General features: G+C 69.1%; 50 protein-coding genes and 1 riboswitch. Of the genes, 30 read left to right on the top strand and 20 right to left on the bottom strand.

The window, feature by feature from the left end; all coding sequences use genetic code 11:
• The 4 genes from AB0E69_RS15545 to AB0E69_RS15530 form a co-directional block, all read left to right on the top strand.
• Positions 1–302, top strand: a 302-nt coding sequence (locus AB0E69_RS15545) for a hypothetical protein (protein ID WP_360144970.1), incomplete at its 5' end; no start/stop codon positions are given.
• A 21-nt stretch (positions 303–323) separates the two neighbouring features.
• Positions 324–1,250, top strand: a complete 927-nt coding sequence (locus AB0E69_RS15540; protein WP_360144967.1) for a DUF5937 family protein — start codon at positions 324–326, stop codon at positions 1,248–1,250.
• Positions 1,251–1,271: 21 nt separating this feature from the next.
• Positions 1,272–1,382: riboswitch (TPP riboswitch) on the top strand.
• On the top strand, positions 1,373–1,576 hold the full coding sequence (gene thiS, locus AB0E69_RS15535; RefSeq protein ID WP_360144964.1) for a sulfur carrier protein ThiS: 204 nt from the start codon (positions 1,373–1,375) through the stop codon (positions 1,574–1,576). It overlaps the preceding riboswitch by 10 nt.
• 1 nt (position 1,577) lies before the next feature.
• Complete coding sequence (locus AB0E69_RS15530) at positions 1,578–2,351, top strand: thiazole synthase (protein WP_360144961.1); 774 nt, start codon at positions 1,578–1,580, stop codon at positions 2,349–2,351.
• On the opposite strand, the gene AB0E69_RS15525 is transcribed toward AB0E69_RS15530, so the two are convergent.
• Positions 2,307–3,356 carry a LacI family DNA-binding transcriptional regulator gene (locus AB0E69_RS15525; RefSeq protein ID WP_360144958.1) on the bottom strand — a complete coding sequence of 350 codons (1,050 nt, stop codon included), beginning with the start codon at positions 3,354–3,356 and terminating at the stop codon, positions 2,307–2,309. The two genes, AB0E69_RS15530 and AB0E69_RS15525, sit on opposite strands and share 45 nt — an antisense overlap.
• 101 nt (positions 3,357–3,457) lie before the next feature.
• Between AB0E69_RS15525 and AB0E69_RS15520 the strand changes: the two genes are divergently transcribed.
• Positions 3,458–3,817, top strand: a complete 360-nt coding sequence (locus tag AB0E69_RS15520; RefSeq protein WP_360144955.1) for a RidA family protein — start codon at positions 3,458–3,460, stop codon at positions 3,815–3,817.
• A gap of 28 nt (positions 3,818–3,845) precedes the next feature.
• On the opposite strand, the gene AB0E69_RS15515 is transcribed toward AB0E69_RS15520, so the two are convergent.
• Positions 3,846–4,718, bottom strand: coding sequence for a serine hydrolase (locus tag AB0E69_RS15515; protein ID WP_360144952.1), 873 nt, complete (start codon positions 4,716–4,718; stop codon positions 3,846–3,848).
• The gene (locus tag AB0E69_RS15510) at positions 4,715–5,605 is read right to left on the bottom strand and encodes a LysR family transcriptional regulator (protein ID WP_360144949.1); all 891 of its coding nucleotides are present in this window, start codon (positions 5,603–5,605) and stop codon (positions 4,715–4,717) included. The genes AB0E69_RS15515 and AB0E69_RS15510 overlap by 4 nt, the downstream gene beginning before the upstream one ends.
• Positions 5,606–5,717: 112 nt before the next feature.
• On the opposite strand from AB0E69_RS15510, the gene AB0E69_RS15505 reads away from it, so the two are divergent.
• Positions 5,718–6,725 (top strand): MBL fold metallo-hydrolase, encoded by a 1,008-nt coding sequence (locus tag AB0E69_RS15505; protein ID WP_360144946.1) that lies wholly within the window; start codon positions 5,718–5,720, stop codon positions 6,723–6,725.
• On the opposite strand, the gene AB0E69_RS15500 is transcribed toward AB0E69_RS15505, so the two are convergent.
• Genes AB0E69_RS15500 through AB0E69_RS15490 form a run of 3 tightly spaced genes read right to left on the bottom strand, consistent with a single transcriptional unit; the run spans position 6,715 to position 9,758 of the window.
• Positions 6,715–7,461, bottom strand: coding sequence for an alpha/beta fold hydrolase (locus AB0E69_RS15500; RefSeq protein WP_360144943.1), 747 nt, complete (start codon positions 7,459–7,461; stop codon positions 6,715–6,717). The genes AB0E69_RS15505 and AB0E69_RS15500 overlap by 11 nt on opposite strands.
• Positions 7,462–7,507: 46 nt before the next feature.
• Complete coding sequence (locus AB0E69_RS15495) at positions 7,508–8,299, bottom strand: N-acetyltransferase (protein WP_360144940.1); 792 nt, start codon at positions 8,297–8,299, stop codon at positions 7,508–7,510.
• A gap of 52 nt (positions 8,300–8,351) precedes the next feature.
• Positions 8,352–9,758 (bottom strand): PLP-dependent aminotransferase family protein, encoded by a 1,407-nt coding sequence (locus AB0E69_RS15490; protein ID WP_360144937.1) that lies wholly within the window; start codon positions 9,756–9,758, stop codon positions 8,352–8,354.
• A gap of 82 nt (positions 9,759–9,840) precedes the next feature.
• Here AB0E69_RS15490 and AB0E69_RS15485 point away from each other — a divergent pair, with 82 nt between their 5' ends.
• Complete coding sequence (locus tag AB0E69_RS15485) at positions 9,841–11,127, top strand: FAD-binding oxidoreductase (protein WP_360144934.1); 1,287 nt, start codon at positions 9,841–9,843, stop codon at positions 11,125–11,127.
• A 7-nt stretch (positions 11,128–11,134) separates the two neighbouring features.
• Entirely contained in the window at positions 11,135–11,638 is a 504-nt protein-coding gene (locus AB0E69_RS15480) for a tetratricopeptide repeat protein (protein ID WP_360144932.1), read from the top strand.
• Here AB0E69_RS15480 and AB0E69_RS15475 read toward each other — a convergent pair.
• From AB0E69_RS15475 to nhaA, 3 genes are all read right to left on the bottom strand, one after another.
• Positions 11,635–12,486, bottom strand: a complete 852-nt coding sequence (locus tag AB0E69_RS15475; protein ID WP_360144929.1) for an SAM-dependent methyltransferase — start codon at positions 12,484–12,486, stop codon at positions 11,635–11,637. The genes AB0E69_RS15480 and AB0E69_RS15475 overlap by 4 nt on opposite strands.
• A gap of 101 nt (positions 12,487–12,587) precedes the next feature.
• Positions 12,588–13,025, bottom strand: a complete 438-nt coding sequence (locus tag AB0E69_RS15470; RefSeq protein WP_360144926.1) for a rhodanese-like domain-containing protein — start codon at positions 13,023–13,025, stop codon at positions 12,588–12,590.
• Positions 13,026–13,090: 65 nt separating this feature from the next.
• The gene (gene nhaA / locus AB0E69_RS15465; RefSeq protein ID WP_360144923.1) at positions 13,091–14,980 is read right to left on the bottom strand and encodes a Na+/H+ antiporter NhaA; all 1,890 of its coding nucleotides are present in this window, start codon (positions 14,978–14,980) and stop codon (positions 13,091–13,093) included.
• Between the two features lie 162 nt (positions 14,981–15,142).
• On the opposite strand from nhaA, the gene AB0E69_RS15460 reads away from it, so the two are divergent.
• From AB0E69_RS15460 to AB0E69_RS15450, 3 genes are all read left to right on the top strand, one after another.
• A complete protein-coding gene (locus AB0E69_RS15460) occupies positions 15,143–15,841 on the top strand; it encodes a GAF and ANTAR domain-containing protein (protein WP_360144920.1) in 699 nt (232 codons plus the stop codon).
• Between the two features lie 173 nt (positions 15,842–16,014).
• A complete protein-coding gene (locus AB0E69_RS15455; RefSeq protein WP_360144917.1) occupies positions 16,015–17,160 on the top strand; it encodes an ROK family transcriptional regulator in 1,146 nt (381 codons plus the stop codon).
• Between the two features lie 36 nt (positions 17,161–17,196).
• Entirely contained in the window at positions 17,197–17,850 is a 654-nt protein-coding gene (locus tag AB0E69_RS15450) for a GNAT family N-acetyltransferase (protein ID WP_360144914.1), read from the top strand.
• On the opposite strand, the gene AB0E69_RS15445 is transcribed toward AB0E69_RS15450, so the two are convergent.
• The 4 genes from AB0E69_RS15445 to AB0E69_RS15430 all read right to left on the bottom strand — a co-directional run bounded on the left by AB0E69_RS15445 (position 17,794) and on the right by AB0E69_RS15430 (position 19,414).
• A complete protein-coding gene (locus AB0E69_RS15445; RefSeq protein WP_360144911.1) occupies positions 17,794–18,330 on the bottom strand; it encodes a CGNR zinc finger domain-containing protein in 537 nt (178 codons plus the stop codon). The genes AB0E69_RS15450 and AB0E69_RS15445 overlap by 57 nt on opposite strands.
• An 11-nt stretch (positions 18,331–18,341) precedes the next feature.
• A complete protein-coding gene (locus AB0E69_RS15440; protein WP_360144908.1) occupies positions 18,342–18,521 on the bottom strand; it encodes a hypothetical protein in 180 nt (59 codons plus the stop codon).
• Complete coding sequence (locus AB0E69_RS15435; protein WP_360144905.1) at positions 18,515–19,027, bottom strand: hypothetical protein; 513 nt, start codon at positions 19,025–19,027, stop codon at positions 18,515–18,517. The genes AB0E69_RS15440 and AB0E69_RS15435 overlap by 7 nt, the downstream gene beginning before the upstream one ends.
• A gap of 129 nt (positions 19,028–19,156) precedes the next feature.
• Complete coding sequence (locus AB0E69_RS15430; protein ID WP_360144902.1) at positions 19,157–19,414, bottom strand: hypothetical protein; 258 nt, start codon at positions 19,412–19,414, stop codon at positions 19,157–19,159.
• Here AB0E69_RS15430 and AB0E69_RS15425 point away from each other — a divergent pair.
• From AB0E69_RS15425 to AB0E69_RS15380, 10 genes are all read left to right on the top strand, one after another.
• A complete protein-coding gene (locus AB0E69_RS15425; RefSeq protein WP_360144899.1) occupies positions 19,389–20,000 on the top strand; it encodes a hypothetical protein in 612 nt (203 codons plus the stop codon). The two genes, AB0E69_RS15430 and AB0E69_RS15425, sit on opposite strands and share 26 nt — an antisense overlap.
• Positions 20,001–20,126: 126 nt before the next feature.
• Positions 20,127–20,282: a hypothetical protein gene (locus AB0E69_RS15420; protein WP_360144896.1), complete on the top strand. Its 156-nt coding sequence runs from the start codon at positions 20,127–20,129 to the stop codon at positions 20,280–20,282.
• Positions 20,252–21,826, top strand: a complete 1,575-nt coding sequence (locus tag AB0E69_RS15415; protein WP_360144893.1) for an N-acetylmuramoyl-L-alanine amidase — start codon at positions 20,252–20,254, stop codon at positions 21,824–21,826. Before AB0E69_RS15420 ends, AB0E69_RS15415 begins: the two co-directional genes overlap by 31 nt.
• Positions 21,827–21,905: 79 nt before the next feature.
• Positions 21,906–22,400, top strand: coding sequence for an NAD(P)H-dependent oxidoreductase subunit E (locus AB0E69_RS15410; RefSeq protein WP_360144890.1), 495 nt, complete (start codon positions 21,906–21,908; stop codon positions 22,398–22,400).
• The gene (locus tag AB0E69_RS15405; RefSeq protein WP_360144887.1) at positions 22,397–24,001 is read left to right on the top strand and encodes an NADH-ubiquinone oxidoreductase-F iron-sulfur binding region domain-containing protein; all 1,605 of its coding nucleotides are present in this window, start codon (positions 22,397–22,399) and stop codon (positions 23,999–24,001) included. Before AB0E69_RS15410 ends, AB0E69_RS15405 begins: the two co-directional genes overlap by 4 nt.
• The gene (fdhF, locus tag AB0E69_RS15400) at positions 23,998–26,814 is read left to right on the top strand and encodes a formate dehydrogenase subunit alpha (protein ID WP_360144884.1); all 2,817 of its coding nucleotides are present in this window, start codon (positions 23,998–24,000) and stop codon (positions 26,812–26,814) included. The genes AB0E69_RS15405 and fdhF overlap by 4 nt, the downstream gene beginning before the upstream one ends.
• A complete protein-coding gene (locus tag AB0E69_RS15395) occupies positions 26,811–27,026 on the top strand; it encodes a formate dehydrogenase subunit delta (RefSeq protein WP_360144881.1) in 216 nt (71 codons plus the stop codon). Before fdhF ends, AB0E69_RS15395 begins: the two co-directional genes overlap by 4 nt.
• A 50-nt stretch (positions 27,027–27,076) precedes the next feature.
• The gene (locus AB0E69_RS15390) at positions 27,077–28,258 is read left to right on the top strand and encodes a molybdopterin molybdotransferase MoeA (protein WP_360144878.1); all 1,182 of its coding nucleotides are present in this window, start codon (positions 27,077–27,079) and stop codon (positions 28,256–28,258) included.
• Entirely contained in the window at positions 28,246–29,115 is an 870-nt protein-coding gene (gene fdhD / locus AB0E69_RS15385; protein ID WP_360144875.1) for a formate dehydrogenase accessory sulfurtransferase FdhD, read from the top strand. Before AB0E69_RS15390 ends, fdhD begins: the two co-directional genes overlap by 13 nt.
• Complete coding sequence (locus AB0E69_RS15380) at positions 29,108–29,629, top strand: SRPBCC family protein (protein WP_360144872.1); 522 nt, start codon at positions 29,108–29,110, stop codon at positions 29,627–29,629. The genes fdhD and AB0E69_RS15380 overlap by 8 nt, the downstream gene beginning before the upstream one ends.
• Here the strand turns inward: AB0E69_RS15380 and AB0E69_RS15375 are convergent.
• From AB0E69_RS15375 to AB0E69_RS15365, 3 genes are all read right to left on the bottom strand, one after another.
• Positions 29,623–29,853 (bottom strand): hypothetical protein, encoded by a 231-nt coding sequence (locus AB0E69_RS15375; RefSeq protein WP_360144869.1) that lies wholly within the window; start codon positions 29,851–29,853, stop codon positions 29,623–29,625. The two genes, AB0E69_RS15380 and AB0E69_RS15375, sit on opposite strands and share 7 nt — an antisense overlap.
• A gap of 122 nt (positions 29,854–29,975) precedes the next feature.
• Positions 29,976–30,404, bottom strand: a complete 429-nt coding sequence (locus tag AB0E69_RS15370; RefSeq protein ID WP_360144866.1) for a MerR family transcriptional regulator — start codon at positions 30,402–30,404, stop codon at positions 29,976–29,978.
• A 40-nt stretch (positions 30,405–30,444) separates the two neighbouring features.
• Positions 30,445–31,470, bottom strand: a complete 1,026-nt coding sequence (locus AB0E69_RS15365; protein WP_360144863.1) for an aminotransferase class V-fold PLP-dependent enzyme — start codon at positions 31,468–31,470, stop codon at positions 30,445–30,447.
• Positions 31,471–31,559: 89 nt separating this feature from the next.
• Between AB0E69_RS15365 and AB0E69_RS15360 the strand changes: the two genes are divergently transcribed.
• Positions 31,560–32,606 carry an aldo/keto reductase gene (locus AB0E69_RS15360; RefSeq protein WP_360144860.1) on the top strand — a complete coding sequence of 349 codons (1,047 nt, stop codon included), beginning with the start codon at positions 31,560–31,562 and terminating at the stop codon, positions 32,604–32,606.
• A gap of 19 nt (positions 32,607–32,625) precedes the next feature.
• Here AB0E69_RS15360 and AB0E69_RS15355 read toward each other — a convergent pair whose 3' ends face one another.
• Together AB0E69_RS15355 and AB0E69_RS15350 are read right to left on the bottom strand one after the other, a co-directional pair.
• On the bottom strand, positions 32,626–33,777 hold the full coding sequence (locus AB0E69_RS15355) for an MFS transporter (protein WP_360144857.1): 1,152 nt from the start codon (positions 33,775–33,777) through the stop codon (positions 32,626–32,628).
• Positions 33,774–34,274 (bottom strand): MarR family winged helix-turn-helix transcriptional regulator, encoded by a 501-nt coding sequence (locus AB0E69_RS15350; RefSeq protein WP_360144854.1) that lies wholly within the window; start codon positions 34,272–34,274, stop codon positions 33,774–33,776. The genes AB0E69_RS15355 and AB0E69_RS15350 overlap by 4 nt, the downstream gene beginning before the upstream one ends.
• An 87-nt stretch (positions 34,275–34,361) precedes the next feature.
• On the opposite strand from AB0E69_RS15350, the gene AB0E69_RS15345 reads away from it, so the two are divergent.
• From AB0E69_RS15345 to AB0E69_RS15310, 8 genes are all read left to right on the top strand, one after another.
• Positions 34,362–34,595 carry a hypothetical protein gene (locus AB0E69_RS15345; RefSeq protein ID WP_360144851.1) on the top strand — a complete coding sequence of 78 codons (234 nt, stop codon included), beginning with the start codon at positions 34,362–34,364 and terminating at the stop codon, positions 34,593–34,595.
• A gap of 88 nt (positions 34,596–34,683) precedes the next feature.
• On the top strand, positions 34,684–35,703 hold the full coding sequence (locus AB0E69_RS15340) for a LacI family DNA-binding transcriptional regulator (RefSeq protein ID WP_360144848.1): 1,020 nt from the start codon (positions 34,684–34,686) through the stop codon (positions 35,701–35,703).
• 73 nt (positions 35,704–35,776) lie between these two features.
• Complete coding sequence (locus AB0E69_RS15335) at positions 35,777–37,063, top strand: extracellular solute-binding protein (protein ID WP_360144845.1); 1,287 nt, start codon at positions 35,777–35,779, stop codon at positions 37,061–37,063.
• A 13-nt stretch (positions 37,064–37,076) separates the two neighbouring features.
• The gene (locus AB0E69_RS15330) at positions 37,077–38,018 is read left to right on the top strand and encodes a sugar ABC transporter permease (RefSeq protein ID WP_360144842.1); all 942 of its coding nucleotides are present in this window, start codon (positions 37,077–37,079) and stop codon (positions 38,016–38,018) included.
• A complete protein-coding gene (locus AB0E69_RS15325; RefSeq protein ID WP_360144839.1) occupies positions 38,015–38,884 on the top strand; it encodes a carbohydrate ABC transporter permease in 870 nt (289 codons plus the stop codon). Before AB0E69_RS15330 ends, AB0E69_RS15325 begins: the two co-directional genes overlap by 4 nt.
• A 23-nt stretch (positions 38,885–38,907) precedes the next feature.
• Positions 38,908–40,410 carry an alpha-N-arabinofuranosidase gene (locus tag AB0E69_RS15320; protein WP_360144836.1) on the top strand — a complete coding sequence of 501 codons (1,503 nt, stop codon included), beginning with the start codon at positions 38,908–38,910 and terminating at the stop codon, positions 40,408–40,410.
• A gap of 24 nt (positions 40,411–40,434) precedes the next feature.
• Positions 40,435–41,052 carry a TMEM175 family protein gene (locus AB0E69_RS15315; protein ID WP_360144833.1) on the top strand — a complete coding sequence of 206 codons (618 nt, stop codon included), beginning with the start codon at positions 40,435–40,437 and terminating at the stop codon, positions 41,050–41,052.
• A 116-nt stretch (positions 41,053–41,168) separates the two neighbouring features.
• The gene (locus tag AB0E69_RS15310; protein WP_360144830.1) at positions 41,169–43,811 is read left to right on the top strand and encodes a GNAT family N-acetyltransferase; all 2,643 of its coding nucleotides are present in this window, start codon (positions 41,169–41,171) and stop codon (positions 43,809–43,811) included.
• Here AB0E69_RS15310 and AB0E69_RS15305 read toward each other — a convergent pair.
• Together AB0E69_RS15305 and AB0E69_RS15300 are read right to left on the bottom strand one after the other, a co-directional pair.
• Entirely contained in the window at positions 43,738–50,682 is a 6,945-nt protein-coding gene (locus tag AB0E69_RS15305; protein ID WP_360144827.1) for a hypothetical protein, read from the bottom strand. The two genes, AB0E69_RS15310 and AB0E69_RS15305, sit on opposite strands and share 74 nt — an antisense overlap.
• A gap of 89 nt (positions 50,683–50,771) precedes the next feature.
• Positions 50,772–51,029: a hypothetical protein gene (locus tag AB0E69_RS15300; RefSeq protein ID WP_360144824.1), complete on the bottom strand. Its 258-nt coding sequence runs from the start codon at positions 51,027–51,029 to the stop codon at positions 50,772–50,774.
• Between the last annotated feature and the right edge of the window lie 733 nt (positions 51,030–51,762).

Here is a 51,762-nt window from a genome sequence, read left to right as displayed (position 1 = left end):
CAGAGGTCAGCGGCCCGGCAGAGGTCAGCCGCCCGACAGAGGTCAGCGGCCCGGCAGAGGTCAGCCGCCCGACAGAGGTCAGCGGCCCGGCAGAGGTCAGCCGCCCGACAGAGGTCAGCGGCCCGGCAGAGGCGGGTGGGGCGGTGCCGGCTGGGGGTGAGGGACTGGAGCCGGATCTTGTTGAGGAGGAGGGGGAGGTGGGGTTTGATCTTGGGGTTGATGTCGGTCTGCCGCAGGTGGAGTACGGGCGGGAGGGTTTTGATGTTGACAGCGATCTGGGGTTGGGGAACGGGCCGGGCTGAGCGGCTGTGCTTACTTATGTTTTGAGTTCGCGGGATCTGGAGGAGCTCAGGTTTGCGGTGTCGCCGGTGGCGGAGATGGTGCTTTCGTTGCGGGCGTTGCGGGATCCGGGGCGGTTTCCGTTGCAGTTGGGGTGGGTGCGGGCGGTGCAGCCGCGGGTCACTGAGCTGGACTGGGATGTACTGCGGTGGCTCGTCAACGACACCATGGGGAGCCCGGACTTCCTCACGCCCCGGCCGACCTCGCCGTTGACGCAGCTAAAGGACGAGCTCGACGGCATCGCCAAGGTCGACCGGGCGACGTTCGAGCGGCAGCTCACCGCGGTCAACGGCGAGCTGCCCGACTTCGATACAGCACAGGTCGTGGCAGCGCTGGAGGCGTACTGGGACGCGATGATGGCGCCGTACTGGGACCGCATGCGGACCCTCCTCTCCGCCGACATCAGCTACCGCGGACCTGTCCTCACGCAGCACGGCACTGCCGCCATGCTCAACGGGCTCGCGCCGGCGATCACCTACGCCGATGGTGTGCTCGAGGTAGACCAGGTGAGCAACCCGAGCCGCAGTGAGCGGATCGACGGCCGCGGGCTGGTCCTGCAGCCGAGTCTGTTCGGACCGCACGCAGTCATCCCCTTCGACCCCGGCGCTGACCCGATCCTCGGCTACCCGCCACGCGGCCAGGCCAACCTGTGGTCCGTCGTCGAGCCGCCCTCCCAGCAGGACCTCGCCCAGCTCATCGGTACGCCCCGCGCCCACATCCTGGAGCTCCTCACCCACCCCCGCACCACGACCGACCTGGCCGGCGAGCTCAAGGTGACCCCATCTGCAGTCAGCCAGCACCTGCAGCTGCTACGCCGTACGGGACTGGTCGAGCCGCAACGCACCGGCAAACAGGTCCTCTACCGCCCGACCGAGCTCGCTGTCCTGCTGACCGGAACCGGCGTCGACTGACCGTACGGCGTGAGCTAGAGTCGAAAGCCCCGCGGGAGCTCGGAGGACCGGGCTGAGAGGGTGGCCGAGCCGTCACCGACCGCTGAACCTGACTCGGGTAATTCCGGCGTAGGGAGGATGCGATGGATTCGGTCTGGGTGAACGGTACGGCGACCGACGTACCGGCCGGGCAGTCGGTGGCCGACGTGGTGGCGCAGTACTCCGACCGCACCACGGGCATAGCGGTCGCGGTGAATCAGAACGTGCTGACCAAGGCCGAGTGGGCGCAGACCGCACTGCGGCCCGGCGACCGGGTCGAGATCGTCAGCGCGACGCAGGGAGGCTGACATGGACGATCCACTGGAGCTCGGCGGGCGCACGTACACCTCGCGGCTGATCATGGGGACCGGCGGTTCGGCCAATCTGGAAGTGATGGAGGAGGCATTGATTGCCTCCGGCACCCAGTTGACCACGGTCGCGATGCGGCGGCTCGGCACCGGGCACGAGGGCTCGGTGCTCGACGTACTCAAGAAGCACGGCATCGACGTGCTGCCGAATACGGCCGGCTGTCACACCGCGGCCGAGGCCGTGCTGACGGCGAAGCTGGCCCGCGAGGCGCTGGAGACCGACCTGATCAAGGTCGAGGTCGTTGCCGACGACCACCTGCTGCTGCCGGACCCGGTGGAGCTGCTGGACGCTGTGGATGCCTTGGTGGCCGACGGTTTCACTGTGCTGCCGTACACGAACGACGATCCGATCCTGGCCAGGCGGTTGGAGCAGGCGGGGTGTGCTGCGGTGATGCCGTTGGCCGCACCCATTGGTTCGGCGCTCGGGATCCGCAATCCGCACAACCTGGCGCTCATTGCGGAGGCGGCCGGTGTGCCGGTGATCGTGGACGCCGGGATCGGTACGGCGAGTGACGCGGCGCTGGCGATGGAGCTGGGCTGCGACGCGGTCATGCTCGCGACGCCGGTCACACGCGCAGAGAAACCGGCGCTGATGGCGGCCGCGATGCGCGACGCGGTCTCCGCGGGTCGCGCGGCCCGCCTGGCCGGCCGCGTCCCCCGGCGCTGGCAGTCAGCCCTCGCCTCGTCCCCCACCCAGGGTCTGCCCAACTTCTGAACCTCTGCCCGGCTTCGGGCCGGTGCTGGCGCGGACATGCAGGGCCAGGTCCGGTACGTCGCCCTCGCCGTCCGCCCCCGTGATCGCGGCGTGCAGGCGTCGCCACGCCAGCTCGCCGAGGTCCCGCTGCGGTACGCGCACGGTCGTGAGCGACGGTACGGCGAAGCGCGCCAGGCCGATGTCGTCCATCCCGGTCACCGACAGCTCGTCGGGTACGGCGACGCCGACCTCGTTGAGCCTGGCGAGCAATCCGAACGCGACCAGGTCGTTGAAGGCGACCACCGCCGTACCACGGGCAGCCAGGACACGGTCGACGGCGCCGTACCCGTCCTCGATCGAGCGGCCGCAGTCCAGCCGCACGATCTCCAGGCCGGTGATTTCACGCTCGGCGACGTCGAGGGCGCGGAGTCGCAGGGTGTTGGAGGCGCTGGCGGCCGGACCGGCGAGGAAGACCAGTCGCCGGTGTCCTAGCGCGACGAGGTGGTCGACGACCATGCGAACGGCTCGTCCGTAGTCAACGAGGACCGACGAGACTTCGGGTGGCCCCTGTCGGTTGACGAGCATCACCGGCTGCACCTGTGGCAGTAGTTCCAGGAGGCTTGGTTCGTCGAGGCGGGGCGAGACCATGATCAGGGCGTCGCAGCGGCGCCGCGCCTCGATCGCGATGGAGGCCTCCGCGTCTGGGTCCTCGTCGGACTCGGCGACGAGCACGCGGTACCCGGCGGCGGCCGAGGCGCTGGTGATCCCGCGGAGGATCTGCTGGAACAGCGGGTTGCCGAGGTCGGGGACGAGCAGGGCGACCATGTTCGTCGTACCGAGTGAGAGGCTGCGGGCCAGGTCGCTCGGGCGGTAGTTGAGCCGGTCGGCGGCCGCCCGGACCCGCGCGACGATGTCGGGCGCGACGTTGAGTCGCCCATTCATCACTCTCGACACCGTCGCCCGGGAGACCTCGGCCGCCCGCGCCACGTCGGCGATGGTGATCGAGTCCTTCGGTGTCCGCCCCATGCCCGAATCCTAACGGAAACCGGTTTCCAGACCTGATCGCGTGGTCGGATGAAGGCACAACCGAGGGAAGGGACGCCTGATGGAGTTTCCGCAGCCGGAGAATGTTGCCCCCAGGCAATGGTTATAGCCACGTCGCGACCGCGCCCGGACAGTGGGTCGCGATCGCCGGGCAGGTGGCACTGGACGCGGACGGGAAGTTCGTCGGCGTCGGGGATGCCGCCGCGCAGGCAGAGCAGGTGTTCGCGAACCTGGACGCCTGCGTGAAGGCGGCCGGCGCGACCTGGGCCAACGTCGCGAAACTGAACTTCTACGTGACCGACATCGGCATCCTGCCCGTCCTCCGCACGGTCCGCGACCGGTACGTCGACACGAACAACCCACCCGCCAGCACAGCCGTCCAGGTCGTCAGCCTGTTCAGCCCCGACGCCCTGCTCGAGATCGAGGCCTACGCAATTATCTGACCGCCCTTCGCCCGCCTGCGGATGGCACCTATCTGAGGAGGTCGACCGCTAGGCGGGCGGCTTTGCCGATGGCTTGGTCTGCTCGGGGTTGGCGGGTGTCGCCTCGGGCGGATTGGGTCAGGGCTGCTACTGCGTAGGCGGTGCCGTCGGGGAGCGTGATGACGCCGACCTCATGGCGCAGGGCGCCGAAGGTGCCGGTTTTGCCGGCGATGCGGATGCTGTCGTGGGGGAAACCGGAGGCCAGGCGGTGCTGGAAGATTTGGTGGTGCATGGTGCCTTTGGCGAAGCTGGTTTGGTCGGCCGACAGGAGTTCGCCGGACCACAGGCGCTGGAGGAGGAGGGTGAGGTCTCGCGGGCTGCCGGCAGAGGCGTTGGCGGCTGAGTAGACGCCGTCGGGGTCGGTCTGGTCGTTGTCGGCGAGGATGGCGAGGGCCGCATCCGGGTCGTTGGTGCCGGTCTTTTCCTGCAGGTCTCGCAGGTTGGCGGCGGTTCCCCGGCGTACCCAGGTTCGCTCGAGGCCGAAGGATTCGAGGATCGTGGCCAGGCGGGTCAGGCCGACGATGTTCAGCAGCGCGTCGGCTGAGGCGTTGTCGGAGACCGTCATCATGGACAGGGCCAGGTCGCGGAGCGAGAGCGTGACCGGATCGGCGAAGAGCGAGAGGCCGGTCGGTCCGGCTGTTTTGGTCAACGGGTGGAGGGTGATCCGCTCGCGCGGCTTCACCTGGCCTTGGTCGACCAGCCGGCAGAAGCCGGCCAGCAGCGGCAGCTTGTAGACCGACGCCAGGGGTACGACGTGATCCGCGTCCAGGTCGACCGTCGCCGAGGGGTCGGCCAGCGCGACCGCGTGGAACCAGCCCTGAACGCCGGCATCGTCGAAGATCGCCCGGATCCGCGCGTTCACACCGCACCCGCTTCTGGGGTGGTCAGGGCTTGGGTCAGGTGGGCGAGCGTGTCTGCTGGGTGTGGGAACGGGGTGCGGGTGCGGGACCAGACGAGGCGGAGGCGGAGGGGTAGGGGATTGCCGGTCAGCCGGTGACGGGTTACCCAAGGGGCTGTGAGGGCGGGGTCTGCTGTCACTACGACTGCCTGGCCGGCGGCGGTCATTGCCAGGCCGGCTCGTTCGTCGGTGACGACTACTGTGCCGCCGTCGGGTCGGTGCAGGGCGAGCGTGTCCAGGAACAGGTCGCGGGCGGGCGGGGCCTCTGCGCGTGGGCGGACTGCTACCGGTAGGCCGGGCAGTTGTCGGAGCTCTACGACCTCGCCTGAGGCCGTCCCGGCTGGTGCGAGGGCCCAGGTCGGTAGCAGGGTGACTGGTCCGGCTTCCAGGCCGTCGAGGACGGCCGGGTGCAGTACGGCGGCCAATGTGAGGCGGCCGGTGCTCACCTGGTTGATCAGCGAGCTCGTCGGTGCAGTCACCACCGTCACGCGGCTGCCGGCGATCGCGGTACCGCAGGCCGCGGCGACTGCAGCGCCTGCCGAGGGCGGTACCTCTGGCGCCAGTCCGAGCCGGATCTCGGGGCCTTCCGGATCGCGGGATACCGCCGCCTGGTGGAGCTCTTCCATCGAGGTGAGCGCCCGGCGTGCGTACGGGAGGAGCGCGGCACCCGCTGGGGTCAGCTCGACTCGGCCCTGGCCGCGTTCGAACAGCTTCGCGCCGACCAGCGTCTCGAGGCGGCGCAGCCCTTGGGAGAGGGGCGGTTGGGTGATCCCGACGACCCGCGCCGCGTCGCCGAAGTGTTGCTCCTCGGCGAGGGCGATGAAGATCTGCAGGTGTCGCTCGGTGAGCATGACCTCACTGACCTGCGGCGATATGCATTGGCGATCGGACCATGCGTAAGAGCATATTCGACATGGGCTCCGCGCTCTGCCTTGACTGGAAGCTCCAACGAGAGGAGACAGCGTGAAGGTGAGTCGAAGGGGCATGCTGGCCGGCGCGGCGGCGGCAGGAGCGGCAGGCGTGATCGGGATCGAGAGCCGAGGCGAGGCCGCGACGACGACGGGGACGGCGGGGAGGGCGGCGACGGCCGGGACCGCGGGGCCGGCCGGGACCGCGCGCGGGGCGGAGACAGGCGTTGGGGCGGGGGTGGCGGAGGCGAAGCGGGAGTCAGTGGAGCTGACTTGGTTCGGGACCCACGCGTGGCAGCTCAAGTGCGGAAACAGTGTGCTGCTGACCGATCCGTACCTCAGCCGCCTGCCGACCGGCGCGTTCGATCCCTCAGGGACGAATTCGAAGACGCGCCTGGTGACGAACACCCGCGTGATCGACCAGCAGTTGAGTACGGCGGACGCGATCCTCGTGCACCACGCGCACTACGACCACATGGCGGACGTGCCGTACGTCGCGCAGAAGACTCAGGCGACCGTGCTCGGTACGGAGACCCACGTCAATCTGCTCAAGGCGATGCGGACTCCGGCCGAGCTGTTGTCGCCGGTGCGCGGCGGTGAGTACTTGGTGTTCGACGGCTTCACGCTCGAGGTGTTCCCCTCACTGCACTCGTGCGGTGGACCGCGGCACAACTATGTCTATCCGGGGTACCGGTTCGAGGTCCCGCCGCGGCCGCGCGTGATCGAGGATCTCGTCGAGGGCGGGACGCTCGCGTTCGTGATCACGATCGGCGGTGTACGGATCCTCAGCTTGAGTACGGCGAACTTCGATCCGCATGCTCTTCGCGACCTCGAGGTGGATGTGGTCTTCGCAGCGCCGGGTGGTGAGCCGGGCATCACCGATCGGCTGCTGAGCACGATCAAGCCGGTGCGGAAGGTGATCGCGACGCACTGGGACGACTTCACCAAGCCGCTCGACCAGCCGGCCAAGCCTTGGACCGATCTGACGTCGCTCCGCAACTCGGTCGAGCGGACCGGGGCGGAGTTCGTCGTTGTCGACCTGCTGGGGAAGATCAGTCTCTAGGTAGGAACTCGTCCAGGACCGCAGCCACCTCGTCCGCGCGCTCCAAGGTCTGCATGTGCGGTACGCCGGGGAGCTCCCGGAAGCGAGCACTGGGAATCCCGTCGGCGATCCCGCGCAGGAGCGCGGTCGGGCCGGAGGCATCCGCTCCCCCGGCGACCACCAGGACCGGTGCCGGGAAGTGCGCAAGCTTGCCTTGGGCATCGAGTTCCTTCATCGATCGCCAGGCCCTCGCCCAGGAGGCGGGGTCCATCGCCAGCAGACAGTCCCGTGCGTACCGCACGCCCGGGGTGTCGGCCGCGAGCGCTTCCGAAGTGAACCAGCGGGACAGCGACTCGTCCAGCTGAGCGGCCATCCCACCGGCCTCGGCTGCAGCAGCCCGCTGCTCGAAGACGTCGGGGAACGCTCGGTCGGTCGTCGCGAGCAATGCCAGCGACGCAAACCGGCCGGGGTCCTCGATCGCTGCGGTCTGAGCGATCGCACCGCCGTACGACAGGCCGACCACGTGCGCCGTCTCTAGCGAGAGCTCGTCGAGTACGGCGAACAGGTCGCGGGCCAGGTCGCGCAACGTGAACGGCTGAGGCGCCGCGGCGGCCTCGCCGTGGCCACGGAGGTCGTAGGCGAATACGCGTCGGCCGACGGCCAGCCGGTCCACGATCGGGGTCCACATGTGCTTGTCGAGGCCGAGGGAGTGCAGGAGGAGGACGGGTGGGCCGCTGGTGCCGCGTTCCAAGAGCATGGTTTGATCCTCGCCGATGTGGCGACGCTGATCGTGGTGCTTCTGCTCAGGGCAGAGGCTTCACGCGGTAGTGGTAGCGGGAGACGGTCTGGAAGCCGAGGCGGTGGTAGAGCTCGAGGGCGGGGCGGTTGTCCTCGAGGACGCTCAGCCAGACCCAGCGGATGCCCTGTTTTGTTGCTTGGCGCAACAGTCCGGCGATGACCGCCTGGGCCAGGCCCTGGCGCCGGAAGTTTTCGTCGACGGCGAGGCAGTACAACCCGGCCGAATCATCCACCAGCGCAAGCCGCCCAATCGCCTTCAACCGCTCCGGGGAGAAGCTGTCCGCTCCCACGTGGGGCGGGGCGGGGTGGTGGGGGATTGCGGCGTAGAGGGCTTGGGTTTGGGTGAGGGTTTGGTGGGCGGTGGCTTTGGCGGTTGCGTTGCTCCCGTGGCCGTCTGTGTGCCACCAGAAGTCGGTCCAGGAGTCGGACGGCAGGGTGGAAATATTCACCGGGGTCGACAGGTCAGGCAGGTTGCCGAGGACGGTGGAGAGCTCGGCGCACTGGACCAAGGTCGGGTTGCGGACGGTGTAGCCGCGGGTGGCCAGGTGAGCGTCCAGGGTCGCGGGTTGGGCGACCGGGCTGATCTGGAAGGACGGGGTGATGGCGTGGGCGGCGTACAGGTTTTCCACGTAGTCCAAGGCACGGTTCAGGTCGGACGGCGCCTTGGAAGGGAGGACGGAGTTGGCGCGGAGGGTGACGCCGGCGTTGCGGCGGACGAGCCAGCCGTCCAGTTCGGTGCTGTCGGCGGCCGGCCAGGCCTGGTTCATCAGGAGGTTCATCCGAGCTGCGGCGATCACTCCGACAACGGTAGAACCCAACGGATCAAATTGCAACGAATTGGATAATTATTCACGAGCGACGCCGGCGCAGCTCCGCGACCGCGGCCGCCAGGAGATCGATGCCTTCGACAACTTCCGACCGGTTCAGCGACCCGTACCCGAACACCAGCCCGGCCGGCCCCGCCCCCGAGACCCAGTACGGCGCCAGCCCGTACACCCCCAGCCCCCGCTCCCGCGCCGCCGCCTCCACAGCCGACTCGTCGAGGTCCGCAGGCAAGTAACTCATCACGTGCAACCCAGCCGACACCCCCACCGGCTCCAGCTCCGGCAGCCGCACAGCCAACCGCTCGACCAACGTGTCCCGCAACTCCCGGTACCGCGGCCGCATCCGCCGCAGATGCCGGTCGAACTCGCCCCGCGCGACGAAGTCCGCAAACGCCAGCTGGTCGAAGACCGGCGACCCGCGATCGTCCATCAGCTTGGCCCGCGTCATCGGCTCCACGAGCCGATCCGGCAGGATCAGCCACCCCAATCGCAACCCCGGCGCCAGCGTCTTGGACGCAGTCCCGGCATACGCGACCCGATCCGGCGCCAGCCCCTGCATCGCGCCCACCGGCTCCCGGTCGTACCGGTACTCCGCGTCGTAGTCGTCCTCGATCACCAACCGATCCGCACGCCCCGCCCACGTCACCAACGCCGCCCGGACCGAAGCCGACGCCACCGCTCCGGTCGGGAACTGATGCGCCGCCGTCACCAGCACCACATCCGCCCCAGACCGCTCCAGCGCATCGACATCGACCCCCGACTCGAGCACCGGTACGCCGACCACCTCCAGCCCGACCGCCGCCGCAACCTCCCGCAGGTCGTTGTCCGACGGATCCTCGACCGCGAGCCGGCGGTACCCCGAAGCGACCAGCACCTGTAGCAGCAGCCGCGATCCCTGCGCGAACCCGTTGCAGATCAGCATGTTCTCCGGCCGAGCCGCAGTACCGCGCACCCGGTTCAGATAGTCCGCCAGCGCGGTCCGCAGCTCGATCGTCCCGCGCCCGTCGATGTAGGCAAGGCTCCGGTACGGCGTCTCGTTCAGCACCCGGCGGATCGAGCGCAGCCAGGCGACCCGCGGGAACTGCGACACATCCGGCCGGCTGTACCGGAAGTCGATCCGCGGCGGCCCACTCGCCGCGGCCGGCGCAGCCGTCGGCTCGACCACCGAGACATCGGCGACCTGGGTGTACCCGCCGGCCTGACTCACCAGGTACCCCTCGGCGACAAGCTGCTGGTACGCCTCGACCACGACCCCGCGCGACAGCCCCAGATCCTGCGCCAGAGCGCGCGTCGACGGCATCACGGTGTCCGGCCGCAGCAGACCGGCCCGGATGCGGGTCCGGATCCCGCTCTCCAGCTGCTGGTGCAGCGGTACGCCGTTCTCCCGGTGGAGCTCGACCAGCAATTCGCCGGTCCCAGAACTGGTCCTCATTCGGCTCACGGAACTGGACCTTATCGGAGTACCGCTTCGCTGTCAGGGTGGAAGACACCACCCCGAGAGAGAAGAGAGACCGATGACCACCTTCCTGCGCCCCGGAGACGCCGGGTACGACGCCGCCCGCAGCGTCTGGAACGCGATGATCGACCGCCGCCCGGCGGTGATCGCCCAGTGCACGAGCACCGCGGACGTGGCCGAGGCCGTGAAGTACGGGCGAACCGAGGGCCTCGAGATCGCCGTCCGCTGCGGCGGCCACAACATCGCCGGTCTCGCCGTACCCGAGGGTGGGCTGATGATCGACCTCACCCCGATGAACGCCGTCCAGGTCGATCCGGAGCAGAAGCTCGCCTGGGTCCAGGGCGGGGCACTGCTCGGCGAGCTCGACAAGGCGGCGCAGGTGCACGGCCTGGCGACGACCGCGGGCAACGTCTCGCACACCGGCGTCGGCGGCCTGACGCTCGGCGGCGGGATGGGCTGGCTGGCCCGGCAGTACGGCATGGCGTGCGACAACGTGGTGTCCTACGAGGTCGTCACCGCGGACGGGACGGTACTGACGGCCAGCGCGGACGAGAACGCCGACCTGTTCTGGGGCCTGCGCGGTGGCGGTGGGAACTTCGGCATCGTGACCCAGTTCGAGTTCCGGCTGCACCAGGTCGGGACACGGGCGCTGTCGGTCGAGCTCACGTTCCCGCGGTCGGCCGGCTTCCACGTGCTGCGCGGGTGGCGCGACCTGAACGCGACCGCGCCGCGGGAGGCGACCTTCACCGCCAACGTGACGCCGGACGCCGTCATCGTCGGGTACGTCTGGGTCGGCGAGGGCGGGTACCAGCTGCTGCCGGCGCTCCGCGCGCTCGGCCCGGTCGTCGACGAGAGCATCGAGGAGACGACGTACCTCAAGCTGCAGACCCGCGACGACAGCCTCCAGGGCCACCGGTTCCGCCGGTACTGGAAGGGTCACCTCTTCAAGTCGCTGCCCGACGAGGCGATCCACGCGCTGCTCGGCACGCCCGGAGCTCGCGCGAGCCTGCAGGCGTACGGCGGCGCGATCGCGGACGTGCCGGACGAGGACGCGGCCTTCAGCCAGCGGGACACGCTGTTCGAGTTCGTGACGTCGGCCCGCTGGGAAGACCCGGCCGAGGACGAGGCCAAGATCGCCGGGCTACGCGCGTACGCTGCCACGCTCGCGCCGTACGCGAACGGCGCCTACGTCAACACGCTCAACGGCGACTCCATCCGCCGCGCCTTCCCGCCGGCGAAGCTGGACCGGCTGATCGCGCTGAAGACGGCGTACGACCCCGAGAACGTCTTCCACCTGAACCAGAACATCCGCCCCGACCAGATGCCCACCGACAACGCGGCATGATGGACACGTGACGAGCGAACTAACGCCCGAGCTGGCCAAGACGATCGACGACGCGTTCGCGCGGCGGGACCGCGGGAACATGCAGCCGACGATCGACTTCTTCGAGCGCCTGCTCACCGAGCACCCGGACAACGCGTACGTGCTCTACGAGGTCGGTGGCGCGTACGACACCGACGGCCAGGAGGAGCGCGCGATCGGGTACTACGAGCGCGCGCTGCCCGGGCTGACCGGGGACACCCGGCGCAAGTGCCTCCTGCAGTACGGGAGCACGCTACGCAACCTCGACCGCTTCGACGACTCGCTGGACGTCTTCAAGCAGGCGTGCGCCGAGTTCCCGGAGTCGGACTCGCTGCGGGTGTTCAAGGCGCTCACGCTGCACGCGGCCGGTCGCAAGGACCAGGCGCTCGCCACCCTGCTGCTCGTCATCGCCGACCGGGTCGACACCGCCGAGATCAAGCGGTACGAAGCCGCCATCCGCGGCAACGCCGACTACCTGGCGAACCTTCGTTAGTCCTTGCGCGCGACCGCTGCGTAGATCAGGTGGCGCACGTCGGCCTCGAACTCCTCGTCGTGATCCGGGGAGAGGGCACTCGGCGGGTGCCAGTCGACGACCGGGACCAGGCCGGGCGGGAGGAGCTCCAGGTCACCGAACAGGGCGGTGATCTCCGCGGGGGTGCGGAACCGCAGCGTCGGGAAGGTGGTCTTCACCTTCTCCATCAGCGCGTCGGCCACCTGCGCCACCGGACCACCGTCTCCCGGGTTGCACGCGTGCGTGACCGCCAGGTAGGAGCCCGCGGGCAGCGCGTCGACGTACCGCCGGACCACTGCCCGGGTCTCCTCGAAGTCGCCGATGTGGTGCAGCATCAGACCCATCACCAGCGCGACCGGCTCGCCGGCGGCCAGCAGCTTCGCGACCGCGGGATCGGCCAGCACGGCCTCCGGGTCGGTCAGGTCTGCCGCGGTGAACTGGGTCCGCTCGTTGTCCACCAGCAGCGCCCGCCCGTGCGCGACGACCGACGGGTCGTTGTCGATGTAGACGACCGAGGCGCCGGCGTTGACCTTCTGCGCGACCTCGTGGGTGTTCTCCGCGGTCGGCAGCCCGGAGCCGGCGTCGATGAAGCGCTCGATCCCACACTCGCCGGCCAGCCAGGTGACGACGTCGCCGAGCCAGCGCCGGTTCGTCCGCGCCCAGATCGGTGCTTCCGGCGCGACCTCCATGATCTGCTCGGACAACGCCCGGTCGGACGCGTAGTTGTCCTTGCCGCCGAGGAAGAAGTCGTACACCCGGGCGACGCTGGGGCGGGTCGTGTCGATCCCATGCGCAACCAGACCCGTGTCGTCCTGCGGCCGGTGCGTCATAGCTTCAGATTAACGTACAGAGAGTCAACCTTTCACCACGCCGGGTTCGAACTCCGTTAAAACTCGGCGGTCGAAACCCCAACAACTACAGGCGAAACGGTTCAGCAGGCACAGGCGACACCCCGCGGAGCGGTCAACGGGTCGGGCAGGCGGCGGTCGATTCCGTCGGCTGTCTCAACGGGTAATCCTTCGCGGGTCCAATACTCGAAACCGCCGGGCATTTCCTGGACCGAATAACCGAGTTTGGCAAACTCCAACGCCGCCCTGGTCGCGCCGTTGCACCCGGGACCCCAGCAGTACGTTACGACCCGCGTCCCGGCCGGTACGACGGACGCCGCCCGCGCGGCGATCTCCCTGGTCGGCAGGTGGACCGCGCCCGGGACATGACCCTGGTCCCAGCTCTCCTGGCTGCGACTGTCGATCAGCACCCAGCCGGTCGCGCCGGCGCCGATGTCGGAGGCGACGTCCGATACGTCCGTCTCGTACGCCAGCCGCCCGGCGAAGTGCGCGACGGCGGCCTCAACACTCTGTTCGCTCATGCAGCCCAGCGTCGGCCACGGCGCCGTACGACGGAAGTGGCAGAAATGACCTAGTGCGACAAGATTCAGCCACCGCGGTGGGCGGTGATCTTGGCGCGGGCGCGGGCCACCTTGATCGCCTGCTTCAGCGTCTCCACGTCGTACGCGCCGTAGTGCCGCTGGCCGTTGACGAAGAAGGTCGGGGTGCCGGAGACGCCGCTGGTGTCGGCAGACTCGACGTCGGCGGCGACGCGGGCCGCGGCCACGTGCCGCTTCACGTCGTCGTGCAACCGGTCGGCGTCCAGGCCGAGCTGGCGCGCGTACCCCATCAGGTCGGCCGGCTGCAGCTTGTCCTGGTTCGCGAGGAGGAGGTCGTGCATCTCCCAGAACGCGCCCTGCTCGCCGGCCGCCTCGGCGACCTCGGCGGCGATCTGGGCCCGCGGGTGGACGTCTGAGAGTGGTAGGTGCCGCCAGACGTAGCGCAGGTCGTCGTCGCGGAGGAGGTCGCGGACGACGGGCTCGGCGAGGCCGCAGTACGGGCACTCGAAGTCGCCGTACTCGACCAGGGTGACCGAGGCGTTCTCCGGGCCGCGGATGTGGTCACGCTCCGGGTCGACCGGTTCGGTGAGGTCGACGAGCTGCTCGGCGTCGCCGAGGAGCGCGTAGGCCCTCTTCGGCGGCGAGAGGAGCTTGGCGGCGCGGAAGACGAGCCAGGTGAGCGCGGAGGCCACGATCACGGCGGAGAGCAGGCCGACCTTGGCCTCGGCGAGCTGGCGGCCGTCGAAGGCGATCGTTGCTATCAGCAAGGAGACGGTGAAGCCGATACCGGCGATGGTGCCGCTGCCGGCGACGGCGGCCCAGCCGACGCCCGCGCGGATCCGGCCGCGGGTGAGGCGCTCGAGCAGCCAGGACACCGAGGTGACGGCGAGCGGCTTGCCGACGACGTACCCGATCAGGATGCCGAGCGTGATCGGGGCGGTGTAGGCGCTGCCGAGGAAGGCCGCGTCGATCGTCACGCCGGCGTTGGCGAGGCCGAAGAGCGGGACGATCAGGTAGCTGGTCCAGGGGTGGTACAGGTACTGCAGGCGCTCGTTCGGCGAGATCGTCGTGGTCAGGCCGATGGTCGCGGACCGGGCCAGCTCGGGGGTCGGCTGTTCGCGGAACAGGCGGAAGCGGCCGGTGGCTTCCTCGAGCTCTTCGCGGCCGGGTGAGTACGCCGGCGCGGTCAGGCCGATCGCGAGTCCGGCGACCACTGGGTCGACGCCGCTGGTGAGCAGGGCGGACCACATCAGGACGCCGAGGATGACGTACACCCAGGCCTTGCGGACGCGCAGCAGCGAGAGGACCAGGACGACGGCGAACGCGGCGATCGCGAGAACGAGGGGCATCATCTTGATGTCGTCGCTGTAGACGACCGCGATCACGACCAGGGCCAGCAGGTCGTCGACGACGAAGACCGTGAGCAGGAAGATGCGGACGCGGTCCGGTACGCCGCGGCCGACGAGCGCGAGCAGGCCGAGGGCGAGAGCGGTGTCGGTGGACATCGCAACGCCCCAGCCGTGCGAACCCGGGCCGCCGGCGTTGAAGGCGAGGTAGATCAGCACCGGCGCGATCATCCCGGCGACGCCCGCCAGCATCGGCAGCACGAACCGGCTGCGCTCCCGCAGGTCGCCGAGGTCGAACTCGCGCCGCGCCTCCAGGCCGACCACCAGGAAGAACAGCGTCATCAGCCCGCTGTTGATCCACTCCCGCAGATCCAGGCTGAGATGGTCGTGCCCGAGCCCCAGCGAGAACTCGGTCCGCCAGAAGTCGTCGTACATCCCGGGCGCGAGGTTGGCCCAGAGCAACGCGAGCACGATCGCACCGGCCAGCACGCCGGAGCTGCCCGCCTCGGTCCGCAGGAACGCCCGCAGCGGAGCCGCGAACTCCCGCCGCCAGTTGGTCCGCCCGCTCAACAGACCGGAGAAGTCCGCCACGAGCCACACTGTAACCAGCCCGGGGAAACCTTGTCGGCGGGGACCGGTCAACAGTTTGGTGGACGGGCTAACAGTTTGCCGGGATTGGGCTGCATGATGTGTCCTGCGGATCACTCCAGAGGCGGGGGTGCCCGAGTCCTGAGCACGCCTGGAGAGATCCTCTTGACCGAGCCCGACCTTGCCGCTTCGGCGGACACTTTCGCGCGGCTGGCGATCGAGCTGCACGACGCACCGGGGGTCGACGAAACCGTCGATGCGGTGGTGCAGTTCGCGTTGCAGGCCTTGAACTGCACGTACGCCGGCGTCGCGCTGTACACCCGTGGCTCGCGGGCCGAGATCGCGGCGGTGACGGCTCCGGTCGTCGCCGACGTCTACCAGTTACAGATCGACTCCGAGAGCGGACCGTTGGTCACCACGATGCGGGAGCGGACCACGATCCTGATCCGCGACACCTACACCGACGACCGCTGGCCGGAGTGGGCGGCGAAGGTCGCGGCGCTCGGGGTTCGCAGCGTTCTCGACGTACCGTTGAGCACCGGTGACGGACCGCGACGGACGGTCGGCGTGCTCGGCCTCTACAGCCCGGACCCGGACGCGTTCTCCCCCGACGACGAGGCGATCGCGCACATCCTCGCCCGGCACGCGTCGGTCGCGCTCGCCTCCGCGCGGCACGAGGAGACGATGGCGCAGGCCGTCGACGCCCGGAAGCTGGTCGGCCAGGCGATGGGCATCCTGATGGAACGCTTCGACGTCGACGGGGACCGCGCGTTCGCGATTCTGAAGCGGTACTCCCAGGACACCAACACCAAGCTGCGCGACGTCGCGCAGCACCTGGTGGACACCCGCAAGCTGCCGCACTGAATCTGACAGCGTTGTCCCGGCGCCGGACGACGGAATCCGTTGCATACTTCGAGAAGAACTGGGTACCGCGCGCTACGGGTGGTTGATCTTGACGCCGGGATTTGTGCGGCCAGAACCGCGGACCGGGTCACGTCCCGGCGTCCTCACCCTCCACGCACGATTACGCTGACCAAATGGGAGTTTGGCGGCCGCTGTCCGGTCCGTCGCGGCAGGTCGCGCTGGAGATCCTGCTCGACGGGCCGTTGTCGCGCGCCGAGCTGTCCCGCCGGGTCGGCCTCTCCCCGGGCAGCCTGACCCGGCTGACCAAGCCGATGGTCGAGTCCGGACTGCTCGTCGAGGTCGCCGGCGGCCCGACCGATGCCCGCGTCGGCCGCCCCTCGCAACCGCTCGACCTGGACGCGGACGCCCACCACTTCGTCGGGATCAAGCTCACCGGCGACTCGGCGATCGGCGTCCTCACCACGCTGCGCGCCGAGGTGATCGCGAGCGTCTCCCGCCCGTTGGCCGACCCGACTCCTTCGGTCGTGGCCGACGTGGTGCTCGAGCTGACCGACGAGCTGGCGGTTCAGGTGCCTGGCGGTACGCCGCTGACCGGCATCGGCATCGCCGTCGGCGGCCGGGTCGCGAACGGGTCGACCGTGACCTGGGGCCCGTACCTCAACTGGGTCGACGTACCGTTCGGCGACCTGCTTGCCGCGCACACCGCCGTACCGGTCGTGCTCGCGAACGACCTCACGTCGCTGACCGAGGCGACGCATTGGTTCGGCGCCGGCCGGAGCGCGGACCGCTTCGTCCTGCTGACCGTCGGCGCGGGGGTCGGGTTCGGCCTGGTCGTCCACAACCGGATCGTCGACAGTCCCGACGTCAGCCTCGGCCTGATCGGTCACTACCCACTCCTCCCCGACGGTCCGCGCTGCGACCGCGGTCATCGCGGCTGCGCGCTCAGCCTGCTCACGGTCAGCGCGATCACCGACCAGGTCGGTACGGCGCTCGGCCGCCCGGTCGGGTACGACGATGCCCTGGACCTCGCCGCGAAAGGCGAGCCCGCCGCGCGCGACATCATCGCCCGCGCCGGCCGGGCCTTCGGCAAGCTGATCGCCGCCGCCTCCAACTTCACCCTGCCGGAGCTGGTCGTGCTCGGCGGCGAAGGCGTCCGGCTGGCCGAGGTCGCGCACGACGACCTGCTGGCCGGGCTGCACGCCGACCGGCACCCGTCTGCCGCCGAGCTCCCGATGGTCCTGCAGCCCGCCGACTTCACCGAATGGGCCCGGGGTGGGGCGGTGGTCGCGATCCAGACCTTCGTTCTCGGCATCGAGTAACTGACTAAAGCTCGATAGTCAGTTACACTCGCCGGCATGGAACAGCTGGTGAGGCGATGGCTGGACGGCTGGCGGCTGTGCCGCGGGCTGGACCCAGTGACCGAGGACGACGACGCATACACCGCCGTACTGCGGTTGCCCGGTCGCGAGCGCGAACTGTTCGCGCGGACCGATGACGCCGGGACGATCGCCCGGCTCGAGACCCGCCTGACGTCGGACGCCTGGCTGACGGTGACGACCGCCGACGGCGAACGTATCGCCAAGGAACTCGAGGCGGCCGGGTTGCGGCCCTTCGCCGAGCAGAAGACGTTGATGTCGATCGACCTGCAGGCTCATCCCCTGGCGTCGGCCTCCAGCGAGTGCGAGGGACCGTTGGAGTACGTGAAGGTCGTCATCGACGGCACGACGGCTGCGCGCGGCATGATGGCGGTCATCGGGTCCGATGCGGTGATGCACGACATCCAGACCGATCCGGCGTACCGGCGGCGCGGGCTCGGCAGCGTGGTGATGGGTGCACTGGCCGAACGAGCGCTGGAGCGCGGTGCGACCACCGGACTGTTGATGGCGACGACCGACGGGTTTCACCTCTACCGCAAGCTCGGCTGGTTGCCCGAGGCCACGATGATCACCGGTCTACGCGCTCCGCGCCCGGTGGGCGGCGACCTTGGTCCGGTTCTGGCAGGCCGTTGAGCAGAACCGCTGCGTCCGGTTCCGGGTCGAGTCCAGGAACAGGTCGTCGCAGCGCGTCGCCTCGCACCGGCGTACCCGCTCGACCTCGTCACTGCCCAACAGCATCGCCACGGCGGTAGCGAACTCGGCCAGCCAGCCGGACGCCTCGTCCGGATTCCCGAAGTGCAGGTGCCACGGCGCTCCCTCGTCGCGGGTCAGCTGCGGGGTCGCACGGGTTTCCCGGAGCAGCTCGTTGACCAGCGCACCGGCCCGATCCAGATCCGGAAGCCCGTCCAGCGCGTCGTACAGGACACGGGCGCCGGCCTCGTAACCCGCGGGATCGACCGGACCGGAGCGGTTCGTGGTGAGCCGCAGTACCGCGTCGATCGCCGCCTCATCCGGCGGCACGGCTGCCCGGCCCTGGCGTTCGCCGGACCCGAAGGTGTTTGCCAGCGCGATCGCGGCAACGAGCGACGCCTTCAGATGGTCGGTGGCTTCCACCGCTCCAGTATTCAGCCCCGGGTGTTCTCGGTCCCCTTCGCCACCACGGCGCCGGGCTGCGACTTCACTGCGCCGGCATTCACCGGCCCCTTCGTACCCGCGGGCAACGACCCGTCCGACACGAGCCGCGCGGCGTCAGCGGCATCAGCAGGCATTGATTGCTGCGCCGTACGTTCCTCCGCGGTCAGCATCCGCCCGTCCGTCCGGACCTCCTGCCGGATCGTCTCGATCTCCTCCAGCCCCGCACCGAACGCCCGCCCGGCGATCTCCCGGGACTTCGTCCGCTGCTCTTCTCGGAGAAGCCGCCGAGGTCGACCATTCCGGCGTAGTGCTTCCACATCGCCTGCGCGACCCGCAGCTGCGCACCGCCTTGCTGCTCCTTCGGCAGCTCGTTCATCAGGCCGGTCGGCTCGACGACGATCGCGGTCAGCACCCGCCACTTCCACGCCGGATTCTCGACCGCGAGCAGCCGCAGTACCTCGGCGCCACCGCGACCGGAGGCCTCGCCGGCCAGCCGGGTGATCTCCTCCGCCCCCGGGGTGAACTGCGGGTACGTCGACGGCTCCCGCAGCTCGGGATCGGTGATCCCGGGACAGATCTCCTCGATACCGAGCCGCTCGAGGAACTCGTCGAAGTGCTGGACGGCGTACGCCTCGGTGACGCCTTCCTCGAGCGCCTGGACCTCGGCGTAGGCCATCTCGCTCTCGGCCTCAGCGTGGGTCGTGCCGGCCCGGCTGATCAGATGGATGTGCTCGTGGAAGAGCGTCTCCAGGGCACGCCGGATGTGCAGCTTCTCCTCGCGGCCCAGCTGCTTGCCCTGGTTGGCCTACATGTGCCGCAACCAGTGCTCGACGTACCCGTAGTTCAGCCGGAGCCCCTGCTGCCAGGTTGCCTCGCCGACGATGTTGACGCCGCGGATGTGCCGGACGTTCTTCGGATCCTCGCCGTTGTAGTTCGAGTGGTTGCCGCGGGTGAGCCCAACGACGATCTCCGCGGCGCGGCCGACCAGCTCGTCCCAGTTCTCCGGATGCTTGTGCCGGGGCGCGGCCGGATAGTCCTTGGCGCCTTCGCGGGTCCGGTCCACGACATCACCTCCCACCGATCTGGAGCGGATCAAGGACGCCGGCCTCGACTTCCCGTTGTTCGTGAAGCCCGGCAACGGCGGCTCCAGCTACGGCGTGACTCGCGCGACCGACCTGCCGCCGCTGACGGCCGCGATCGCCGACGCCGCGATGCTGGACCCGAACGTGCTCGTCGAGCGGGAGATCGTCGGCCGCGAGCTCGACCTCGACGTCCTCGAATTCCCGGACGGGCGGATCGAGGTCGCCCCGGCGCTCGAAATCCACCCAGATCCGGCGCAGCCGTTCTTCAACGCGACCGCGAAGTACGACAGCAGCGCGACGCGGTTCGTCATACCGGCGCCGCTCGAGCCCGAGTTGGCCGAGCGGTTGCGTCGTACTGCGGTCGACGCCTTCGAGGCGCTCGGGTGCGCGGGGCTCGCCCGCGTCGACTTCTTCCTCCCGGCCGAGGGCGAGCCGGTGGTCAACGAGATCAACACGTTCCCCGGGTTCACGCCGGCATCGCAGTTCCCACGGATGTGGGCCGCCGCCGGCCTGTCGTACGTCGAGGTCGTCGACACCCTGATCCGCACGGCGGTGGCACGCGGATGACCGCCTGTGGCGTCCGCGTGCTGCCCGCTGCGGGTCGGTGGCAAACGTGGCTGAGGTGATCGGGTGAACCTTTCCACCTGAATTGCAGGTGTTGCCGGTAAAGATCTACCGCGCTGTCATGCGAACATGACTCCGCCCACACTGCGTCGCCGCCGCCTACTGCTCGCGCTGCCCACTGCCGCGCTCGCCGCCAAGTTCTCGCTCCCCACGCTGCCCGCCCAGGCTGCGAAGGCACTGAAGAAGAAGCCTGAGTGCGTGGCCGACCTGATCAGGCCGTCCTGATGGCCAGCATTCCGTGGCTCGCCGACCTCCTGCGCGCAGCCGGCCTGCAGGTCGTCGAGGAAGGCAACTGGCAGGGTCGTGGGGTGTCCGGATCGTTCAACCCGTTCGGCGTGCTCTGGCACCACACCGCCGCCAAGTCGAGCCCGACCAACCCCGCCCCAGCGCTGGGTATCGTCATCAACGGCCGCTCCGACCTGCAAGGGCCGTTGGCGCACGCGTTGGTCGACTACAACGGTGTCTTCCACATCGTCTCCGCGAACCGCTGCAACCACGCCGGTCCGGCCCGCGCCAGCGGCCCGATCCCAGCCGGCGACGGCAACACGATGCTGGTCGGCTGGGAGATCGACTACGCGGGCGACCAGAGCAACATCGGGCTGGTGCAGCAGATGACACCCGCGCAGTACGACGCCTCGCTCCGCGCGACTGCCGCCGTACTGACGCAGTTCGGCCGGGACTCCAGCTACGCGCGCGGTCACCGGGAGACCAGTACGACCGGGAAGATCGACCCGTCGTTCGTCGATCTCGACGTGATGCGGGCGGACGTCGCCGCGCTGATGGCGAGCGGCGGCGGGGTGACCGGTCAGGCGTACCGGTACCTCGACCAGCAGCACGTGACCGCGGTCAGCACGGCCGGGACGTTGACGAACCTGATGTGGTCGCCTGCTACCGACAAGGTCGCTCAGGACTGGGGCAGCCAGAAGCTGGTCGGGAAACCGATCGGGTACGTCCACAACGGGCAGCAGCACGTGTTCGCCCGGAGCAGCGAGAACACGATCAGTCACTGGTGGCAGGCCGGCACCGGAGCGCCCGTCCTCGATCACTGGGGTACCGAGGGCCGCGTGATGTCGAGCCCGTCCGGGTTCGCGTACCAGCGACAGCAGCACCTCTTCTACCGGAACCCGGACGGCAACCTCGAGCACAAGTTCTGGGACCAGGGGACGGACCAGATCACCACCGGAGTGTGGGCCGGGGGCACGTTCGTGGGCGATCCGTTCGCGTTCGTGCACCGGGACCAGCAGCACATCTTCGCCCGCGCGACCGACAGCTCGCTGCACCACTGGTACTGGAAGCCGGGCAGCGATCCGGCGCACGACAACTGGGGCGTCACCTCAGGGGTCGCGTCGAACCCCACTGGTTTCAGCACCGGGTCGCAGCACCATGTCTTCTTCCGGAACACCGACGGCCAGCTGCAGCACCGATTCTTCGACGACGGATCCGGGCAGCTGCTCGGTGACGTCTGGTCGGGCGGACCGTTCGTAGGGAACCCGCACGCGATCGCGCACAAGGGCCAGCAGCACGTGTTCGCTCGCACGACCAACGGGGACCTGCTGCACTTCTACTGGTCACCAACAGTCGACCCACCGCAGTCCGACAACTGGGGTGCGGTCGGAGTGGTCACCGACGACCCGTTCGGTCTTTCGACGTCGGACGCCCACCACGTCTTCTACCGGATCGCGAACGGGTCGATCGAGCACCGCTTCTTCATCGACGCGGAGGCGCGGCTCGTCACCGACAACTGGGGTGGTTCGGTGGCGGCCGGCTAGGAACCTGATAGGTGCCGGCTATCGGGTGATAGGCAGCATTGCTTTGACCGGGACGCCGGGGCGACGGAATGTTGTATACATGACGAGAGAGGTCGTGGCCGCCGCCCCCGTCCCGGTCCCCGGGCGTGCCCAGCGAGTGCGGGAGATTGCTGGTGAGTTGCGTGGGCTTCGGGGGGCGCTGATACCGATCCTGCATGCGGTGCAGGAGGAGCTCGGGCACGTCGCTCAGGATGATGTCGCGGTGGTGGCCGACGTACTGAACCTGTCGGTGGCCGAGGTGCACGGGGTTGTCACGTTCTACAAGGACTTCCGGCGGGCGGCTCCTGGGCGTACGACGGTTGCGGTCTGTCAGGCGGAGGCTTGCCGGGCTGTTGGTGCGGTGGAGCTCGCTGACTACGCGCGGGTGCGGGTCGGGTGTGGGTTTGGAGAGACCTCGGCCGACGGGCGGATCACGCTCGACGAGGTGTTCTGCTTCGGGAACTGTGCGCTGGGGCCGGCGGTGCAGGTCGGCTCGAAACTGCACGGCCGGGTGACGCCTGCGCGTCTCGATGCTCTTCTGGGGGAGGCGCTGTGAGGGTCTTTGTACCGCGTGATTCGGCGGCCCGTTCGGTGGGGGCGGATGAGGTAGCCGAGCGGATCGCTGCGTTCGCCCAGAACCGTGGTGGACAGCAGGACGCTGACCTGGCCCGGGACGGCGGGGGTGGCGCGGGTGGCGGGGGTGGCGGGGGTGGGGCTGGGGCGGGTGCGGTGGGGGTTGAGGTGGTGCGGAACGGGTCTCGGGGGATGTTGTGGTTGGAGCCGTTGGTGGAGGTGGAGACGGCTGCGGGGCGGGTGGGGTACGGGCCCGTTGCGCCCGAAGACGTTGATGGGTTGATTGCCGGTGGGATGTTGGCCGGCGAGGGTGAGTCGTTGGGTTTGGTGGAAGAACTGCCGTGGATGCGGCGGCAGGAGCGGTTGACGTTTGCGCGGGTTGGAGTGGTGGATCCGCTGTCGACCGTGGACTACGTGGCGCACGGTGGGATGGCTGGGTTGCGGACGGCATTCTCGATGACGCCGGCCGAGGTGGTCGAGACTGTGGTCGAGTCGGGGTTGCGTGGGCGGGGTGGGGCCGGGTTCCCGACCGGGATCAAGTGGCGGACGGTGCTGGGTGCCGAGTCCGAGCTCAAGTTCGTTTGCTGCAACGGTGACGAGGGTGACTCCGGTACGTTCGCGGACCGGATGCTGATCGAGGGCGATCCGTTCACGTTGATCGAGGGGATGACGATCGCGGCCTACGCGGTCGGCGCGTCGGAAGGGTACGTGTACCTGCGGTCGGAGTACCCCGACGCCGTCGCGACGCTGAAGGCGGCCATCGAGCTCGCCCGCGCGGAGGGCTGGTTGGGGCCGGACGTCCTGGGCTCAGGGTTCGGCTTCGACCTGCACGTCCGGGTCGGCGCGGGCGCGTACATCTGCGGCGAAGAGACCTCGATGCTGGAGAGTCTCGAGGGCAAGCGCGGCATGGTTCGCGCCAAGCCCCCGATCCCTGCCCTGGAAGGGCTTTTCGGCCGGCCGACCGTCGTCAACAACGTGTTGTCGCTGGCAACGGTTCCGACGATTCTCGCGCACGGAGCCCAGGCTTACGCGGCGTACGGGACCGGCCGCTCGCTCGGCACCAGCGTCTTCCAGCTCGGTGGGAACGTAGCGCGCGGCGGCATCGTCGAGAAGGCGTTCGGGATAACGCTCGGCGAGCTGGTGAACGACTTCGGCGGCGGTACGTCGTCCGGCCGCCCGGTGCGGGCCGTCCAGGTGGGTGGTCCGCTCGGTGCGTACCTGCCGGTCGAGCGGTTCGACCTGCCGATGGACTACGAGGAGTTCGCCAAGGCCGGCGCGATGGTCGGGCACGGCGGGATCGTGGTGTTCGACGAGACCGTGGACATGGCCGCGATGGCGCGGTTCGCGTTCGAGTTCTGCGCGGCGGAGTCGTGCGGCAAGTGCACACCGTGCCGAGTCGGCGCCGTCCGCGGCGTCGAGACCATCGACCGGATCGTAGCCGGCACTGACCGGGACAAGAACCTCGTGGTCCTCGAGGACCTGTGCGAACTGATGACCGACGGCTCGCTCTGTGCGATGGGTGGGCTCACACCGATGCCGGTACGTAGTGCCGTCCGCCATTTCGGAGAGGACTTCAACGTATGACGCTGCTCAAGGAGCCCGATTTCGGTACGCCGGCTCGATCTGGCGAGGCGACCGTCTCCGTCGAGATCGATGGTGTGACCCTCAAAGTTCCACCGGGGACGTCGGTGCTGCGGGCGGCGAAGGAAGCGGGCGTCGACGTACCGAAGCTGTGTGCGACCGACAACCTGAAAGCGTTCGGATCGTGCCGGTTGTGCGTGGTCGAGATCGACGGCGTCCGCGGTACGCCGGCCTCCTGCACGACGCCGGTCGGCGACGGCATGGTCGTCCACACCCAGAACGAACGGCTCGGCAAACTGCGCCGCGGGGTGATGGAGCTGTACATCTCCGATCACCCGCTGGACTGCCTGACCTGCTCGGCGAACGGCGACTGCGAGCTGCAGGACATGGCCGGAGTGACCGGGCTGCGCGAGGTGCGCTACGGCTCGGGTGTCGAGGCCGGCGCGAACCATCTGGATCTGGAGACCGACAAGTCCAACCCGTACTTCGACTTCGAGGCGTCCAAGTGCATCGCGTGCTCGCGGTGCGTCCGCGCCTGCGACGAAGTACAGGGCACGCTGGCGCTGACGATCGAGGGGCGTGGGTTCGATTCCAAGGTCGCGGCCGGTGCCGGGGTGTCGTTCTTCGAGTCTGACTGCGTCTCGTGCGGTGCGTGCGTGCAGGCGTGCCCGACCGCGACGCTGCAGGAGAAGTCGGTGGTCGAGCTCGGGATGCCGACCCGGACCGTGCTGACCACCTGCGCGTACTGCGGGGTCGGGTGCTCGTTCAAGGCCGAGCTGCGCGGTGACGAGCTGGTCCGGATGGTGCCGTACAAGAACGGCGGCGCGAACGAGGGCCACTCGTGCGTGAAGGGCCGGTTCGCGTTCGGGTACGCCTCGCACCCGGACCGCGTGCTCGAGCCGATGGTGCGGGACACGATCGACGAGCCGTGGCGCACGGTGTCGTGGGAGGAAGCGATCGGCTTCACCGCGCGGCGGCTGCGGGAGATCCAGGCGTCGTACGGCCAGGGGTCGATCGGCGCGATCACGTCGTCGCGGACCACGAACGAAGAGGTGTACGCCGTCCAGAAGATGGTGCGGGCGGTGTTCGGGAACAACAACGTCGACACCTGTGCACGGGTCTGCCACTCGCCGACCGGGTACGGGCTGAAGCAGACGTTCGGCGAGTCGGCCGGGACGCAGGACTTCAAGTCCGTCGACGAGTCGGACGTGATCCTGGTGATCGGGTCGAACCCGACCGACGCGCACCCGGTGTTCGGGTCGCGGATGAAGCAGCGGATCCGGCAGGGCGCGAAGCTGATCGTGATCGACCCGCGGCGGATCGACCTGGTGCGATCGCCTCACGTCGAGGCGGCGTACCACCTGGAGGTCAGGCCGGGGACGAACGTGGCGATCATCAACGCGCTCGCCCATGTGGTGGTGACCGAGGGGCTGGTGGACCAGGACTTCGTGGATCGGCGGTGCGAGGACTTCGACACCTGGGCGTCGTTCATTGCGCAGCCGGAGAACAGTCCGGAGGCACTGGCCGAGATCTGCGGCGTACCGGCATCGACGATTCGCGCGGCGGCGCGGTTGTACGCGACCGGTGGGAACGCGGCCATCTACTACGGGCTCGGCGTCACCGAGCACAGCCAGGGCTCGACCATGGTGATGGGGATGGCGAACCTGGCGATGGCGACCGGCAACATCGGCCGCGCCGGCGTCGGGGTGAACCCGATGCGCGGGCAGAACAACGTGCAGGGGTCGTGCGACATGGGGTCGTTCCCGCACGAGCTGCCGGGCTACCGGCACGTGTCGAACGACGACGTACGGTCGATCTACGAGCACCTCTGGGGTACGCCGATCCTGAACGAGCCCGGCCTGCGGATCCCGAACATGTTCGACGCGGCGATCGACGGGTCGTTCAAGGCGCTCTTCGTGCAGGGCGAGGACATCGCGCAGTCGGACCCGAACACGCAGCACGTGGTCGCCGCGCTGGGTTCGCTGGACCTGCTGGTGGTGCAGGACCTGTTCGAGAACGAGACGGCCAAGTTCGCGCACGTGCTGATGCCGGGAACGTCGTTCCTGGAGAAGGACGGGACGTTCACGAACGCCGAGCGCCGGATCAACCGGGTCCGGCCGATCATGGCGCCGCGGACCGGCAAGCAGGAGTGGGAGATCATCTGCGAGCTCGCGCAGGCGATGGGCTACCCGATGCACTACGACTCGACGGCCGAGATCATGGACGAGATCGCGATGACGACGCCAACGTTCATGGGGGTCTCGTTCGCGAAGCTGGACGAGCTCGGGTCGATCCAGTGGCCGTGCAACCTCGAGCACCCGGCCGGTACGCCGATCATGCACGCCGACGAATTCACCCGCGGCAAGGGGCGGTTCATGGAGACGGTGTACGTGCCGACGTCGGAGCGGTCGACGCGGAAGTTCCCGCTGATCCTGACGACGGGACGGATCTTGTCGCAGTACAACGTCGGGGCGCAGACGCGACGTACGGCGAATGTGGCCTGGCATGCGGAGGACGTGCTGGAGATCCATCCGCACGATGCGGAGGTCCGGGGGATCACGGACGGCGATCTCGTCGGCCTGTCGAGCCGGGTCGGGCGGACTGAGCTGCGCGCGAAGGTGTCGGACCGGATGCCGGTGGGCGTCTGCTACACCACCTTCCACCATCCGGTGTCGGGCGCCAACGTGGTCACCACCGACAACTCGGACTGGGCCACCAACTGCCCCGAGTACAAGGTGACCGCCGTCCAGGTAGACCTCGTCCCTTCGTCTGCCGCGGCGACCCGGGAGCCGGTAGTTGCCGGAGGCACCCGATGAGTGGTTCCCTGCCGCCCCACGTCCGGCTGGCCAACGAAATATCCGCCCAGTTCGCCCACCGCCCACCCCAGGCCGCCGCTACCGCCGTCGCCAACCACATCAAGGCGGTCTGGGATCCCCGCATGAAAGCAGCCCTGGTTGCCCACGCCGCCTCGGGTGCGACCGACCTGGACCCCATAGCAGCACTCGCCGCCCAGCAGCTCACGCCGTGACCAACCCCACAGAGTTGGACAACCCACCCCGGCCCCGCAAGGCTTCCTGGGTGGCAGACGACAACCCGCCGGTGAGTTGGGATGCAGCGCGGGAGTTGGCGCACAGTGCGGCGCGACTGGGGCCGGTGGTTTCCCGGGAGCTCGCGCAGGTTGACGGGTGCGTGCTGGGGACGCCGTTGGTGGCCTCGGGGGATGTGCCGCCGGTGGATCGGGCGGCCATGGACGGGTTCGCGGTCTCAGGGACTGGTCCTTGGCGAGTGGTCGGGCGGGTTCGGGCTGGGTCGGCCGAGCGCTTGCGGTTGAAGGATGGGGAAGCCGCGGAGATTGTCACCGGAGCGGCCGTGCCGGCGGGGGCCTCGGCTGTGGTGCGTCGTGAAGATGCCGTGGTGTGTGGTGAGGTGGTGGCCGGGCCTGCCGAGGACGGGCGGCACATCCGGCGTGCGGGGGAAGAATGCCGGGCCGGCGAGCACTTGTTGCCGGCTGGGGTGGTGGTTGGGCCGGCGGTCCTGGGCCTGGCAGCGACGGTGGGGCTCAATCGGTTGACGGTGATCGAGCCGCCCACGGTGAGTGCGGTCGTGACCGGAGACGAGCTGGTGCATCGGGGTACGTCGGGGGCGGGCCGGGTGCGGGATGCGATCGGGCCGATGCTTCCCGGGCTGATCACGAGAGCCGGAGCGCGGGTCGGGCGGATTGATCACCTGGGTGATTCGCGGGACGAGCTGCGAGCAGCCGTGGACGCAGCGGAGGCAGACCTCATCTTGGTCTCGGGGTCCTCCGCGGCGGGGCCGGCGGATCACCTGCGGCCGGTGCTCGCGGAACTGCACGCGGAGCTGATCGTCGATGGTGTGGCGTGCCGGCCCGGGCACCCGCAGGCAATGGCCAAGCTGCCGGACGGGCGGCTTGTCCTCGGCCTTCCCGGGAACCCATTCGCGGCGCTGGTTGCCTTCCTGACCCTCGGCGGCGCTGCGATCAGACGGATGCGCGGCCTCCCGCTCCCGACTCTCACTCGAGCCTCGGTTCCCGGCGGCATCACCTGCCACCCGACCAGCACCCGGCTCGTCCCGGTCCGCTTCACTGATCAAGGCGCAGTACCCGTAGGTCACGGCGGAGCTGCCATGTTGCGCGGTCCGGCCCTCGCCGACGCGCTCGCCGTCGTCGACCCCGGTCCGGCCGAGGCGATCGCCGCCCGGCTCCTACCCCTCGATCCAGGAGCACAGCCATGGGCCGTCTGATCGCCCGCCGCCCGGTGGTCCGGATCACCCCGGACAGCGACCGCTCGCGGCCGGACAACATTGCGGTGGAGGAGCCGCTCGAGCTGCGGGTGGACGGGAAGCCGCTGGCCGTGACTATGCGCACGCCTGGGCACGATGTCGAGCTTGCGCATGGGTTTCTGCACACCGAGGGCGTGATCGGGAGCGTCGACGACATCCGGGACGCGCGGTACTGCGACTCGCGTGACGACGAGGGGCGCAACACCTACAACGTCCTCGATCTCGGGCTCGCCCCCGGCGTACCCGCACCGGTCACCGGCGTCGAGCGCAACTTCTACACCACCTCGTCCTGCGGCGTCTGCGGCAAGGCTTCCCTCGACGCGGTCCGGACCAAGACCCGCCACTCCCCCGCGAACGACGACGTCAAGATCCGGTACGACGTACTCGCAACTCTCCCCGACGCGCTCCGCGAGCAGCAGCAGGTCTTCGACCGGACCGGCGGGCTGCACGCGGCCGGACTGTTCACCCCGGCGGGCGACCTGCTCGTAGTTCGTGAAGACGTCGGCCGGCACAACGCCGTGGACAAGGTCGTCGGCTGGGCGCTGCTCAACGGCCAGATCCCGGCGCGCGGGCTGATCCTGATCGTCTCCGGCCGGACGTCGTTCGAACTCGCGCAGAAGGCGGTGATGGCCGGGATCCCGGTCCTCGGCGCGGTCTCCGCCCCGAGCTCGCTCGCGATCGACCTGGCCGCCGAGTCCGGCCTGACCCTGGCCGGCTTCATCCGCAACGGCAACCTCAACGTTTACGCCCGCCCGGACCGCATCATCACCTGCATGTCGAGGTCGCAGTACGGCGTCCGACGTACCGGGCATGACTGACGATTTGGGAGTGACCGGCGCTACCACCGGCGTCGAGGTACTGGTGCAACTGCCCGTCCACGCGGTGTGGACCGGCATCACGGCGATCGACCGGTACGGCGAGTGGAGCCCGGAGTGCTACTACGGCGCCTGGCTCGACGACCGCGGCATCGTCGCCGGAGCCCGGTTCGAGGCGCGGAACCGGTTCGCCGACGGCTTCGAGACCTACGTGATCTGCGTGGTGACCGCGGCCGAGGAGCTGAAGCGTTTCGCGTGGGACGTGTACGGCGACGAGCCCGTCCCGCTCGCCCACTGGGAGTACGAACTGGAGGCCCGCGGCAACGAAACGCTGGTCCGCCAAACCTTCACCCACGGCCCCGGCATCAGCGGTCTGCGCCTCGGCGTCGAAAGCGAGCCGGCCCAGGCCGCCGAAACGATCCAGGGCCGCCTCGACGAACTCGCGGCCAACATGCGCCACACCATCACCGCGATGGCGACCGCCCTCGTACACGCGGACGGAGCTGGTCGTCAGTAGAGATACAGGTGGAAGGGCGGGTCATGGGGCTCCCAGTCGCAGGCGTAAGTGTGGTAGATGTGGCCGGCCCGGCTGATCTGCCAATTGCCCTGACTCTGGCAACTCGTCAGGCTTGCGTAGTAGCCGCCGGAGTCCTCCACAGTGGCGTCGGCCTGAGTGGGGACAGCGGCCGCACCGGCTACGAACAGCACGGCAGCCGCGCCGGCCAAGTACTTCCTCTTCATCAAGACCTCCTGTTTGCCTGACGGAAGGTCAGCAAAGCACCTCGGACGCGGAGGGAGGCACCCCTTCGACAGGAGTCAAATGGTCAAGAGGACTTTTAGGGAAGCCCGCTCCGGGGACTGCTTCAGGAGGCTTCGCTGGTGTTGTCTCGGGCGACGGGTGGGCCGGACCACAGGCAGTCGGCGTCGCCGCTGTCGAGGTGTTGCTGGTAGACGGTCACCTTGTGGGTGATGACGCGCATGCACTCCTGCAGGTCCGCGAGCTGCGTCGCGACGTGCTCCTGATGGCTGCGCAGCAGCTCGAGCCGCTCCTGCTCGTTGCCGGAGCCTTGGCGGACCAGGTCGGTGTACTTACGGATCGTGTCCAGCGGCATCCCGGACGAGCGGAACTTGATGCACATGTCGAGCCACTCGACGTCGTCCTCGGTGTAGACGCGCCGGCCGTTCGACTCGCGCCGTACCTGGTCCGCGAGCAGCCCCTCGCGCTCGTAGAAGCGGAGCGCATGCACGCTCAACCCGGTCCGCTCGGCCACCTGCCCGATACTCAGCCCCATAGGCGGCACCTTAGCCCCCGGTTAGATCACCCTCTAGCTATTAAAACAGTGGTTTTAGAGCGGTCAAGGCCTGTTGTACGTCGGCCTGCGTCGAGTAGATGTGGAACGACGCGCGTAGCTTGCCGTCGCGGACGGCGGCGCGGATCCGGGCGGCATCGAACGCCTCCTGGGCGCCCGGGAGCGACGTACTGACGATCGCCGAGTCGCCCGGCGGCAGGCCCAGGCCGGCGCGGAACTCGTTCGCCAGCCCGACGTTGTGCCGGTGGATGGTCTCGACGCCGATCTCCTCGATCAGTTCGAGCGCCGGTGCCGCTCCGACGTAGCTGAACCAGGCGGGCGACTGGTCGAACTTCCGCGCTCCGGGCGCGAGATCCATCTGCGGTCCGTAGTACGAGCCGTGCACCGTCCGCCCGGCGTACCAGCCCGCGGCCGACGGGCGGCAGAGCTCCTGCAGCCGCGGCGACAGGTAGCCGAGGGTCGCGCCGCGCGGCGACATCATCCACTTGTAGGTGTGGGCAACGAGTGCGTCGATACCGTCCACTCCGATCGGCAGCCAACCGACCGCCTGGCTGCCGTCGATCACCACGAGCGCACCAATTTGCTTGCTAGCAGCAACCACAGCCGCGAGGTCCAGTACGGCGCCCGTCGACGACTGAACGGCGCTCACGGCCACCAGATCGATCCCGGGTTTGATCGCGGCGACCAGCTCGTCCCCCGGTACGGCGATCACCTCGGCGCCGCACACCTGCCACGGGAACACGTTCGAGGTGAACTCGACGTCGTCGGTCAGCACCTTCGCCCCGGCCGGCAACGCTGACGCGATCGGCGCGATCGCGGCCGAGACCGTGCTCCCGACGAACACGTCCGCGGCGTCGGCTCCGACCAACCGGGCGAACGACTCCCGCGCCCGCGTGGTCGACTCGTCCCACGGCTCCCAGCTCGTCGCGCCGACGCGCCAGTCACCGAGGGCGGCCTGAAGCGCGTCCCAGGCCGGCTTCGGCGGCAAGCCGTACGATGCGGTGTTCAACCAGCCCGGCTCGGGGTCCCACAGCCCTGCGAAGTCCATGCGCCCACCCTACGGGCGGGGTTGACCTAGACAGCGGTCTAGCTTCTAGCGTTCGTCTCCAGACGCAGTACGGCGAACCAGGAGGCTTCATGCACTACCGCACGCTCGGCGGAACCGGGATCGAGGTCAGCGCCCACTGTCTCGGGGCGATGATGTTCGGCGCGGCCGGGAACCCCGACCACGACGACAGCATCCGGATCATCCACACCGCCCTGGACCAGGGAATCAACTTCGTGGACACCGCCGACATGTACTCGACCGGTGAGTCCGAGGAGATCGTCGGCAAGGCGCTGAAGGGCCGCCGCGACGACGTCGTTCTCGCGACCAAGGGCCACTTCCCGCTCGACGACGAGAACGTGCGGAACCGGCGGGGGAACTCGCGGCGATGGCTCACCCGTGCGGTCGAGGACAGCCTGCGCCGGCTCGACACGGACTGGATCGACCTGTACCAGGTGCACCGGCCCGACCACAGCACGGACATCGAGGAGACGCTCTGGGCCCTGACCGATCTCGTCTCCGCCGGCAAGATCCGCGCCTTCGGCTGCTCGGCGTTCCCGGCCGAGGACATCGTCGAGGCGCACCACGTGTCCGAGACCCGCGGCTACGGCCGGTTCCGGACCAACCAGCCGGTGTACTCGATGCTCGCCCGCGGGATCGAGCGCTCGATCCTGCCGATCTGCCGCCGGCTGGGGATGGGAGTGCTCACCTACAGCCCGCTCGCCTTCGGGTTCCTGTCCGGGAAGATCCGCAAGGGCCAGCCGATCGACCTCACCTCAGGTCGCGCGGCCCTCGCGCCCTACCGCTTCGACCCGACGATCCCGGGCAACGCGGCGAAGTACGACGCCCTCGAGCAGTTGATCGAGGTGGCCGAGGACCTCGGCGTGACGCTGCCCGAGCTCGCACTTGCCTTCGTCACCACCCACCCGGCGGTCACCTCCGTCATCGCGGGCCCCCGCACCATGGAGCAGCTGACCGGCCTGCTGAAGGCCGCCGACCTCGCTCTCGACGACGAGACCCTCGACCGCATCGACAAGATCGTGCCTCCCGGCACGGACCTCTACCCGGCGGTCGCGGCCGCGGAGCCTCCTTCCCTCACCGACATCGCACAACGGCGTCGCCTGTACGCCGACCGGTAGCCGCCAGAGGTTGCGCCGCTCATGGCGGGTCGGCGTACCGTGCGCCGTCTCGGCGGAGTGGCCAACTGGCGACCGCCCCGGCAACCGCGCAGCTCAGCGCGGAGGTCGCCAGGATTGTCGCGGGCGAGTAGTGGTCGACAGCGAGGGCGCCGACCGCGGCGCCGAGGGGTGAGGCGATGGCCAGCAGGGCGCGTTGGCGGCCGAACATGACGCCGTGCGCCGCGGGGTCGACCCACCGCTGGAGCGCGGTGGTCTCGATCGCGGAGTACGGACCCCAGACCGCGCCGGAGAGGGCGAAGATCGCGATCGCCGCCGGCAAGGTCTGGGTCAGGACCAGCGGGAGCGTGATCAGGCCCCAGACAATCGCGCCGAGCGCGTTCACCAGGCCGGGGCGACGACGGCCGAGGTACGCCGCGAGTGGGACCGTCGCCAGTGCACCGAGCCCGAAGACAACCCACAACGTCGTGTAGCCGGCCACACCGCCGCCCAGCTGCTGACGGGTGAAGTGTGGGAGGACGCTCTCGAACGGGCCGTAGGTGAAGTAGTAGGCGGTCGAAAGCGCTATCAGGCCGATGACCGCCCCGCTCGCCCAGCCTGGTGATGAGGATGGCCGGCGTGGGCCGGCGGTGGGTCGGGGCAGGCGGGTGGCGATGGCCAGGGCGGCGAGCATCATCGTCAGGGGGAAGAGGAAGGCTCGGCCGGGGCCCAGCAACGCGAGGGCCGGGGCGGTGAGGGCGGCGCCGAGGACCATCGGGACCTGATCGCCCAGGCCCAGCAGGGCGTTGGCGCGGGGCAGGAGGTCGTCGTCGACCAGTCGCGGAACCAGCGTGCGCGACGCGGAGTAGGCCAGCGGTGGCGTCGTACCGGCGCAGGCGCACAGCCCGAGCACGATCCACAGCGAGAAGTGCCCACCCCAGCCGGCGACGACCAGGGCGGCCATCAGCACCGAGCGAGCGCCGGCGTCGAGGAGCAGCATCGGGACCGGACCGAAGCGGTCGACGGCGCGGCCGCCAATGATGCCTCCAGCAACGGTTGGTAACCGCATCGCGACCACCAGCAAGGCGGTTTGCGCACCCGACCAGCCTTGCGGCTCGGCAATCCACAGCAGCACGAACATCACAAAGCTGTCGGCCGTGGACGCCAGCATCCACGCGACAGCCAGCCGCCTCATGATGACCCGACCGACTCGTCCACCGGACACTCCTCCCCGCACGCCGGCCAGTCGCAGAACCGGCAGGTCGAGTCAGCGGTCACGCGAGCCCGCTGGGTACGCCGGAGCGCCGCCGACAACAGCTCGTTCAACTGGCGCCGCTCGGATGCGGTCAACGCACCAAGGACCTCGGCACTCGCCTCGTCCCGCGCGGTCGTCCACGCCGACAGCAGGCTGCGACCGGACGCGGTCAGGCTCAGCTCGAGGACACGCCCGCGGCGCGCGCGATCGACGTACCCGAGGCCTTGCAGGCGGTCGATCAGCCGGACCGTGCCGGACTGCGTGAGCCCGATCCGGCTCCAGAGCCAGTCTGCCGAGCACCCCTCGTGGCCGGCGAGCAGCGTGAGTGCGGCCAGGTCGCGCGGACCCAGGCCCGGAGGCATCACCTCGCCGACGGCGGCGGTCAGTGCATCGTGGCTGCGGAGGGTCCAGGCGGCCCAGACATTCGCTTCGGACATGACTCATTCATATGACTCAGTCATGTGTTGCGCCAGTGGTGGCGTGTCGGCGTACCGTGAGCAGCGACAGGTGACGAGGAGGGTGCTATGAGTTTCGACAGGCCCGGGCTGCCGCATCCCGGTCATGAGCTGCGGCCGGAGGTGGACGACGCGTTGGCCGAGGAGGGCGTCGAGTTCACCGACGACGACGAGCCGGACATCCCGGAGCACCCGGGCAGCACCTCGGCCGGCCCGCAGCCGAACCCGGCCCGCCGACCGCCGCACGAGACCCCTCCGCCCGAGGCACCTCTGCCTGAGCCTGAGGCCGACCCGGGCGACTGAACACCCGGCGACTGATCACGGGGTGAGCCATCACCATCCGTGAGTGCACTACCGTTGCTGCCGACGACGGGCGCTCGGGGGTGACACGGTGGCGGTGACAATGCGCGACGTGGCCCGGCATGCCGGCGTCTCGCCGAAGACGGTCTCGAACGTGATGAACGGCTACCCGTACATCCGCGAGGCGACCCGGACCAGGGTGCTCGCCTCGATCGATGCCCTCGGCTACCAGCTGAACATCTCTGCCCGGAACCTGAAGTCCGGCCGGACCGGCATCATCGGGCTGGCCGTGCCCGAGCTCAGCCTGCCGTACTTCGGCGAGCTCGCCGACGCGGTGATCGAGGCCGCCGAGGAGCACGGCCTGACCGTGATGATCGAGCAGACCGGCGCGGACCGGGACCGCGAGCTGACCGTGATCAACCGGCCGCGCGGGCACCTGGTCGACGGCCTCCTGTACAGCCCGCTCGGCCTCGGTCAGGACGACATCGGGCAGCTGAACTCGTCCGCGCCGATGGTCCTGCTCGGTGAACGCATCTTCCACAGCCCGGTCGACCACGTGATGATCGACAACGTGGCCGGCACCAAGGCCGCGGTCGAGCACCTGCTCGCGCTCGGCCGCCGCCGGATCGCCGTCCTCGGCGTCCACCCCGGCGAGCGCATCGGCACGGCCGCCATCCGGTACGGCGCGTACGCGGCCACCCTGGCCGGGCACGGGCTCCGCGTACCCGAGGAGCTTGCCGTACCGGCCGGGAAGTGGCACCGCTCGACCGGCGCCGAGGCGATGGAGGCCATCCTCGCCTCGGGTCTCGAGTTCGACGCGGTCCTGGCTCTGAACGACACGCTCGCCCTCGGCGCGATCCGCGTCCTGACCCGCCGCGGCGTCCGCATCCCCGACGACGTCGCGGTGGCCGGCTTCGACAACATCGACGAGGCGCAGTACAGCATCCCCACCCTCACCACCGTCGACCCGGGCCGTGCCCACATCGCCCGCACCGCGGTCGAGCTCCTGGTCCGGCGGATGTCCGGCGACGACTCCGAGCACCAGGAGATCGTCGCCCCCTACAAACTCTTCACCCGCGAGTCGACCCTCGGCACCTCGAAGCCGCGGTGAGGTGTTGACGGCAGGAGGCCGTCCGGCCATTCTTTCTACACCGATGTAGTACACCGATGTAAAGCAGGCACGCATGGTTGACGACACCGCTCCTCGTCCACGGCGCCGGGCAGTTCTCGGTGGTCTGGTGGGCGCCCTCGCGCTGACCGGCTGCGGCACCCTCCGGTCCGGACCGCGGGTCCGGGAATGGAACCTCTTCGGCGGCGGCGACGGCGCCCGGCTGCTGCAGATCCACCAGCAGTACGTCGCCGAGCACCCCAACGTACGGTTCTCGGCGACGACGCTCGCCTGGGGCCCGCCGTTCTACACCAAGCTCGCGATGTCGGCGGCAGGCGGCCGGGCGCCCGAGGTCGCGACCATGCACATGTCCCGGATCAAGGGCTTCAGCCCGACGACGATGCTGGACCCGATCCCGGTCGACCTGCTGAACGCCGCCGGCGTCAGCCAGTCCGACTTCCTCCCCGCGACCTGGGACCGGTGCGTGATCGACGGCAAGCTGTACGCCGTACCGCTGGACCAGCACCCGTTTGTCCTCTACTACAACACCGACATCTGCAAGAAGGCCGGACTGCTCGGGCCGGACGGCAAGATCAAGCCGGTCAAGGGCGTGACGCCGTTCCTGGACATGCTCCGCGCGGTCAAGGACGCCACCGGCAAGTACGCGGTCTCGGTCGACACCACCAGCCCGTGGCGGCTCTGGTACACGCTGTACGGCCAGCTCGAGGGCGAGTTCCTGAGCCCGGACGGCAAGGAGCTGGTGATCGACGACGCGAAGGCGCTCGAGGCCCTCGACCTGATCGCGAAGCTCGCCGCCGAGGGGCTGACGCCGAAGTCCGCGAACTACGCGGCGCTGGTGGCCCAGTTCAGCAACGGCGAGGCGGGGATGAGCTTCAACGGCGAGTGGGAGGTGACGACGTACCAGACCGCGAAGCTGCCGTTCAGCATGGCGCCCTTCCCGGTCGTGTACGACGTACCGAAGTTCCAGGGTGACTCGCACACGCTCGTGCTGCCGCACCAGGCGAGCCGGAACCAGGACGACACCAAGGCGACGATCGAGTACATCGCCTGGCTGCTCAAGCACAGCGCGCAGTGGGCGGCGGGCGGCCACATCCCGGCGTACCAGCCGGTGGTGAAGAGCCCGGAGTACCTGGAGCTCAAGCCTCAGGCGGAGTACCGCAGCGTCGCGCCGAACGTGTTGTACGACCCGGACGCGTGGTTCAGCGGCTCGGGAGCCCAGCTGGAGAACGAGTCCGGGGCCGCGTTCAGCGGTATCGCGACCGGACAGGTCACGCCGAAAGCGGCGCTGGCGCAGTTCAAGGCCGCCGTCCAGAAACTCCTCGACACCCCCTCCCCGGTCTGAAAGGAGGACCACCATGGCTGTGCAGACTCCCTCTCGTGCCGTCGGCACCACCCGGCCCGCCGGGCCGAAGCCCGACACCGGCCCGCCGTGGCGGGAGCGGTGGGGCGGCCTGTTCTTCGCGGCGCCGTTCCTGCTGCTGTTCGCGGTCTTCCTGCTCTGGCCGGTCGTTTCCGGGCTGTGGAACAGCTTCTTCAACACCAGCCTGGCCGGCGTGCAGCACCGGTTCCTCGGCCTGCAGAACTGGCGGGAGATGTTCGGCGACCCGGCCGTCTGGGACGCGCTGAAGAACACCTTCGTCTTCACCGCGATGAGTACGCCGCCGCTGGTGATCGTCGCGCTGGTGATGGCGCTGCTGGCGAACCGGAAGGGCCTGCTCGGCTGGCTGCTGCGGTTCTCGTACTTCGCTCCGTTCGTCCTCCCGGCCACCGTCGTGACGCTGATCTGGGTGTGGATCTACCAACCCGGCTTCGGACTGGTGAACGGGCTGCTGACGGCGGGCGGCTTCGCCGAGATCGACTGGCTGAACACCGAGAACCGGGCCATGCTCGCGGTGGTGATCACGACCGTCTGGTGGACGGTCGGGTTCAACTTCCTGCTCTACCTCGCTGCCCTGCAAGGGATTCCGGCGCAGGTCTACGAGGCGGCCGCGATCGACGGCGCGAACGGGCGGCAGCAGCTGTTCCGGATCACGCTGCCGTTGCTGCGCCGGACCACCGGGCTGATCGCCGTACTGCAGTTGGTCGCCTCGCTGAAGATCTTCGACCAGGTCTACCTGATGACGACCGGCGGCCCGAACCACGCGACCCGCCCGCTGATCATGTACATCTACGAGTCCGGCTTCACCGGCTACCGGATCGGCTACGCGTCGGCGATCTCGTACATGTTCTTCGCGATCATCGTCGTGGTCGCGCTGCTGCAGTTCAAACTGTTCGCCGGGCGGGGAGACGCGGAATGACGACCGTTACGTTGCCGACAGCCACCAAGGCGGCCGGTCGGCCGGTTCGCTGGACCTTTCCCAAGGCGGCGACCGCGGTCGGTGCCGCGATCCTCGCCGTCGTCTGGCTCGTCCCGCTGCTCTGGGCGCTGGACACGTCGCTGAAGCCGGAGCCGGAGACCACCCGGGCCCCGATCACTTGGTTGCCGGAAGCACCTACTTTCGCTGCGTACCGAAGTGTGATCGACCAGGGCGACCTGATCCGCTGGTTCCTGAACAGCACCGTGGTGTCGGTGCTGGTGACGGCGCTGACGCTGGGGGTCTCGGTGCTGGCCGCGTTCGCCTTCTCCAGGACCAGGTTCCCGGGCCGGCGGGTGCTGTTCGGGATCGTCATCGCCGGCATCCTGGTGCCGCCGCAGGTCCTGATCGTGCCGCTGTTCCAGGAGATGACCGGGCTCGGCCTGGTCGACACCTACTGGGGCATCGTGCTGCCGCAGGTGGTCGCGCCGGTGATGGTGTTCGTGCTGAAGAAGTTCTTCGACGGCATCTCCCGCGACTACGAGGACGCGGCCCGGGTGGACGGCGCGTCCCGGTGGCGGATCGTCTGGAGCGTGATGGTGCCGATGTCCCGGCCGATCCTGGTGGCCGTCGGGATCTTCACCTTCATCGGGGCCTGGAACAACTTCCTCTGGCCGTTCATCGTGACCACCGACCCGTCGATGATGACGATCCCGGTCGGTCTCGCCAACGTGCAGGGCTCGTACGGCCTGCGCTACGCCCAGATCATGGCGTCCGCCGTGCTGGGTGGTCTTCCCTTGCTGATCGTCTACGCCCTGTTCCAGCGCAACGTCGTCCGTGGCGTCGGCGACGCGGGGATCAAGGGCTAGACACCTATGACAGGAGCAACCTGGTGCCCTCTGCCGCGCTGACCATCGATCCCGCCTTCACGATCGCGCCGGTGAACCGGCGTACCTTCGGAACCTTCGTCGAGCACATGGGCCGGTGTGTCTACACCGGGATCTACGAGCCCGGCCACGCGACCGCTGACGAGGACGGGTTCCGCAAGGACGTGCTCGAGCTGACCCGGGAGCTCGGCGTCTCCGTGGTCCGCTACCCCGGCGGCAATTTCGTCTCCGGCTACCGCTGGGAGGACGGCGTCGGCCCGCGGGAGGACCGGCCGCGCCGGCTCGACCTGGCCTGGCACAGCGTCGAGACCAACGAGTTCGGCCTGGACGAGTTCATCCGTTGGTGCGAGAAGTCCGGGGTCGAGCCGATGATGGCGCTCAACCTCGGCACCCGCGGCGTCCAGGAGGCGCTCGACCTGCTCGAGTACACGAACCACCCGGGCGGTACGGCGTTGTCGGACCTGCGCGAGCGGCACGGCGCCGCGCCGTACGGCGTCAAGCTCTGGTGCCTGGGCAACGAAATGGACGGCCCGTGGCAGATCGGCCACAAGACGCCGACGGAGTACGGGCGGCTGGCGGCCGAGACGGCCCGGGCGATGCGGATGATCGAGCCCGATCTCGAGCTCGTGGCGTGTGGTTCGTCGTCGTCGCAGATGCCTTTGTTCGGCAGCTGGGAGCGAGACGTACTGCGCGAGACGTACGACTTCGTCGACCACATCTCGTGCCACGCGTACTACGGCAACGACGACGGCGACACGGCGTCGTTCCTGGCGTCCGCGGTGAACATGGACCGATTCATCGACTCGGTCGTCGCGACTGCGGACCACGTCGGCGCGGAGCTGAAGAGCAGCAAGAAGATCGGCATCTCGTTCGACGAGTGGAACGTCTGGTACGGGGAGCGCTCGCGCCGGACCGACGACCCGGCCGACGCCTGGGAGGTCGCGCCGCGGCGGATCGAGGACGAGTACAACGTCACCGATGCGGTTGTGGTCGGCAACCTGTTGATCTCGTTGCTGCGGCACAGCGACCGCGTCGCGGTGGCCTGCCTCGCGCAGCTGGCGAACGTGATCGCCCCGATCATGACCGAGCCCGGCGGCGCGGCCTGGCGGCAGCCGACGTTCCACCCGTTCGCGATCACCTCTCGGCTCGCGGCGGGCGACGTACTGCGGGTGCAGACGTCGTCGCCGACGGTCAGCACCGCGAAGTACGGCGAGGTCGCGGCCGTCGACGCGGTCGCGACGTACGACCAGGGCAAGCTCGCGCTGTTCGCGGTGAACCGCTCGGCCGAGGACGCGGTCGAGGTCACCGTCGACCTCAGCCGGACCGGCGTCACCGGGATCGACGAGGCGCTGATTGTGCACGAGGAGGATCCGCTGGCCACCAACTCGGTGACCGAACCCGATCGGGTCACCGCGCGGCCGTTCGAGGCGATCGAACTCGCGGACGGCAAGCTGACGATTACGCTACCGGCGATCAGCTGGATGGCGGTTTCTCTGTCGACGGACTGAGGGCGCTGGGTCAGACTGGGCGCCGTGAACTCCCAGTCCGACCTCGCCGAGACGAATCGGCTCGAAGCATTCAGCGACGGCGTCTTCGCGATCGCCATCACCCTCCTCGTCCTCGAGCTGAAGAGCCCGCACCTCGAGGAGGGTGAGCGGTTGTGGCCGGCGCTGGTGAACGAGTGGCCACAGTTCGCGGCGTACCTGACCAGCTTCGCGATCCTCGGCGTGATGTGGATCAACCACCACTCGATGTTCCGGCAGATCCAGCGGGCCGACCGCGGGTTGATGTTCCTCAACCTGTTCCTGCTGCTCTGGGTGACGTTGCTGCCGTTCCCGACCAGCCTGTTCGCGGAGCACCTGCGGCACGAGTCGAGCAACGCGCGCGTCGCCGGCGCGGTCTACAGCGCCACCCTGACACTGGCCGCGATCGCGTTCAGCCTGATCTGGTGGCACGTGCTGCGGCGGCACCTGGTCGAGCACACCATGTCCGCCGCCGAGGTCCGCACGTCCCTGGTCCGGTACTCGTTCGGCAGCGTCGTCTACGCCGCGACGATCGGGATCTCGTTCATCTCCCCCTCGGCGACCCTGCTGATCGTTTTCCTCCTGGCCCTGTACTACGGCTTCGAACAACTCAGAACCCGCGACTGAACTCGGTACCAAGGTGCAGGGTTGACCCCGGAGGTGCAGGGTTGCCCCCTGAAAATCTCGAGGGGCAACCCTGCATCTCGACGGGCAAGGCCACCACCAACTGAAGCGAGGAAGCTGTGAATGCTCGGGTCTTCCGGGATGCGTACGGCGTACCCAGCCTGCAGGCCGGTGATCCGTTGGCGTTGGTGTATCTGCAAGGGGTCAACGCGGCTCGGGACCGGGCTTGGCAGCTCGAACTGGAGCGGCGGCGGTGCTTGGGGACGAGTGCTGCTTTCCTCGGGGTGGAGGCCGCGCCGTGGGACGTATTCGCTCGGCAGGCGCGGCTCGCGGACACGGCGCGCCGCTGCTTCGATGCGCTCGACGACGAGACGCGCGAGTGGGTCACGGCGTACGTCGAGGGGGTCAACCATGCGCTGCCTGGTGGGGCCTCGCGGGCGCCTGAGTTTGCGCAGACCGGGCTGGTTCTGGAGGAGTGGGAGCCGTGGACTCCGCTGGGGATCTGGCTGGCGGTGCACATCCTGTTCGCCGGCTTCCCGACGAAGCTGTGGCGGACACATGTCGCCAAACACCTGGGCGACGAGGCTCTGGAGCTGTTCACCTCCGAGGGGCCGTTCGGGGCTGGGAGCAACGGTTGGCTGATCCCGGGTTCGCACACGGCGTCCGGCCAGGCGATCGTGGCCGGTGATCCGCACCGGTACATCGAGAGCCCCGGGGTTTACCAGCAGATCCGGTTGACGTGCCCGGAGTACGACGTACTCGGCCTGGCTGTGCCTGGGATCCCGGGCTTGGCGCACTTCGGTCATACCGGCGGGGTGTCGTGGGCGATCACCAACGCGATGGCCGACTACCAGGACCTGTATGAGGAGCAGCTCCGGCGGACAGCTGACGGCGTCGAGGCGCTGGGGCCGTCCGGCTGGGAGGCCTGCGCGGTTCATACCGAAGTGGTCGAGGTCGCGGACCGCGAGCCGATCGAGATCGACGTCGTGGAAACGGAACGTGGGCCGGTGATCAGCGGGGCGCCGAGCGCGGCGCAGGCCGGGGCGGCGGTTTCCTTGCGGTATCCCCCGCGGGTCACCGGGAGGCTGGGGTTCGAGGCACTTCCTCGGTTGCTTCAGGCAACGACTGTGACAGAGGTGGATGCCGCGGTCGACGGGTGGGTGGAGCCGGTGAACGTGGTCCTGGCGGCCGACACTCAGGGCGGCTTGCTGCATCGGGTGGCTGGAGCGGTGCCTCGGCGGAGGCGCGACAACATGCTGCGGGTGGTGCCTGGGTGGGAGGCGGAGTACCAGTGGGACGGATGGTTCGAGCTGCCGCGAGAGGACGTCGCCGGGCCGGCGGTGATGGCCAATGCGCGGGAACTGGCAGCGGAGCTCGGGGTTGAGTTTGCCGCGCCGCATCGATCCGGACGGATCCGCGCACTGGTGAATTCGCGGACCGACTGGACGGTCGACGACATGCCGTCCATCCACACCGATACCTTCCTCGGCTCGGCCGGCGCCATCCTCGATCTGCTCGTCGACCTTGACGAGCTGTCACCAGAGGCCGTTGCCCTGCGCACCGAGTTGCTCTCGTGGGACCGGCGGATGGATGCGACGAGCACGACAGCCTCGTCGTACGCCGCGGTCCGCAAGGCGCTGATCTCGCGGCTGACGGATCACTTCGCGGTACTGGAAGGCGCCGACTGCCCGGAACTGTTCCTGCCGTGGATGGATCCGCTGACGCATGTGTCGTACGGGTTGGAGAACCTGATCGCCACCTCGCTCCCGGGCATCAATGTCGCTTGGCTGGCACGCGAGGCACTTGAAGAGGTGGCAGCGCGCGGCCCGCGGCCCGCGTGGGGTCAGACGCATCAGCTGGCGCCGTTGCACGCGTTGCGTGGTCCGGTGTTCGCGCCGGACGAGGAGCCGTACGACCTCGAGCTGTCCGGCGACCACCACTGCGTCATGTCGACGTCGAGCCTGCCAGGCCTGACGGACGTGTGCCTGCGCGCGTCCGCGGCCAGGTACGCCTTCGATCTCGCCGACCGCTCGTCCAGCCGCTGGGTGGTCCCGCTCGGTGCCTCCGGTGTACTCGGCAATCCCCACCACCACGATCAGCTTCCCCAGTGGCTGCGCGGCGAACTAGTGCCCGTACCGGACGAGCTGACTCGCGAGGACCGTTCCTACGCGACCACGATCAAAGGCCTCGGCAAGGTCGTCATCGAGGAGTTCGATCCGGCCCGCGACCTCGATCTGATCCACAGCTGGGTCTCCGCGGACCGGGCCATCTTCTGGGGCATGACGGAACAGTCCCGGGCCGACATCGCGAGCATCTACGAGTTCCTCGATTCGGTCCCCACGCACCACGTCTACCTCGCGCGGCTGGACGACGTACCGATCGCGCTCCTCCAAACCTACGACCCACAAGCCGACCCGGCGGGAGCGGCGTACGACGTCGAGGCCGGCGACATCGGCTTACACCTGCTGGTCGCGCCCGGCGATCCCCGACGCGGCTTCACCGGAAACCTGGTGACGGCGCTCCTCCGCTTCGTCTTCGAGCACCTGGTGCACCCGCGCCTCGTGGTCGAGCCCGATGCCCGCAACACCCCGGCAATCGAGCGCTTCCAGCGCAGCGGCTTCGCCCTCGGACCGCAGGCCAAGATCACGCTTCCGGACGGCAGCAGCAAGCAGGCGCAGTTCGCGTTCCTCACCCGAGAGGCCTACTTGGCACGTCCTGGGTCCGTTGAGTTAGCTCCTCGGCCGACTTCCGGGCGCGGTTGATCGCCGCCAGGACACCTGTTCCGGTGTGGATGTGGCCGACCGGTCTCGGCTTCGGCCTGTCGGCCGTCGGCGCCTGGCGTGCGACCAGGGCGTCGTACTCGTGCCGCTGCAGGACCATGTACGCCTCGCCGGTGGCAGCATCGACGACCGTCCGGTGGACGAGCTCGCGCTCTCGCCCGTCCGCCTGGATCGCCGTCCGCTGCAGCGTCAGGTCGAAGTTCACCCGAACCTTGATCGTCACCAACTCACCCGTCTCGAACCGGCTGCGCTCGCCCCGTGCTCCGCGGACGTCCGTCGTCGTCTCCGAGATCTGCTCACCGCCCGAGATCCCACCGCTCATCACCTCGGGGGCGCTGAGCGTCCCCGACCCGCTGACCGGAAGCAGCCGCCCGGTCGTCGTACTCTGCGCCACCGTCCGCTGGCTACGGTTCACCTCGCCGAGCTCACCGTTGGAAACCCCCACGACCTCGACCTGCGAGACCCGGGCCTGAATCGTCACGCCCACGGTCTGCTGACGCCCACCCACCACCTCGAACGGATCCAGCTTGAACCCTTCCGCACCGGCCATCCGGCTGAAGCTCGCATTGACTGCCGAAGCCCCTAGCTTCGCCGCCAGCTCGGCACGATGCACCTCGACCCCACGTGCACCCAGAAGGTCACCGGCCGCCAGCTCTCCCGAGACCACGTCCGCCAGCGCACCCGTCTCGACCCCCTCCACGTAGTAGGCGGTGGGCAGCTCGATCTCCTGCTCGACTCCGCTGATACTCGTCCGAGCCAGCGCACCTGTCGGGATGAGCTGCACCACCTGCCCCGCGATCGTGAGAGTCGGTGCGTCGATGGCGAGAGGCTGATTCAGCGGCACCCGGCGTCCGAGCGGGCTCTTCGTCGCGGTCGCCGGATCCAGCGTGACCTCCACGGTGAGCCGCAGCCCACGACCAACCCGCCGCACCCCGTCGAACGTCGCCAACCGCTCCAGCCGGGTCCGCTGCTCGGCATCGGTGGTCGACGTACCGGCCGCCCGATCGGTGCCGGCAGTCCCCGAGTGCACGTCGTCGGCAGCCCCATCCACCGTGATCCCGTGCGACGACCCGTCATTCGTGGTGTGACTCGACTCGGCGTACAGGTACCGCTGCCCGATCGTCACCACATCCTTCGCCGTACCCAGATCCTGCGCGCCCTCGGTGAACTCGGCCTTGATCCGCACGGTGACCTGCTCACTACTCAACTGCCCCGGCTTGCCCACCGGATACTCCCGCACGAACCCGGTCCGGCCCAGCATGTCCTCCAACCGCCCCCACCACCGCTTCCCGGCCAGATCCGCGAACAGACTCTGGCCCAGCACCGGATCGCTGGCCAGCTCCACTCCCAGCTCGCGCGTCAACTGCTCCTGCACCTCGGCCAGCAGATCAATGTCACCGTCGAGCTCGACGCTCTCGATCAGGCTCGATCCCAGCTGCCGTTGATGCTGAGGCGGTACGTCGATCGGCCGCTGCACCGGATCCTGCAAGACCTTCGCGAGCCGCTCCTCCGGGCTCTGTCCGGTTCGGTGCGGACTCGGCATCAGCTTCCCGATCAGGGCGGCCGGCGTGTGGTTGATCGCCGGCGGCGGCAGTGGCACGCCGTTGGCCTCGGCAACGATCAGCTCCGACCGGTAGCGGCGTACCAGACTTGTTGCGGCCCGTCGATCCAGGTCGAGGTGACCGTGCAGGTACCGCTCGACCGCGTCCGCGACCTGGTCCAGCGGCAGGTTGAGATCGTGCTGACCGTAGAACCGCAATGCGTCCCGCTCGGCCAGCTGGAACACGGTCTCCGTCACCGTCGGGATCTCGCGGTTGCCGACCGCGACCTTCAGATCGACGTCAGCGGTGAAGACGTAGTGCCGGCCGGTCTCGATCGTCAGCCGCTCGACGCCCCAGATCGTCTGCGCGGTCCGCGTCTCGGCATCGCTGGTGCTCAGCGCCGCCTTGGCGCCGGCCCGGGTCGCTCCGCCGGAGGCCTCCAGGCCGCCACCACCGGTTCGCCCGGTCGCGGACCCATGGTTGCCGAGGGCAAAGTTGATGTCACCGGACACCGCCTCGGTCACCGAGACCAGCGTCGGCCCGGACACCCGGCCGGTGAGCGCCATCGGCACCCGCCGGGTGATCCCGCCAGGCGCCGGCACGAGGAGCGTCGTCCGGTACGCCGTACCGGTCCACTCCGGGTGTGCGAGCAGGTTGCGCGCGTTGAGGAAGGCGGCGAGCTGTTGCCGGACCGCGGGCAGTTTCCCGAGCCGACCCGGGAGCAGGTCGCCGAGATCCCCGGTCCGCAGCGCGAGCAGAACGGCCCGGTCGAGGACCTTGCGCGGCACCTCGACGTACGTCGGTGTGCCCCCCGGCCGCGGCACGTCGTACGGCAGGAGGTCGCTGTCGATCAAGATCCGGGCGGACTCCTCGCTGCGGTACAGCTCGTTCTTGCCGATCTCCTCGACCGTGAGGGTGTGGTCGACCTCGAAGACGGCGACCGGCGAGGTGCTCTCCACCAGTGTCACCTGGTTGATCGTGCCGCCGGTGAACCAGGCCAGCGCGCGGGCCAACGCGTTCCGGCCGTAGGACAAGGAGACGTGACCCTCGCTGGAGCTCATCGAGAGCGGGTCGAGCCGCCAGCTCCAGTTCTTCGTCCGGACTGCCGAACGACCCGCGGTCTCGGAGCCGATGTTCAGCAGCACCACGGCCTCGTCGTTGGTGATGCCAACGGGCCGGGCGGCGTGCTGCTCGAGGTCGACGCGGAGGCTGATCGTCTCCACCGGCTGTGCGGTCCGGGCATGGGTCAGCGTGATGACGAGCCCGGTCCGGGACGCGATGTCGTAGCCCGCCTGCAGCCGCGGGCCGGACAGTTGCGTACGCAGCTCGTCGAGGTTGAACAGCTGGGACTGGGCCTCGACGGGATCCCGGGACAGCTTGGTGAGATCCGGGTTGCCGTTGCTGTCGAGCGGTGGGACGAAACCGCGGTCGGCGAGTTGGTCGACGAGTGCGCGGAAGGCCTGGTCGGTACCGGTGACCTGCTGGACGTTCCAGGGACCGGCGGCGGCGAGCCGGCCGTTGTCGTCGATCGCCCAGGCGGGGAGCTCGAGCTTGCGGCCCGGCACCGTCTGGGGACGCGGGTCGCCGCGGAGGATCGGCTCGCCGTGGTGGGTGTCACCCGTAATCGTCGCCGGGTCGACCGGCAGGCCGTTGCGGTAGGCATCGTTCACCTTGATCCGGGTGAGGAGCTCGCTGGCGCCGCGAACAGGTTTGGTGGGCGTGTTGTCGAGAACGAGTTGGACGCGGTGGTCCAGGACGATGCGGTAGCCCTGGGTCGGGCCGGTGAAACGGTGCACGCCGACATGGATCGCCGTACCGCCGCCGGAGATCGACTCCGAGCGCGCGGCTGCTCGACCGGCCGTTGTGTTGGGGCCGACGTCGGTGCCGGTTGGATCGATGTCCTGGACGGCTTCGCCGGCGTAGCCACCCGTCGCGGACAGGTCGGCGCTCGCTGTGAAGGTCTGCTGGGTGCTGGAGTTGGAGAAACCGACAACCACCTCTTCCTGCCAGTGCGTGGTGCTGTCGGCGCCGACGCGTTCCACGGCTTCGTAGCGGAACGTGGTTTCGACCTCGACGTGGCCGACGGGCTTGCCGCCGGCGGTGAGCGGCTGGACGATGGTCCGCTCGGTGAGGCGACCGGGGACTTCGGCGGTGAGGGTGGCCCGGATCTGCTCCTCGACCTGGCGGCGGTCGCTGGGGCCGAACCGGTCGAGCGCGTGGGCGTTGCGGTCGATCACGTCCTCGGACAGTTGCTCCAGGCCACTGATCGTGGTAGGCGCGTGGCTCGGGAGCCGCCCGGTCCGCAGGTCGGTGCGTTGGGCAACCGCTTGGGAGGGCGGGACGGTGTAGGCGTGGGAGGCCCAGGCGCGGAGCTCCTCGGTGCCTTGGAGTCTGTTGGTGGTCCAGATGGCGTCGCGGGTCGGTCTGGTGTCGAGCTGCCAGGTCGCCTTGCCGGTGTAGAGGATGGACTCGCCGCGGTTGTCCTGCACGGTGCCGCTCTGGGCGAACTCGGCGGCATTGGCCGTCAGTGCGCGGGCGCGGCCCAGGTTGAGGCCGCTCTTCAGGGTGAGGTCGTTGAGCCACGGCTGGTTGGTGGCGTGACCAATGAGTTTGAGGATCGCGGTCAGCGGCAGCGTGAACGACGTACCGAACTTGCCGGTCGAGGTCGCGGAGAGCTTGCGGGCGGTCTGCTGGAAGATGCCGCTGATGATCTCGGACGCCTTGTTCGGCGGGTCGACGACCTCGGTGAGCTGCTCCACGGTGAGCCGCAGGCGGAGGGTCGGACCGAGCACCAGACCGTCGTCGCTGACGAGCTCGGTGAACCGGGCGCTCAGGAGCTGGTGCAGCTCGGTGGAGGTGATCGTGAGGTGCTGGTTGACCGCTTTGACCAACGCCGCGAACTGCGGGAACCTGCCGGTCGGCGTCAGCACCGCGGGCAGCGGCGCCTGCTTCTCGAGCAGCTGCCGGTACGCCGTGACCTCGGCTGCGATCCTGGTTGCTTCGGCGTGGAGGTGCTGCGGACTGCTGGTGCCGGCGCTGGCGAGCAACTGGGCGTAGGCGTCACGAGCGCCTGTCAACTTGGCCAGCGCTTGCTCATAGGTGTCCGCCAGCCTGCTGTGCCAGTCCGCGAGCTCCCGCTGCTTGGTCTCTTCAGCCTCGGCCTGCCGCTGCCGGGCGACCTTCTGGTTGTCGAAGGCCTCCTGGACCTTTTCCTTGCTCGCCTGGTCGGCAGCTTGCCTCGCTTGGTCTGCCGCCTCCCGCTTGCTGTCAACCAACCTCTGCAGGCTCGCCACGCTCTCATCCAGCCCGGCGAGCTCCCGCCCGACGGTCGCCTTGAAGTTTTCAGTGCCAGTCAGCACATCATGGTTGGCGAGAACGCCGGTCAGCTCGGCGATCGAAGCTGCCGGGTACTGCGTGAGCCGACCGGTCTGTACGTCGACAACCTCGGCCCTCGCAACCAACCGTCGTATTCCGTCGACACCCGCGACCGCCTGCAACCGGACCCGTACGAACTGTCCGCCTTCGATCAACCCCCGCAGCTGCTCCTCGAAGGCCGCGAAGGTGTCCGCTTCGACCTCCACCCCCGGCGGGATCAGCGCGCGGGCACGATCCCGCGCGAACGCCCAGTCCAGCGCGATCCGCGGCAACCGCGGTACCCCAGGCAACTGCTCGGGCGTACGCACCTCTCCCAGCTCGAGCACGACCTCGTCCGGCTCGCCGTCCCGCCCAAAGCTCCAGGTCCCGCGATTACTCGACTCGTTGGACACCACCTGCCCCGACACCGGCCCGTCACCATCAACCCGAGCGCCCACCACGTATGGATTCAGCGCCCGATCGATGCCGCCTTGCCTCGCCGCCGCGTCGGTCGGACGCACTTCGGGCGCCGGCGCAGCCGGCCGGATCTGGGTGGGTTCGGCCGTGCGGGCTACTGACGGGCGGATTCGGGCGGCGAGGTCCTCGAGGCTGGTGGTGCGGTGGATGACGGACTCTTCGGTGGTGGGGTCGGTGATCTGGGCAGCGGCTTCCAGCTGGTTGGTTTGCGGGTTGGTCGAGTAGGTGAGCTCCACGTGTAGGCCGCGGGTCAGGGCTGCCTGCACGGCGCTCTCCAGTCGCTGGACCGCGGCCGGGGAGAAGACTGCTTCCGCGGGGAACGAATCTCTCCGCACGACGGACTCGGCTGATTGCTTGGTAGCACCAACGGTCTCAGTGCGCTGGACTCCCACGGGTCGGCTGGGGGAACGGTCTTGGTCCGCTGCGCCGGGGTGCGGCGGAGTGGCGTTGGACGTGTCGGGGGTGCCACTTGGGGGCTCGTTGTGGGGGTTGGTCAGGTCGGTGGGGGTGGTCGGGGTGGTAGGGGTGCCGCCTGCGCCGTCGTCCGGGGACTGTGACATGTCGTACTCGGTGACCGCGAGGCCTTTGGCTACTGCTCGGCTGGGTCGGAGCTCCACTCGGGCTTTGGCAACGAAGTACTGGAGGTCGCCCGAGTCGAGGGCAGCTTGCATGGCGTCTGCTACGCCGCGCTCGTTGGAGGGGAGGTTGCGGCGTTGCATGGCGGCGAGGATGGAACGGACGTACTCGCGATGGCCCTGCTCGTAGGAGCGGCCGTCCGCGCCTCGGCGGGACCCCAGGGTGCCGGCGACGCTTTTTGCTTCCACCACGGCGAAGCCGAGGATCTTCCCGGTGGTGGCGTGCATGCGGACATAGATCTGGTCGAAGCGGCCGGGACCGCCTGCCTCGGTGCCCGGGACGCGGAGGATGATCTCGCCCGGATGGACTGTCTCGAGCCAGCGGAGCATCGCTCGGGCGAAGGATTCGCCCAGGTCTTCGCCGGCGTTCTGGGGAGTGCCGGGCGGGTCGGCGGCGAGTTGCTCGGCCAGTTGACGGCGTACCTCGGCTCGGGTCAGCTCGCGGCGGGCGGTGCGTTCGGCCGCGGTGGGCCGGCGTACGACGCGGCGGAGTTTGCCCATGCTGCGCATCCAGCGGTCGGCCCAGCGTTGCAGGTGGATGCGGTCGTCGAGGCTGAGGCCGAGGTCGTCGAAGTCCACGGTGGACCGGCCGATCGGGCGGCCGGGGACGATCTCCATCGGGGCGAACATGCCGCTCGGGAGGAACCGTAGCTTCGGGACCGGGATCTGGTGGACGGGACCGCCTGGTTCGGCGGCCGGGAACGTCATGTCCGCGGCCCGGCGACCGCGGCCGAAGCGTTTGACCACCGTGGTCGGTTTGCCGGTGTCCTTGGCGATGTCGGGGCGCTGGTAGTAGTAGTCGCGCAGTTGCTGGGCGGCGGGCGTCAGGTTGCCGTCGGCATCCACTTCGTTGAGCGCGGCAACGAAGGCGTCGTACGCCGAGCGGTCGAAGGAGGTGCCGGGCTCGACCTCGAAGACGCGTTCGCCGGCGGGGGTCAGGTCAGGATCGTGCCCGGTGGGAGGTTCGGAGCCGTCGTCCGGTCGACCAGCAGGGTCACTCGCTTCGTTGCCGGGTGGGCCGAAGCGGCGGAAGAGGGGAACTCTATCGCCAGGACGTGGACCGCCTGGTCCGTCGTCGTCCGCAGTGTGGCGCCTTGGCTGATCGTGCCGGTCTTCAGTTGGCCGGGGACCAGGAGGCCGGCTCGGGTCGGAAGGTCGTACGTCGTCTCTACCTCGAACTCGATCTGCGTCATGGCTGGCGAGCCTTTCCAGTGCTGTCTGCTCATTGGCGGTTGCTTCGGCTTCGAGGGTGGGGAGGTTGTCGCTGGTGGGGGTGGTGCCGGAGCTGAGCTGGCGGGCGTGGGTCTGTTCGTGGGCCAGGGTCGCGGCGAGGATCTCACGGGAGGCGAAGCTGGCTGGGCCCAGGCGGATCTGGGTGCCGGCCAGGTCGGCCGGGGTGTAGGCGTAGGCAGATTCGCCGGCCAGGTAGGCGAGCTCGGCCGGGTCCTCGACGATGTGGACGTCGATGCCGGAGAGATCGACACCGGCCGCGGCTGCTACTTCGGCGACGGTCTCCGGGGTTTGCGGGAGGGACGTCGTGGGTGGAGTCTCTTGCCTTGGTACTGCGGGCAGCGCGGGTGCTTCGGGCGCGGGGTTGGTGATGGCCGGGTCAGCGGTCGACTGCGGGGCTGTTGCCTGCTGCTGGGTGGTCGATTGAGTGGTCGACTGCGGGGTTCTTGCCGGCTGCTGAGTTGCGGTCGGTTGTTGGGTGGCGGTCGGTGGCGTCGTAGTCGACTGATGAGGCGCCGCGGGTTGAGCGGTCGACTGCGGGGTTCCTGCCGGCTGCTGAGTTGCCGTTGGTTGTTGGGTGGCGGTCGGTTGCGTGGTGGACGACTGATGGGGCGTGGTCGGCTGAGCGGTTGCTGGCTGGGTGGCGGTTGGCTGCTGGGTGGCGGTTGGCTGCTGGGTGGCCGTTGGCTGCTGGGA

This window comes from Kribbella sp. NPDC026611 (assembly GCF_040638345.1).
Taxonomy (GTDB): domain Bacteria; phylum Actinomycetota; class Actinomycetes; order Propionibacteriales; family Kribbellaceae; genus Kribbella.
The sequence above is the reverse complement of the archived record's forward strand: the minus strand, read 5'-3'. Positions and strand labels throughout refer to the sequence as shown.

Bases quoted from the DNA above. Each gene is read 5' to 3' on its own strand.
- thiS (WP_360144964.1), top strand. From the start codon at position 1,373: ATGGATTCGGTCTGGGTGAACGGTACGGCGACCGACGTACCGGCCGGG.
- AB0E69_RS15530 (WP_360144961.1), top strand. From the start codon at position 1,578: ATGGACGATCCACTGGAGCTCGGCGGGCGCACGTACACCTCGCGGCTG.
- AB0E69_RS15525 (WP_360144958.1), bottom strand. From the start codon at position 3,356: ATGGGGCGGACACCGAAGGACTCGATCACCATCGCCGACGTGGCGCGG.
- AB0E69_RS15520 (WP_360144955.1), top strand. From the start codon at position 3,458: ATGTTGCCCCCAGGCAATGGTTATAGCCACGTCGCGACCGCGCCCGGA.
- AB0E69_RS15510 (WP_360144949.1), bottom strand. From the start codon at position 5,605: ATGCTCACCGAGCGACACCTGCAGATCTTCATCGCCCTCGCCGAGGAG.
- AB0E69_RS15500 (WP_360144943.1), bottom strand. From the start codon at position 7,461: ATGCTCTTGGAACGCGGCACCAGCGGCCCACCCGTCCTCCTCCTGCAC.
- AB0E69_RS15490 (WP_360144937.1), bottom strand. From the start codon at position 9,758: ATGAGGACCAGTTCTGGGACCGGCGAATTGCTGGTCGAGCTCCACCGG.
- AB0E69_RS15485 (WP_360144934.1), top strand. From the start codon at position 9,841: ATGACCACCTTCCTGCGCCCCGGAGACGCCGGGTACGACGCCGCCCGC.
- AB0E69_RS15475 (WP_360144929.1), bottom strand. From the start codon at position 12,486: ATGACGCACCGGCCGCAGGACGACACGGGTCTGGTTGCGCATGGGATC.
- AB0E69_RS15470 (WP_360144926.1), bottom strand. From the start codon at position 13,025: ATGAGCGAACAGAGTGTTGAGGCCGCCGTCGCGCACTTCGCCGGGCGG.
- AB0E69_RS15455 (WP_360144917.1), top strand. From the start codon at position 16,015: ATGGGAGTTTGGCGGCCGCTGTCCGGTCCGTCGCGGCAGGTCGCGCTG.
- AB0E69_RS15450 (WP_360144914.1), top strand. From the start codon at position 17,197: ATGGAACAGCTGGTGAGGCGATGGCTGGACGGCTGGCGGCTGTGCCGC.
- AB0E69_RS15440 (WP_360144908.1), bottom strand. From the start codon at position 18,521: ATGCTGACCGCGGAGGAACGTACGGCGCAGCAATCAATGCCTGCTGAT.
- AB0E69_RS15435 (WP_360144905.1), bottom strand. From the start codon at position 19,027: ATGGCCTACGCCGAGGTCCAGGCGCTCGAGGAAGGCGTCACCGAGGCG.
- AB0E69_RS15420 (WP_360144896.1), top strand. From the start codon at position 20,127: ATGACTCCGCCCACACTGCGTCGCCGCCGCCTACTGCTCGCGCTGCCC.
- AB0E69_RS15410 (WP_360144890.1), top strand. From the start codon at position 21,906: ATGACGAGAGAGGTCGTGGCCGCCGCCCCCGTCCCGGTCCCCGGGCGT.
- fdhF (WP_360144884.1), top strand. From the start codon at position 23,998: ATGACGCTGCTCAAGGAGCCCGATTTCGGTACGCCGGCTCGATCTGGC.
- AB0E69_RS15395 (WP_360144881.1), top strand. From the start codon at position 26,811: ATGAGTGGTTCCCTGCCGCCCCACGTCCGGCTGGCCAACGAAATATCC.
- fdhD (WP_360144875.1), top strand. From the start codon at position 28,246: ATGGGCCGTCTGATCGCCCGCCGCCCGGTGGTCCGGATCACCCCGGAC.
- AB0E69_RS15380 (WP_360144872.1), top strand. From the start codon at position 29,108: ATGACTGACGATTTGGGAGTGACCGGCGCTACCACCGGCGTCGAGGTA.
- AB0E69_RS15375 (WP_360144869.1), bottom strand. From the start codon at position 29,853: ATGAAGAGGAAGTACTTGGCCGGCGCGGCTGCCGTGCTGTTCGTAGCC.
- AB0E69_RS15370 (WP_360144866.1), bottom strand. From the start codon at position 30,404: ATGGGGCTGAGTATCGGGCAGGTGGCCGAGCGGACCGGGTTGAGCGTG.
- AB0E69_RS15365 (WP_360144863.1), bottom strand. From the start codon at position 31,470: ATGGACTTCGCAGGGCTGTGGGACCCCGAGCCGGGCTGGTTGAACACC.
- AB0E69_RS15360 (WP_360144860.1), top strand. From the start codon at position 31,560: ATGCACTACCGCACGCTCGGCGGAACCGGGATCGAGGTCAGCGCCCAC.
- AB0E69_RS15355 (WP_360144857.1), bottom strand. From the start codon at position 33,777: ATGAGGCGGCTGGCTGTCGCGTGGATGCTGGCGTCCACGGCCGACAGC.
- AB0E69_RS15350 (WP_360144854.1), bottom strand. From the start codon at position 34,274: ATGTCCGAAGCGAATGTCTGGGCCGCCTGGACCCTCCGCAGCCACGAT.
- AB0E69_RS15345 (WP_360144851.1), top strand. From the start codon at position 34,362: ATGAGTTTCGACAGGCCCGGGCTGCCGCATCCCGGTCATGAGCTGCGG.
- AB0E69_RS15335 (WP_360144845.1), top strand. From the start codon at position 35,777: ATGGTTGACGACACCGCTCCTCGTCCACGGCGCCGGGCAGTTCTCGGT.
- AB0E69_RS15330 (WP_360144842.1), top strand. From the start codon at position 37,077: ATGGCTGTGCAGACTCCCTCTCGTGCCGTCGGCACCACCCGGCCCGCC.
- AB0E69_RS15325 (WP_360144839.1), top strand. From the start codon at position 38,015: ATGACGACCGTTACGTTGCCGACAGCCACCAAGGCGGCCGGTCGGCCG.
- AB0E69_RS15300 (WP_360144824.1), bottom strand. From the start codon at position 51,029: ATGACGCAGATCGAGTTCGAGGTAGAGACGACGTACGACCTTCCGACC.